The following is a 55943-nucleotide window of genomic DNA, read 5'->3' on the forward strand; positions in this document are numbered from 1 at the left end:
GGCGATCCAGGTACTGCCCGGCGGGCTGACGAATTCGACCATTTGCGCGGAATCCAGCACCTGGCCGGCGACCGCCGAACCGGCCGGCAGCGACAGCGGCTCGATCCCCAGCAATTGCAGGCGCTGCTGTTCATGGCCCTTGAGCGTCAACCGGCCTTGCACCACCGGCGACACCGGCCAGCCGGCCCGGCGCAGGCCGACGAACACGTCCTGGGAAAACGGCGCGCCATTGGCCGTGGCCAGGCTGGACTGGGGCGCGCCGCCGATCAACTGGCTGGCCTTGGCGTAACTGTCCCGCGCCTGACTGTTGAGCGCCTGCACCCCGGTCAACAGGCTGGTGGCCAGCCACAGCCCGGTCAGCACACTGAAAAACTGCACCGGGTGCCGCCGCCAATGGCTGAGCAGCGCCCGCAGGCTGTGCCAGAAAACCCGCACCTCAGTGCTCGCCCGCGCCGGCCAGACGCCCGCCATGCAGCACCGCGATCCGCCCCAGGCGACTGGCCACGCGCTGGCTGTGGGTGACCATCAACAGGCTGGTGGGGGTATCGGCCAATAGCTCCAGCAACAGCTGCAGTACGTCGTCGCTGGTGGCTTCGTCGAGGCTGCCGGTGGGTTCGTCGGCCAGCAGTAGCCGTGGTTTGCCGGCCAGGGCACGGCCCAGGGCCACCCGCTGTTGCTGGCCGCCGGACAGTTGCTCCGGGTAGCGCCGCAGCAGATCCCCCAGACCCAAACGCTCCACCAACTGCGCCTGCCAACGCTCATCGAAACGCCCGGCCAGCCGCGCCTGGAACCCCAGGTTGTCCTCCACCCGCAGGCTGCCGATCAGGTTGAACTGCTGGAACACCAGCCCGACTTCGGTCCGCCGCCAGTTGGCCAGCTGGTTTTCGTTCATCCGCTCCAACTGCTGATCGCCAATGCGGATGCTGCCGCGATCGACCTTGTCCAGGCCGGCGATCAAATGCAGCAAGGTGCTCTTGCCACTGCCCGACTCGCCCATCAGCGCCAGGCTGCCGCCCTGCTCCAGCTGCAGGTCGACCCCCTGCAACACCGTCAACGGGCCCTGGGGCGTGGCGTAGCTTTTGCAGACGGCTTGTACATCGAGCATGGGCGGGCTCTGGCAGCGGAAGGAAGGCTCAAGGATAGCGCTTGTCAGAGCATGAGGGGTTGCGGTGCATCACCCAGGGTTCGACCTGCGTCCGGACAACCCGGCAAGGACTCAATGAACTCATATCTGGCTGCTATGCGGTTTTTGTACAGACGCTCCTGATACACCCGCTTTGCCTGCAGCCCCCACTCATCATCTCAGCAGCATTTGAGGGACTGATACTCGTCATTTTCGGGCGCCTTCAGGCCACAACGCTGCTCGGTGGCATTGGCGAAGCGACGCAGCAGTTCGATGGCACCGTTGCGCGCCTCTGTCGAGAGGTCGCTCGAAAGATGACGGGCCTCTCCCACCAGATCCGATCGAATCCTTTCATACACGGCCAAGCCTTCTGGCGTGGCGCTGATTGCCACCGCCCGGCCATCGGTCACGTCCTGGATACGACGCACCAACCCCTGCTTGCCCAGCGAGTCGACCAGCCGGCTCGCGTTGCTCTTGTCGAGGAAAAGCTCACTGGCCAGAGACTGCACACGAACGGGCCCGGCCTTGATCACATGCTCAAGCGCATAGCATTGGGTGACGGAGAGGCCTTCGCAGCAACTGCGGTCCCGGTCACGGAACTGGTAGACCCGAACCAGGTGACTGAGTGCCTCATAAAGCGCCTCTGCATCCTGGTCGATCTGGTCAATTTTTGGCATAGCGGACGACTCGAAATTTCGGGAACTCAGGCAGATAGCACCTTAGCAGGCATAGCGACAATCATTTTGGATATAAGCATGTCACAAAATTGTTTCTTAATTTTAGTTGCGGGCCGCAACGTATTTTGCCACTGTAGGTTCCCGGAAAGGCCATGAGGCCGCTCAGTTACAGGCTCCGGTAACGCTAGGGGGTGCAGGGATGTTGACGCAAGTGCTCAGGATTAAAACGGGGCCCTGGCTACGAAGCCTATGGAATAGCGCTTCCATTCCTCTGCCGGTCGCCATGCTGCTAGGTGCGATTTTGCTCCCCCTGCTTGGAGGCGCAAGCAGTAGCAGCGTCTTTGAAACGCTCAGCAAAGGCTTCGGCAATAACCTTGGCTATTTCGCCATTGTCATTCTGAGTGCGTTCTTTATTGCAGGCTGGATAGCAGCGCGAGGCAGCGCCTCGTTTGGCAAATTTGGCGTATCGCTTTCACCCTTGCTGGGCGCCGGGATGGTGTGTCCCGACACGGCCTATGCCTCTCTGGCTCCGATAGCCGGAAACCACAAGAAGTACATCGCGATCGGGTGCTATTCGGGATTCAAGCTGCTGATGCCTGCCGGCCCGCTGATCATCGGCATCGGATTAGGGGCGAACACTCATGACCCGAGATTCCTCTATCTGGGGCTGCTGCTCACCGTTGTCACCTGGATAACCGGGTCGGCCTGGACCTATTGGACGACTCGGGCGGACTCCCCAGCGGCCAATCGTGCAACCGGCGCTGCTACGCCTCAAGACTCGGTTGCCAAAGTGATCATGCCTCTGGCGGCATTCTTCGTACTTCTGATCAGCGGATATGTGATGCCGAAGAACCAGCATCCGGCTATCGAGTTCTTTACGACGCCGGCCGGCGCACTGATCGCCACCTCATTGCTGATTGCGTTGAACAGCAGGCCTGGCGAGGTCCAGGATCTTCTGTCCAAGGCCATGCGCAGGACCAGCTCGCTGCTATTCACCATCGGCTGTGCCTCTGCACTGGGCCTGGCCCTGGGCAAGGTGCTTCCAAAGGAACTGCTTGAACACACGCTCGCCACTGCAGGCAGCTCCACGCACATTCTCGTTGGGGTGTTCGTGTTGGCTGCCATTTTCAAAACATTGAATGGCTCCTCGCTTGCAACTTTTGCTGCAATTCCACCTGTTCTTACTCCCCTCTTGGCATCCAGTGGAGTGGACTTGATGAGCATTACCTTTGCAGTTTGCCTCGGGTCTTTCATCGCCATTCTCCCCAACGACAGTTACTACTGGTTGGTCAAGTCAGACGCCTTTCCTGAATACCCCACGGGAAGATACATGCGCCTGATTACAGCGGGTTCAGCCCTGCAAGCATTGGCGGGCCTCGCCGCCCTGTTGCTGGTATCGCCTTAACTTCGAATCCAACTTCGAATTCTTGCAACACCCACAGTGGCTCTCGCCACCGAATCGTCGCGCCTGAACTCAAGGAGAAAGAGAATGAAATACTTGGTCGCCAGTACATTTGAAGGGGGATATCAGCCGCTTAATGCGATATCTGCAACCACGGCTCTACTTGATGCAGATATTGATGCGCAGTTGATCGATATCTATGTAGAGGGCCTCTTCGTTGAGCGGTTCGGCGATGCCGATCTCGTCTTCATCTGCGTGCCGCTTTTCGACTCGCTGACAGCCGGCACCCAGTTGGCGAAGACCCTGAAAGAAGCCAATCCAGAGCAGAAGATCTGCTTCTTCGGGCAGTACGCAACCATCAATGCAAAGAGCCTGGCTGCCAAGTACGGTGACTACGCGATCGCGGGTGAGTGGGAGAAACCCATCGTCAGCCTGGCAAAGCACCTGAATGGGGAGCAAGAGCAAGACTTGCGCGGAGTCATCGATCGGCCCCGCGGCCTTTCCAGTGAGATCGTCGTCCCCCAGTTGATCCGTGATGGATTTCGTTTGCCGAGGCGAGACCTGGCACCTCCCCTTCACAAATACCCGCAGCCCCAGCTGGAAAAGCTGCTGGGTAGAAAAGCCATCGTGGGTGGGGTCGAGGGCTCCCGCGGCTGCCACCACAAGTGCTCTTACTGCTCGGTGTACGCAGCCTATGACGGCAAGGTCCTGCTGGTCGCTGATGATCTTGTTGAGCGGGATGTAGCAAACCTCGTCGCACAAGGCATGACTCACCTGACCTTCACCGATGCGGACTTCTTCAATGCCAAGAAACACGGTCTGAAAATCATCCGCGAGCTGCATTCGCTGTTTCCCGAGCTGACGTACGACTTCACCACTCGGGTGGACCACATCCTGGAAAACAAGGAAGCCATCGAGGAAATGGGCCAGCTAGGCCTGGCCTTCATCACCACCGCCCTGGAGTTCCCCAAGCAGGAGGTCCTCGATCAGGTCTTCAAGGAGATGGATGTGCCGATGATCGAGGAGGCCTTGGCGTTCTTGAAAGAAGCCGGGGTCAAGGTCAACCCGACCTTCATCACGTTCAACCCTTGGGTAAGCCTCGAAGACATGGCCGAACTCCATGACTTCATCGCCCGGAACGAGTTGGAGAACATCGTCGACCCGATCCAGTTCGAAACCCGGCTGCACCTGTACAAAGGCTCACCACTGCTCGACAACGCCTCGGTCAAGGAGCTGAAGCTGGAGGAGCACGAGTTTCACTTCGACTGGCAGCACTCTGACTCGCGCCTGGACAAGCTCTTCATGGACTCGGTCACGCCACCCGAAGAAGGTGTGTTCAAACGCTGCTGCCTGAAGTGCTAAGGAGATCACCAATGTCTTCACTTTCCCTGCTCCAAGCGGCCCTCAGACTGGCCAATCAAACAGAGGGTTTCCAGGCACCGGGTCACATTGCCTGGCGGGCTCACACGGAGTCCCTGAAGAGCGTCCTGGCGGACGGCAAAGACACCCTCTTCATCTGCCCTGAGCCTCGTCGTCACGAGTTCACAACGCAGTATGGCCAAGCTCAGGGCAGTGCCTTCAGCCCAAGCGTAAATAGCGCTCAGGGCAGGCCAAACGGAACCGACGACACGTCTGCCACGTTCTCGACCATCTACTGGGAAGGGTTCAATGCCGAGCCCGATTTCAGCCACTACGCGCAGTCGATCTATGAACGTCTGGAGCGACAGGGGCGTCTGGTGTTTCCCGCCATTCTGGCGGATGAGCAAGCCGATTCAGTTCGCCCCTTTGTCGTCGAGGGGCTGGAGTGCCGGACGGCGATAACCGAGCCCCTTGTTGCCGAGAAGCTCTGTGAGGTTGGCTTCCATGGCATCACCTACACACTGGCCTCTGAAGTGCCCGTCTGCATTCAGGACGGCATCGAATACCGCCTGTTTACTATCAGTGCCTATAAGGGCAAAGCCGGCGTATGTCTCGACCAGGGGCATGCCGTTATCTACAAAGGTCCCTGGAAGCACACGGTCGACGACGATGGCCATACCTATCTTCGCGGCGTGCGTACCGCAGTGTGCGAGAAGACCTTCAATCTGCTGATGAGCCAGCCCTATCAGGGACAGTTCATTCCAGTGCGTTGCTACGTTGAGCCGCCGTTGGAAAAGAGTGGCTTCTTCGACTGCAACACCCCCTCCATCCGGGACCCCAAAGTCACCAAAGGGCTTCTTCCTATCACTGGCTCTGCCGAAGAATCGTGCTGTGCCGATGGTAGTTCGTGCTGCTAAACGGGAGATATGAATAATGGCTTCTGCACTTGAAAATAAAATCATCGCGGACTACACCGAGGCGCTTCGTCAGGGCAACGTCGTACTCGAATCGCAGCTCAACGAGAGCTGTTGCAGCGAGGCCTACGGCGCCCAGTACCTGAAGAACATTCCAAAGCGGATCATCGAGGCCAACTTCGGATGCGGCAACCCGACCCAGTATGTGCGCGAAGGCGATGTGGTCCTGGACCTGGGCTCCGGCGCCGGCCTCAATTGCTACGTTGCAGCGCAGATCGCGGGCAGCAAGGGCGCCGTTATCGGTATCGATATCAACCCGAGCCTGTTGCAGATTGCCCGAGGCGAGGCGGCTGCCTTTCAAGAGGCAACCGGTAGTGCCCCGCTGCAGTTCCACAGGGCATCGGCCAGCAATCTGAAGGTTGACCAGGATCTGGCTGAAGAGCGCCTGCGCACCGAGCCCTGCACTGACTGGGCATCGTGGAAAAACTTCGAGCAATTCGTCAGCGACAGCGCCCAGACCCATCCACTGGTGGAGGACCAGTCTATCGACCTGGTGATCTCGAACTGTGTGATCAACCTGGTCGGAGAAACTGAAAAGCAGAATGTCTTTGCCGAGATCTACCGGGTCCTGAAACCGGGAGGACGCTTTGCAATCTCTGACAACGTTTCGAACGTCGCCATACCTGACGAGCTGAAGCTGGACACCAAGCTGTGGTCGGCCTGCTATTCGGGTGTGTTGCAGGAGCAGGCGTTTTACCAGCAGCTTCAAGACGCCGGCTTGACGGGGATAAACATTGAAGCGAGGAACGACGCGTCGACCAAGCGGATCGGCTCCGTTCAGTTCTACTCCGTCACGGTCACGGGCACCAAGCCGCAGGTTCGCAAGGGTCATCCTTTGACCGTGATCTACCGCGGACCTGCTCGCGAACTCACCGGTGATAGCGGCAAAGCCTATAAGCGCGGTGTGCCCACCGAACTGGCTTGCGAGGATGCCTACCTTTCTTCGCAGAACTCGGTGTTTGTCGTGGAAGGCCATCAGCCCGAACAGATCAAACCCAAGTCCTGCTGCTCGTAACGCTGTCTGCGGCTACAGCTAACTGTAGCCGCGTCCCTCAATCGCTTACCTTCTCAGGGCCTTGCAGATGAGTACTTCACGGAAAATTTTGGCTGAAACGCTCGGTGCCGCCATTCTGCTATGCACCGTTGTAGGGTCCGGAATCATGGCGCAACGCCTGGCTAACGGTAACGATGCACTCGCGCTCCTTGCCAATGCTTTGGCAACGGGGGCCAGCTTGTACGTACTGATCGTTTGCTTCGCCAGCTTTTCGGGAGCGCACTTCAATCCTGTGGTGTCGGTTGTCGACTACCTGCGTGGAGGGCTGAGCGCCAAGCTTCTAGGCCCCTATATCGCGGCACAGACGGTGGGCGCGATCCTTGGGGTTTTCGCTGCGCACCTGATGTTCGAACTGCCGGTGGTGGAGTTCTCCCAACATGTCCGCACCGGGCCTTCGCAATGGTTCAGCGAGTACCTGGCAACGTCTGGATTGGTCCTCACCATCCTGCTGTGCGACAAGTACCACAAGGCGAAGGTGCCGCAGGTGGTGGCCGCCTACGTGGTGGCCGCTTACTGGTTCACCTCATCCACAAGCTTTGCGAACCCCGCGGTAACCCTTGCCCGATCGTTCACCGATACGTTTTCAGGGATTCGCCTATCGGACGCGGCGCCTTTCATCATTTCGCAGTTCTTCGGTGGTCTTACGGCGCTCTTTCTGGCGAGATTTCTCAGTGGAAACGCTACCGCCCTCGAGGCCTCGCAACCTGGGCTTGACGACCAGAAACTGCCAAGCCGATAAGGCATGTCACTATGGCCTGTCAGCCCGCACGCCCCGCTCGCGGGCTGACTTCATCCAGGCCTACAGCTCCACGTATCCTCTCGCCTCGCTGAACGCGACGATTTCTCTCGGCGGCGTCACCGTATTCAGCGGCTTGCGCCAGTAACCAACACCATGCCATTGCCCATGCTTGAAGCCCACTTCGGGATAGGTGCCGATATGGGTGAAGCCCAGTGCTTCATGAAGACCGACACTGGCGGCGTTGGGCTGGGCAATGCCGGCGTAAGCGGCATGGAAGCCTTGTTGCTCGAGGATCGGCAGGAGCCGCTGGTAGAGTGCGCGGCCAATGCCACGGCGGTGTGCCGCGGGGTCGATATAGACCGTGACATCCACCGACCAGCGATAAGCCTCCCTGGCACGATGCTGACTGGCATAGGCATAACCAACGACCGCGCCGTCCAACTCCGCTACCAGATAGGGATAAGTCGCCAGTGTCGCCTCGATCCGCCCCGCCATCTCCTCGATCGTTGGCGGGATGAGCTCGAACGAGATGACCGTATCCGACACCATAGGCGCGTAGATTGCCTGAATGGCCGGAGCATCGGCCGGCGTCGCTATCCTGATCTTGCCCATCCTGTTTTCTCCTTGCCGTTGCTCGTCATATGCCGTGTGAGCTGGCGAATCTTATCGGTTTCAGATCCGATGCAGAGCATGGGGGCGGACAATCCAAAGCGACTTGCCTTGCACGAACCCAGGACGACGGAGCTATAGAAATCAGCAGCCGCCAGGACTCGGCCGAGCTTACTGCACCGGCCAAGCATTCATCAGCAACAAATTCTGCGCATGGTTCAGGCCAATACGCCGGTAGCGTTCATCGAGCATCTGCGTCAACAGATCCAGCCGCGCCCAGGGTTCAACCTGCGCTCAGCGGTGTCGAAGGCAAAACGGACTGTTCGAACCGCGGATGGGCAGTGGCTGCCCATCCTGGCTAAAAGCAACCCCATGGAAGTGACTGCGGCGCCGCGGCGGTTTGCCGGGTGAACCCTGTCCGGCGTCGCGTCATCCCCGCAGGCCAGCTCCATGAGCGAGCCCTTGTCGGTGGGCGTTACTTCGGTTGTTCCACGACCCGCAGATAGGGTTTCAGCGTCTTGAAGCCTTGCGGATATTTCTTCCTGGCGTCCTCGTCGGATACCGAGGTGGGAATAATCACGTCCTCGCCCGGGCGCCAGTTCACCGGGGTGGCGACGGTGTGCTTGGCATTCAGTTGCAGGGAATCGAGCAGGCGCAGCACTTCATCGAAGTTGCGCCCGGCGCTCATCGGGTAGATCAGCATGGCCTTGACCTTCTTGTCCGGGCCGATGATGAACACCGAACGCACGGTGGCGTTGTCCACGGCAGTGCGCGCGCCGCCGCTGGCATTGGGGTGGATCATGTCGTAGAGCTTGGCCACCACCAGGTTTTCGTCGCCGATCATCGGGTAGTTGACCGCATGCCCCTGGGTTTCCTGGATGTCGCCAATCCAGGCCTTATGGTCGCTGACCGGGTCGATACTGAGCCCGACGATCCTGGTGTTGCGCTTGTCGAATTCCGGCTTGAGCCTGGCCATATAACCGAGCTCGGTGGTGCACACCGGGGTGAAGTCCTTGGGGTGGGAGAACAGGATTGCCCACTTATCGCCGATCCACTCGTGGAAGTGCAGCGGACCTTCGGTCGTGTCGGCAGTGAAATCGGGTGCTTCGTCGCCAATGCGGATTGCCATGTTTGGTCTCCTTGCAGTGACTGGGAGGGGTAGTTGTCAGGGAACTGACGGCTGTTGCGGCGGCGTTCGGGTACGCCGTGAACCTGTCGGCGCGAATCAGTATAGGAGACGCGCCAGGGCCGGGTGAGCGCGGACAAAAAAGCCCGACAGTGTCGCACTGCCGGGCTTGTAGGTTGCTGCCCTGCTCCGGATGCAGGTTACCCCCTGCAACACCGTCAACGAGCCCTGGGGCGTAGCGTTTAAAGACGTCTTGCACGTGCTGCATGGGCTGGCTCGTCCAGCCGAAGATGGAATAGCGAGGGTCGCAGGCGGGTCGGCTGAAGCCTTCAAGGCCCTAAGGCCGCCCCTATCGATCAGGGGCGACGGACTATAGTATTGCGCCCCTTTTCTTCATCGCAGGACGCGAAAGATGAATTACACCCAGGCCCAACTGAAATACCGGCTATCCATCGCTGCAGGCGCATTGCTGTTTACCGGCGCCTTGATCTCCACCCTGTTTTCCACCCTGAAAATGCTCAACTGGCGCATGAACAGCTACAGCGACGCCGCGGCGCTCCTCAACCGCCAGATCAAGGACTTTGTGTCCATGGTCCACAACAACACCGAGCCCCTGGAGTGGTTCTGGGACAACAGCCCCACCCCCGACTTCATCCGCCTGAGCAACCCGCCCCACTGGAAATTCCTGGTGATCTACCTGCTGATCTTCGTCGGCGCGGCACTGTTCACCTGGGGCCGGGCTTTGATGCGCAAAGTCGAAGAGGTCGAACCGCAGATCCAGGCTCGACTCAACGCGCCAGCAGAAGAAGGTGTTGCGGTCATGACACTCCAGCAACTGGAAGACTCCACCCCGGTAGGCGTCGTGCCTTCGTTCTTTTCGCAGGTTCGACTGCTTTGTGTGCTGCCGTTGGGTGTAGCCGTGATTTATCTGGGCGTGCTGTGGATGTTGCACATTTTGTAATGTCCGGTGGTGGATTGAGCTCTCTGTGATGTTCATGGGTTGCGCCAAATCACGGAGGCCTTTTCAGAGCGCTTCTAATGTATTGAAGTCGCCATGGGAGCCAAAACACAAAATGGTCCACATACGGCAATGATCAGAATCGGCAGCAAACGGCCAAAAGCAGTCGGTCGAATTTGCGCTAGGCATCCTACTAATAACGCCACACCTCTCACACATCCTGAAAAATATCGTAAGCTCATGGAATACATCCAAAACATATTGTTTTGAATGCCCATCTATAGGTCGCTAGAACGCACTATGCGTTTCAATGGATGAGTCTGCCACAATGAACCCTTACTACTTACCTCGCAAGCTCACAGCTGATGATAGGACGTATACTGAAGAGGAATTGCTTCTCGCTTCGGACTACGTCGTTGTTCTGTCTGAACCGGGCGGCGGTAAATCTTCGTTGCTGGAAAGCCTTGCGCAACGGTTAGGAGTGGCCTGTGTGACTGCTAACGTTTTCAGTCATTTGGGGGTTGATGTAAAGAACACCTCTTTGGTCATCGATGCTTTTGATGAACTGGCGAAAATCGATCAAACGGGCATCCATAGACTACTTGCGCACGCCAAAAAATCTGATCCAAACCATGTTGTCATTTCGAGTCGATCAAGTGAGTGGGGCACATCGTCGACTCAGGCATTTGCCGATTTCCTAGGGCAATCCCCACTTGTGGTGCGATTATGTGAGTTCGATGAAGATGAGCAAAAAACTATATTTGACCAGCATGTTCCGGGCGAACATTTTCGAACCTTCAAAAATGAAGTATCTAGGTTTGATTTGGATTCCCTGCTTCCGAACCCTCAATTTCTAAAGCTGTTCGCAGATGCCTTCGTAGAAAGTGGAAGGCATTTTGCGAATAAACGATCTATTTTTTCCCTCGCAGTAGAGCGCTTATCAAGAGAAGCGAATCCTAAGATTGCAAACAAGCCTAACTCACTCTCAATCGCTGAAAAGGTATCTTTCGGGTCTGAAGTGTTTGCAAAGCTGCTCCTATGTGGTTCTGATGGTGTAACTAAAAGCGAGGCAAATGAGAGCCGGATTTACCCTTTTATGGGGTCCCTTTCCAAGAGAAATGAGAACTATGCTGACATTCTAGCGACGAGACTGTTCAAGCCTGGAAATTTTCCCGATCAGCATCGCCCTGTCCACAAAGTTGTCGCAGAATACTGTGCAGCAAGCTATTTAGCGAATCGCATTGGGGAGACACAGGACTCTCTCTCATTAACAAAATGTCTTCCCATTATTGCGCCCAATTCCATCGTCCGGGATGAGCTGCGCGGCCTTATTGGATGGATGGCTGCGTTAGGCAATAGAGATATCCAAGTAGCAGCTATCCAACTGGATCCATATGCTGTGCTGGCAAACGGCGATCCGTCACTGCTTGAATCATCTTCAAAACGATTGCTTATTCGCAAGCTAAAAGAAATTGAATCAATAGATCCCTATTTTAGAAGAGGTGACTTTGGTAGGAGTTTCAGTGTAGCCGGCTTTTTTACAAAAGATATTATCGATGAGGTTCGGCCTATTTTAAAATCAGACAGTGAAGGACATCTCCGCGATCTAATTCTAGAGCTATTAATCAGTTCAAAAGAAGCCGAACAACTTGAAGGTGAGTTAGTGAACCTACTATTAACTCCCTCCGAATCTGAGGGCACAAGATTTCTGGTGAGCAGATGCTTGCTTGCAATTGATGGTCGCGACCATAAATTCGACCTGATGGCACTGATCTCTGAGGCTTCACGTGCTTCTCTACGAGTTGCAGCTGAGATCATCAAAAGCGCGCTCCCCCAACAATATGATCGTTCTATTATTTTAGATTTTTTTCGCGTTTGTGCTGGTCTCTATCCGAAAGGATACGATCGATACCAGCGAACTGTAGAATCTCGTTATTTTCTAAAACAGCTAATTAAGTGCCTAGATCGGGGAACAGTTGAATGGCTTTTGGATGACCTGTGCTTGGATCTTGTCTGCACTTGCGGCAAAGAGGTCTACGAGTGTGGATGCAAAACTGGCACTAGCAAGATTATTGGCTCATTACTTGATCGTTACTTCGCCGTAGTGGCGCCGCCATATGACCCAGCCAGAGTTTGGAAGTGGGTTGAAAACTTAAACTACACTTATCAGATAAGTGCAAGTCAAAGTAAAGCAGTCGAGGTATTGCAAGGCGACATCAAACTACGCCAAGGAATTATCGCCAACGCACTTGGAGCATTAACAGATCGTGAAAAGATACTCAACACAAAACTACATAAGTTTGAATTTCATTCTCACTCTGGGCTAGTGCTGTATCGTGAAGATACAAAGTTCTTAGCGGATCTTGCTTTTGAATCAGATAACCCGATCTTATGGTCAACTTGTATTCCGCCCCATCAAAAACAGCAAGGTGCCAATCCCAGAGGGACTGACGACTTGCGGCGATACCTACGTAGCCAAGCACTTGCAAAGCCTGCCTTCATGGGGGAGTGGGTCAATGCCAAAAGATCAGCATCGAAATTCGACAAGCTATATGGTATGCCTTTTAATCTTAGGAGAAAAATAAACAGGAGTCGTCATAAACGAAAAATTGTTCGTGAAAAAAATGCGCAATACATTAGAGAAAATAGAGGGTTAATTGAGTCGGGTTCGCACTGGCAGAGCTTGGTACGGCTAGCAAACCTGTCATTAATGCAGTCGAATGAAATTGAAGAAGAGTTTGGTGATGAATTAATTGCAAAAAATGCACTAAGGAACTGTATAGATTTTATAAGTCTATATGTACCAGATCTTTCTGAAGTTGCGGTTCTGTCGTGCGCGTCTAAAGGGTCGGTGGCCGTGCGAATCTTGTTTGCTGCCTGCTTGGAAATTATGCGGGAAAAGCATAGCCTGGAAGGTATTGATTTGCGACTATTGAAGTCATTGAGGGCCAATATTAACGTTTATTACAGCTCTGTTAGCGAGGAGGAAAGTAGTGAGCTTAAGAGTGAGGTTGATAGGCTGATTTTTGCTGAAGAGGGAAGCGCGGAAGACTTTATCAGAACTTATATTGAGAGTCAGTTTGCGATTTCTGAATGTAACACTCCTGATGTCTGGCTGCTGCAAGGGGATGAAGTTTTTAGCGGCTTACGTTCGAATCTGGCTATTGAATGGTTGGCTCGCTTTGATAACTTAAATCTCGATACGATCAGTGTTTTGTTTGATATCGCTGCTCAGTGCGGAAATCGTGACGCGTTGAAAGCTATTATTGAGGACCGCTGCACCGCATTGATGCCCCTTTGTTCTGAAGGGAAAAGTTGTCAGAGCTTGAAGCAAAGGCGCTTATTTTGGTTTGTTTGCGGCTTCTATTTTATTAGTGATATTTCGAAGCCTCAGTGGGACTGGCTTCAAGCTGACGCCGATAATATTTTTGCATTTTATGAACGCTCGGGTCAGTTTAAGCACAACGACTCACAATGGCCAAGTTTGACCGCTGTGAAAGTAAAAACTATTCTTGACGCATTCGTCAGTCACTGGCCTGAGGTGAAATTGCCTAGCCAGTGGGGAAGCGATAGCCCGAGAGAAGAAAAAGCTTATCGATTCATAAGAGAGTTGGTATGGAGTTTGATTTTGCTAGAAGCCGATGAAACCATACCTGTCGTTAGTGATCTTCTTGCAGATAGCCGCTATAAAGAAATGCACAGAGATCTAAGTAGCATTTATAGCACTCAGCTTAGAAAGCAAGCACTCAGGAATTACGAGGCGCCAACTCCACGAGATATTGTATGCCTACTAGACACTGATTTTGTTGTTACGGTGGAGGGGATGCGTCAACTTATAATTGATGAGCTTCAACTTTTCCAGAGTGTTATAGACGGCGGTGAGTTTAATTCAGGAAGCCGTTTTTATGAAAAAAAACAACGCTTAGGTGAGTTAAGGTGTACCGAGATCATTGCTGAGCGCCTTAGTACCCGGCTTGAGTCAAGAGGTATAATTATTACCCCAGAGCATCAGCTGAAAGGAGGCAATCGTAGTGATTTCACCGCAACAAAACTTATCAGTGGTAAAAGAAAACTGCTCGTTACTGAGGTTAAAGGTCAATGGCATTCAGAGCTATACACTGCCGCGCAAGGCCAACTGCATGAGCGTTACTCGATTCATCAGGATGCAGAGCAGCAAGGGATTTATCTCGTCCTCTGGTTTGGTAAAAATGAACTAATAGCAGGTCGAAAAAATCAAGGTATTACATCCGCACAAGAAATGAAACTGAGTATAGAAGCGAACCTGCCACAACAGTTAAAAGGACTGCTTGATGTTTTTGTGCTGGACCTATCTAGATCGGGAAGTTTGCCAAGTGCATAGTCCATTCCATGCGTAGAGATTGGGGGGGGGGCTGGCTCAAGCGGCTATTCGAAATTGCAATAACTCCCTTGCCCTCTTCTCGCAAGAGCGCTCTGTCGCCTAATGCAATGAGCCCTCTATAGCCTGAGCTTGTATAAAACAGGGCACTTCGTTGATGATCTAGACATCTGAGTTATTAAAGGGGGAGAGGTCGCGCGCGACCTGATAAATTTTACCTTCGACTTTTAATCTAGACGCGTACCCGGCCTTCATTTGTTCCATCAGTTTCATGGTTACCCTATTGGATACAATCACGACCGACTGTTTCTGGCCAAAAGCGAACTCGTAGTTTTTAAAAGCGGAGCATTTTGTGCGTTTCTGTCTCTATCGTCCTATGCGAGGGTTACTAATTGGACATCGCAAGTTAACTTCTGCGCAGGGCTTGGCGGTCGTTCAAAGGAAGAAAAAAGACGGTAGGACACTAAAATGGCTTTTGGATCGTTACTCCAACGATCTCTTCAAAAAGAGCTATGAAAACCTTTCAGCCGCAGAGCAAAAGAAGGTTCACTACACCATTTTGGAAGCCGCCGGCCGGGATGATGCCAAGTTCACGAAAGGCACTAAAAAAATGCTGATCATGGGCAAACTCGGCGTTCTCGTGACCGCTGCGCTGGCGACTTATCAAATCCTGAATGCTGAGAACAAACCAAAAGAAACGGCCCGACAAGGCATCCTCGTCGGAGGAGGTGCGTTAGGCGGCGCACTAGCTGGGATGGGCGTCAGTGCGTTGTGTGGCCCTGGAGCTCCGATCTGTGCAATCGCGGTCGTCTTGGCGGGATCAGTGGTTGGTGGCGCCGCAGGCGGCGTGGTCGCGGACTCGCTTGATGAGGAACTGGAGGAGTTTTCGCATTGGGACATTTTCTGACCGAGCCACAACTGACAGAAGTCAGAACCGCACTGTCTGAGCCATTCAACTATTTTCCGACCGATTACGACTACATCGCGCGACAGGTCAAAGGCGTCGATCCTGACGTACTCTACGAAATCTTTTATTTAGAAGTGGCACCCGTGTGCTTCTCCAACCTTGCAGCAGTCTTGCCCTCTGTCTGGACAGGCTTTGACCCCGACTGGCTCAGAGCCAGGATCGAGGAAAGGCTGGCGGCGCGGAAGCGTAATTGGTTACGCAGGCAGTTTGATAAGGTGCTGGTTCTATGGCTGAAGTACAACTACGACTACATGTGGAAGGAAATTGCTTGCAGGCTTTGAGGTTCGGTTATGAACTGACATTAGCGCATGATCAACAACAGAAATAAAAAAGGGTCGCAGCAACAGAGGGGCGTCAAGTCAATGTAATTACGCCCCACCACCGTCGCCGCTAACGCTCTGACACAACCACTCAAACATCTCAGCCAGCGTACGGTTGCAGCGTTTAAGCGCCGCTCCTATAGTTCGGCGTCGCAGCTAAATTCGCGAACGACCTTGGCCGGTCGAATTACAACGCAGCATCAGCATCTACAACACCTTTGCAGTCGCCTATCTGGTGCTCGCGACAGGATGTTATGACGGCTGTGCGCGGTGGTTCTCCGGTCGTCATATACGCGTACAACGGTCATTTTCCTCGTCGTCGGCAACACAGGTGATTGCTCCCTACACAGGAGCTGCACCGATGATTGACCAGCCACTCTCGCGCTTCACCCCCGTCGATACCCACGACGCCGATCAAGCGGTTTTCTACCTCGATACTCAAGCACCTTTAAGCGATCTGGCCAGCAGCGCAGCCCATCGTTTCACCGTGGTGCGCGACCTGATGGACAGCCTGTCCACGCTTAACCTGAAAGATGTTTCCGACTGCGATCTGGCACGGGTGACCCGAGGGGTGCATCTGCTGACCCGGGAAGGGTGTGCGGTGTTGGAGGTGATTCAGTGGCGCACGGCGCAGGAGCCCTGAGTGCTATTGAGCCTGGGAGGCTGTTTGTAGCCGCTGCCGAAGGCTGCGATCGGCTGCGCAGCAGACGCACATCCGGCCTCCCGGATTTATCTGTTACACCGCGTGGCCAGGTTTGGCGGGCGCTCCGCGCCCGATCGCAGCCTTCGGCAGCGGCTACAGGGAGTGTCAATTCCGTAGCGACGCACTCTGAACGACATGCCCCGATACATAACTCCAGACACATAATTCAACCTGCGCTACTATGCGCCTGGAGTTATAAAGCACCTCTCACCCCAATAAGGAGATGGAGGTGCAAAGCAGACAGTTGATCAAGGAGCTTGAAGCCGCAGGCTGGGTGCTGGAGCGCGTTACCGGCAGCCATCATCTGTTCAAGCATCCCTACCGGCCCGAGACCGTTCCGGTGCCTCACCCGAGGAAGGATCTGCCACGGGGGACGGTCAGGGCCATCCAGAAACTGGCCGGGCTGATATAGCCCTTTCAGCCTTCGCACCTTTTGAGGAGATCCCCGTGCACTATCCCATCTGCATCGAGTGGGGCGACGAGCACACTGCTACCGGCATCCAGATTCCTGACATTCCTGGCGCGGTCACCGCCGGCGACACCTTCGAGGCCGCGTACAGCGCCGCCATCGAGATCGCCCACGTCATGCTCGAAGAACTGGCCCGTGAGGGACAAGCCATTCCCCTGCCCTCGCCCACCGGCACACACCGCGCCAACCCCGACTTCGAGGGGATGGGCTGGGGCATGCTGGATATCGACATCACGCCTTACCTGGGCAAAACCGAAAAGGTCAATGTGACCCTGCCGGGCTACGTGATTCAACGAATCGACCGCTTTGTGCGGGAGCACAACATCAAGAGCCGGTCGTCTTTTCTGGCAGATGCGGCGATGGAAAAGCTGGGGCGTTAAGAACCGAGAAGCCCCCTACGCACAACCCCGGACGCGAGGCCGACCGGCAGGCCGCCCCGCGTTGCTTTGGCTTTTGATCTGAACGCTATGGTCCGAGATCAAAAAAATTTCGCCGAAACGGCTTGAGTTTCGACATGGTTGCTCGTTCCGGTGGGGCGGGTAGATCAAAATGCGCGCCCTGCCAGTCGGCGCTAAACCTGTAGCCGCTGCCGAGCCCTGGCGAGGCTGCGATAGGACCGAAGGTCCTCCAGCGGTCTCAAGATCCTGCGCCCGCTTCGCGGTCGATCGCAGCCTCGCTAGGGCTCGGCAGCGGCTACAGGGAGCGTACTCACCCCCCAGGCCGGCCGGTAGGCCGCCGTCTTGCTCTTGCTTTTGCTTTTGATCTGAACGCCCCGTTAACCACGATGGCCGAACGCAGGCATTGAGCCGTGGGTAACCCGGCAGGGATGCCGGGTTAGCCGCCCCAGGCCATGGATGGCCTGTGGCGGCGGCCCACGGATCAATGCCGGAGTGAGGGTATGCCGAGCCTAGGTGAGGGACCGAGTGGTGGGGCGAAGCGTTTTGGTTACTTTGGACTGGGCCGGCTTCCGGATCTTCCAAAGTGACCCGCCGTAAGGGCGGAACCCTAAGTGGCCGTTACCGCAGGAATGGATATGTACACCGTCCAAGAAATGCGGCGCCAGAGCCGACGCCATCGCGAGCAAGCTTCGCTCCTACAGAGGCCCACACCACCGCCATCGACCGTGACCGCAGGAATGGATATGTACACCGTCCAAGAAATGCAGTGCCAGAGCCGACGCCATCGCGAGCAAGCTTCGCTCCTACAGAAGCAGCCGTGGCCGCAGCAACGGATATGTGCCCAAGAAGATCGAGCCCCTACTGCACCGGCAAAAAATTCATCAACAACAAACTCTGCGCGTAGTTCAGGCCAATACGCCGATAACGCTCGTCAAGCATCTGAGTCAGCAGGTCAAGACGCGCCACAATCTTCCCAAACTCCACAGCAAAACTCAGATTGCTGCCCTCCTCCGAAATCTCATTGGAAAACAGCAACAACTCCCCATTGGCCCCCTGCCGCTGACTGAGCATCCAGGTAGCCTTTTCAATATTGCGCGCAGCATTACTGACAAACTGCGGATCGATAGTGTCGGTCATGAAAAACTCAGTGCGCCCGCCATGGGCAGTCACCAGCATGCTGCCAATGGCATAGATAAAGGCGCCAACCCGGTCGCCACGAAACTCCGGGCTCAAGGCATAACTCAGTGCCGCCAGGTCGCGACGGTTGCCCAGGGCCGGCAAGTCCTTCTGCTGCTCGATGGCCTGGCGGATATCCCGCGCGGCGCTGGTGGCATCGGTATACCCCCACTCACGCCACTGGTTGGGGTTGCGCAGGTAGAGCTTGTTCATCAGCAAGTAAAGGCTTTGCAGGTTGTCGCGCATGCTCAGGGTGGCCATGCGGTCGACGCTGGTCTGGAAGAACTCCTGGGGTTTGCCATTGCTGAACTGGTGGGCCATGTCACGCCCCTGCTGCTGGCTGCAGCCACTGGCGCAGACCATCAAGACAGCGGCCAGCCACAACGGCTGGCGCAGCATACGCAGGCAAAAGACGTGCAGAAAACAACGAGAAAGCGGATAAACCATCGGCACCGTTCTGGACTCTGGCCGCGCGGGGGATCGGCGCGGCCTGGCCCTGAATAGAACCGCAAAAACGCAAAAAGTGCGGTGGCCGCAGCCTCAGCGCAATTGCAGCGGGTCCACCAGCCCGACGGCGATGGCCATGCCCACCAGTTCCGGCAGGTGTTCGGCCTGCATGCGCTTCATCACCCGTGACCGATACAGGTCGATGGTCTTGACGCTGACCCCCAGCTGCTCGGCGATCTCGCGATTGCTGTAGCCCTGCACCAACGGCAGCAACACATCCCTCTCCCGCGGCGTAAGACTCTCCAGGCGCGCTTCGACCCGGGCCTGCCCGGCGTTGCGGCTGTGGCGGTCGTCGGCGCGGCTCAGGGCCTGTTGCACACTGTCCAGCAGCAGCTGTTCGTTGTAGGGCTTCTCGATGAAATCCACGGCGCCGGCCTTGAACGCCCGCACCACGATGGGCACGTCGGCGTGGCCGCTGACGAAGATCAGCGGCAGGTGGATATCCCGCTGGCGTAGCTCTTCCTGGACATTCAGCCCGCCCATGCCGGGCATGCGCACATCCAGCAGCACGCAGGCGTCGAGGCTCGGGTCGCAGTGTTCGAGGAACTCCCGGCCGCTGGTGAAGGGCACCGCCTTGAGGCCCACCGACTCCAGCAGCCAGACGGTGGAGTCGAGCATGCCCGGGTCGTCGTCGACCACATACACCAGCTGCTGCGTCGCACTCGTCATTGCCTTGCTCCTGTTGTCGGTTGGGTGGGTGAATCGGCTTGCGCCGGAGCCGTCGCCGGCAAGTGGCAGCACATCTTCAGGCCGCGACTCTGGGGCTGGGCCTGCAAGTCGCCGCCGAAGCCTTCGACGATGCTGCGGCTCATGGACAGCCCGAGCCCCAGGCCGTTGGCCTTGCTGGTGTAGAACGGGGTGAACAGCTGCGCCAGCTGCTCGGCGGAGACGCCCGGGCCCTGGTCGCTGACGCTGACCTCGACCCCGCCTTCGCTACTGGCCTGGGCACCGAGAACGATCTGCGAACCCTGCTGCGGATGCACCTCGCGATTGGCCTCGATGGCGTTGCGCAACAGGTTCAACAGCACCTGCTCGAGCAAGATCCGGTCGGCGTAAACTGGCGGCAGATTATCCGCCAGGCGCAGCTCGATCGTCACCTGGCAGGCCTGCGCTTCCCAGGCGCACAGGCGCACCGTTTCCCGGGCCACCTCGGCGAGGTCCAGGGCCTGGACCCGGCGCCCGCCCTTGCGCAAAAAGGCCCGCAGGCGCTTGATCACTTCGGCGGCGTGGGTGGCCTGTTCGGCGATCCGCTCCAGGCCCTGGGCGACCTTTTGCACAGCCTGGGGTTGAGTATCCAAGGCTTGCAGATAGCGCTGGCTGGCGTTGGCGTAATTGACCACCGCCGCCAGCGGCTGATTGATCTCATGGGCGATGCCCGAGGCCAGTTCGCCCAGGGTCACCAGGCGCGCGGTGTGGGCCAGTTCGTCCTGGTGATGGCGCTGCTGGGCCTCGCGCAATTCCCGTTCGCTCTGGTCGTGGGCCACCAGGGAATAGAAGCGCTCGCCACTGGCCGCGCGATGGGCCAGCAGCATCAGCGACACCGGCACCGACGCGCCGCCGGCCGGCGGTTGCAGGCGCGCCTCGATGCTCCAGCGGCCTGTGTGTTCGGCGCGGTGCCAGCCTTCGCGTTGCAGGCTGTGCAGCACCTCCGGGGTGAGGATGCTTGCCAGGTCCGGCATCGGCTGCCCGGCCTCCAGGCCCAGGGTGCGCCGGGCCGCCGGGTTGAGGTAGGTCACCGCGCCGCCCGGCTGGATGAACAGCACCGGGTCGGGGTTGGCTTCCACCACTTCCGCCAGGCGCCGCTTGTTCTCTTCGGCCTGGACCCGGGAGGTGATGTCCCGGGACACCGCCACCACTTCCACCACCGCCCCGGTGTAGGTTTCGCGGATCGCCCGGCAGGCGGTCTCGAACCACAGGTAATGGCCGTCGCGATGGCGGATGCGGTAGGTCATGGTGTGGTAGCCGTCCTGCTCCAGGGCGTCCCGGGTGCGCTGCGTCAGCCCGGCCAGGTCCTGGCTGTGGAACAGGCTGCGGGCCAGGCGCCCGCGCAGCTCTTCGGGCCAGTAGCCGAGCAGGGTCCAGGACGCCGGCGAGGCGTCGAGAAAGGTGCCGTCCGGGGTATGCCGGGAAATCAGGTCGGTGGTGTTCTCGGTGATCAGCCGGTACAGGCGCCGGGCCGTGGCCGACTCACGCTCGGCGAGGATCTGCGCCGTGGCTTCGCGGCAACGGGCCAGGACCCGTTGCCGGTGCGGGTCGGGGATAAAGCTCCAGAGCAGCACCCGCTCGCCCCACTGAGCCTCGACCTCTTCGATGGCACGCTGTTGCTCCAGGCACGCGCGGACCAGGGCCGGGTGATTGACCGGCAGCAGCGCCGCGACCTCGCTCGACGCCTCGGCATCCAGCCATTGCCGGAGCGCCGGGTTCAGATCCACGGGCCGCGCCTCGGCGTCCAGCAACAGGCTGGGTTGCGGGTCATGGCCGAGCCAGGGCGAATCCGGCAGCCGGCCTTCACGCTGCAGGCGCAGCCAGCGGCTCAAGTGGGTGGAGGTGGGCATTGTCGATAAACCTGCGGGCTGGATCAGCGAATTATTAATATAGTAGAAATACTATACAACTCAGGTAGTACTTCCATATCCATTGCCAAGCAGTATATAAAAGCCTCCGGATAAGTCACCGAGCGCGGCCAAAAAGCCTCTCGGCCAATAGAGCTAACAATCAGCCACCGGATACCCGAACCATGTCCATCTACGAGCAAGGCCTCGCGCCGACGGCCGTCAACCATATCGCCCTGTCCCCCTTGAGCTTCATCGAGCGCACCGCCGCCGTTTACCCCGATTACCCGGCGGTGATCCACGGTTCGATCCGCCGCACCTGGGCCCAGACCTACAGCCGCTGCCAGCGCCTGGCCTCGGCCCTGGCCGGGCGCGGGATCGGCAAGAACGACACGGTGGCGGTGATGCTGCCGAACATCCCGGCCATGCTCGAAGCCCATTTCGGCGTGCCGATGATCGGCGCCGTGCTCAACGCCCTCAACGTGCGCCTGGACGCCGAGGCCATCGCCTTCATGCTGGCCCACGGCGAGGCCAAGGTGCTGATCGCCGACCGCGAATTCCACGAGGTGATCCACGCCGCCGTCGCCATGCTCGACCAGCCGCCCCTGGTGATCGACCTCGACGACCCCGAGTACGGTGAGGGCCAGCCGGTCAGCGAGCTGGACTACGAGGCCTTCCTCGCCGAGGGCGACCCGGCATTCGCCTGGCAGTGGCCGGATGACGAATGGCAGGCCATCGCCCTGAACTACACCTCGGGCACCACCGGCAACCCCAAGGGCGTGGTCTATCACCACCGCGGCGCCTACCTCAACGCCCTGGGCAACCAGATGACCTGGGCCATGGGCAACCACCCGGTGTACCTGTGGACCCTGCCGATGTTCCACTGCAACGGCTGGTGCTACCCCTGGACCGTCACCGCCCTGGCCGGGGTCCATGTGTTCCTGCGCCGGGTCGACCCGCAGAAGATCCTCAACCTGATCCGCGAGCACCAGGTCACGCACCTGTGCGGCGCGCCCATCGTGCTCAACGCCCTGGTGAACATGCCGGACTCGGCCAAGGCGGCCATCGACCACCCGGTCAATGCCATGGTCGCCGGGGCCGCGCCACCGGCCAAGGTGATAGGCGCGGTGGAGGAAATGGGCATCAAGGTGACCCACGTCTACGGCCTGACCGAGGTCTACGGCCCGGTAACCCTGTGCGCCTGGCACGCGGCCTGGGACGAGTTGCCCCTGGAACAGCGGGCGCAGATCAAGTCGCGCCAGGGCGTGCGTTACCCGACCCTGGAAGGGGTGATGGTGGCCGACCCGAAAACCCTCGAACCCACGCCCCGCGACGGCCAGACCATCGGCGAGATTTTCATGCGCGGCAACACAGTGATGAAGGGCTACCTGAAGAACCCCAGCGCCACCGCCGAAGCCTTCGAGGGCGGCTGGTTCCACACCGGCGACCTGGGGGTGACCCACCCGGACGGTTACGTGGAGATCCGCGACCGGCTCAAGGACATCATCATTTCCGGTGGCGAGAACATCTCCACCATCGAACTGGAAGGCGTGCTCTATCGCCACCCGGCGGTGCTGGAAGCCGCGGTGGTGGCGCGGCCCGACGAGAAATGGGGCGAGACGCCCTGCGCCTTCATCACCCTCAAGGCCGATCACCAGCAGGTCAGCGAGGCGCAGATCATCGCCTTCTGTCGGGAACACCTGGCGGGCTTCAAGGTGCCGCGCACCGTGGTGTTCAGCCAGTTGCCCAAGACCTCCACCGGCAAGATCCAGAAGTTCGTCCTGCGCGACATGGCGAAAAACCTCTAGTTTGAATAGACAGAAACCCCGCGCACGTCGTTGTCCTGCTGGGAGTCGGCATGGCGGGGTCTAGCCTTTTTGAATCACCCGGCCCCGGCCGTTCAACCTCCACTCTTGCCCGAGGTTCCTGCAATGCCCGAATTCAACGCCCCCCTGCGCGACATGCGCTTCGTTCTCCATGAGGTGTTCAACGCGCCCAAGCTCTGGGCCCGGCTGCCGGCCCTGGCGGAGACGGTGGATGCCGACACCGCCGACGCGATTCTCGAAGAGGCGGCCAAGGTCACCGGCCAGCTGATCGCCCCGCTCAACCGCAGCGGCGACGAGGAAGGCGCCACCTGGGACAACGGCCGGGTGCGCACCCCCGCCGGTTTCAAGGAGGCCTACGGCACCTATATCCAGGGCGGCTGGGTCGGCCTGAGCGGCAACCCGGCCTACGGCGGCATGGGCATGCCGAAGATGCTCGCGGTGCAGTTCGAAGAGATGCTCTACGCCGCCAATTCCAGCTTCGCCCTGTATTCGGCCCTGAGTTCCGGCGCCTGCCTGGCCATCGACGCCCACGCCAGCGAGGCACTCAAGCAACTGTACCTGCCGCCCATGTACGAAGGCCGCTGGGCCGGTTCCATGTGCCTGACCGAGGCCCATGCCGGCACCGACCTGGGGATCATCCGCACCCGCGCCGAACCCCAGGCCGACGGCAGCTACCGGATCAGCGGCAGCAAGATCTTCATCACCGGCGGCGAGCAGGACCTGACCGAAAACATCATCCACCTGGTCCTGGCCAAGCTGCCGGACGCCCCGGCCGGGCCCAAGGGCATCTCGCTGTTCCTGGTGCCGAAGATCCAGGTCGACGCCCAGGGCAACCTCGGCCAGGCCAACGCGGTGAGCTGCGGTTCCATCGAACACAAGATGGGCATCAAGGCCTCGGCCACCTGCGTGCTGAACTTCGACGGCGCCACTGGCTGGCTGATCGGCGAAGCCAACAAGGGCCTGGCGGCGATGTTCACCATGATGAACTACGAGCGCCTGTCGATCGGCATCCAGGGCATCGGCTGCGCCGAGAACGCCTACCAGAACGCCCGCACCTACGCCCGCGAGCGCATCCAGAGCCGCTCGCCCGCAGGCCCGGTGGCCAAGGACAAGATCGCCGACCCGATCATCGTCCACCCCGATGTGCGGCGCATGCTGCTGTCCATGAAAGCCATGACCGAGGGCGGCCGGGCCTTCGCCAGCTACGTCGGCCAGCAGCTGGACCTGGCCAAGTTCGCCGACCAGCCCCACGAGCGGCACAACGCCGAGGCCCTGGTGGCGCTGCTGACCCCGGTGGCCAAGGCGTTCTTCACCGACACCGGGCTGGACAGTTGCATCCTCGGCCAGCAGGTCTTCGGCGGCCACGGCTATATCCGCGAATGGGGCCAGGAGCAACTGGTGCGGGATGTGCGCATCGCGCAGATCTACGAAGGCACCAACGGCATCCAGGCCCTCGACCTGCTGGGCCGCAAAGTGGTGGGCAACGGCGGCGTGGCCCTGCGCCTGTTCACCGGCGAGATCCGCGACTACGCCTACCTGCCCGGCGCCGCCTACGCCGCCGAATTGCTGGACGCGGTGCAGCGCCTGGAAGACCTCAGCGACTGGCTACGGGAGCAGGCGGTGCAAAACCCCAACGCGGTGGGCAGCGCCTGTGTCGAATACCTGCATCTGTTCGGCTATGTGGCCTACGCCTACCTGTGGGCGCGCATGGCCCAAGTGGCCGAGCACAAGCACGCCGAGGACGAAAGTTTCTACGGCGCCAAGCTGGCCACGGCGCGCTTCTACTTCAGCCGCCTGCTGCCACGCATCCTCAGCCTGGAACAGAGCATCCGCGCCGGCAGTTCCTCGCTGTTCGGCCTGGAAGCGGAGCAGTTCTAACCCCCTCGGGCGGGGCCTCTGTGCCCCGCCCTGCTGCACGGCGGCTGATGCAAAACCGGCGGCGGCCTTGCATACTGCGCGCCCCGAACACCGCCCAAGGAAGAAACGTGTTGGCGCCTGCCCCGATCATTGCCCGGCCAGCCATGCTGCTGCCCGGCACTGCACACCTGATCCGCACCTTCGCTACTCGCCCATTCCAGCCTGGTGAACCGGCCCTGTCCGCCACCGGCAGTGGCTTGCCATTCCTTTGAATCCGGCACGCCCCGTGCCATCCCCTTTCCTGTCTTTGTCGAGTACGCCCATGCATCGCCTGTTCACTTTGTGGTTATGGATCAACGCCCTCCTGAGCGGAATCGCCGTGGCGGCCCCGCTGTCCGTGATGGTGTTTACCGATCTGCAACTGATCGTCCCCCGGGACGTCAGCGGCACCCTGTTCGGCGGGGCCATGGGCTTTCAGCTGTACCTCGGCATCTGGCTCCTCTGCGCCCTCGGCCTGGGCCTGGCCCTGCTCACGCGCATGCCCGGCGCCCGCCTGGCCTGGATCGTCGCCGGCCTGGTGCCGCTGCTGCTGGGCGCCTGGTGGCGGATCAATTACCCGGACGATGCCGACGGCAACCTGATCTTCAGCCCGCAAGCCTGGGAGCTGGACTACGCCATGGCGATCGGCTGCGGCCTGGTCTTCAGCGGTCTGTACTGGTACCGGCGTGGGCGCCTCAAGCCCCGCCCGGTCGCCACTAGCGCGGATGTGCTGCTGCCCCGGACCGTCGGCGCGCTGATCCTCGCCGGCGTGTTCCTCCTCCCGCCGCTGAACTTCATCAAGCAGCAGGCCCTGCCCAACTGTGCGTTCAACAAGGCCGGGCAACAGCTGACGGTGTGCCTGGGCGATGACCCGAACGAACAGGTGATTGTCGACTGAAAGAGGGCTGTGGCCCCGGCTCGAACAGCCCGGCGAGCAGCGCATGTCGCTGCGCCGGAAACCGGGCCCGGGCCACCGGCAAATTGCATTGCATCGCCTACCGTCGCAGGATGTCTGCCCTGACCCACAACCGCTCAAAGGACGTGCTCATGACAATTCGTGCTGTGGTTTTCGATTTTGGTGGCGTGCTGTTCGACTGGAATCCGCACCATCTGTACCGCCAACTGATCCCTGACGATACCCGCCGCCAATGGTTCCTCGACACCATTTGCACCCAGGCCTGGAATACCCGGCAGGACGCCGGGCGAACGCTGGCCGAAGCGACCCGCAGCCTGGTGGCCGAACACCCGGAACATGCGCCCCTGATCGAGGCCTATTACGGGCGCTGGCCGGAAATGCTCCGCGGCCAGCTGGATGACGGCGTGGCCTTGCTGGAAGACCTTCACCTGGCACAGATGCCGCTGTTCGGGCTGACCAACTGGTCCCAGGAAACCTTCCCCTATGCCTGGGACAACTATCCGTTCCTGCAGCGTTTTCGCGACATCGTGGTGTCCGGGCAGGAGCGGCAGATCAAGCCTGACGCAGAGATCTACCACACCACCCTGCAACGCATCCGCGCGCACCTGCCGGAGGTGGCGCCCCAGGAGCTGGTGTTCATCGACGATCACGCGCCGAATATCGTCGCCGCCAAGGCCCTGGGCTGGAATGCGATTCACCACCAGTCGGCGGCTGAGACCCGGCGCCAGTTGCAGGCGTTGGGGTTGGGGTTGTCGGTTTGAACTGAGGCGGGCGCGCCAGCCCGTCAGGTTGTCGGCTGGTACCGCGCGCGGTAGCGCCCCGGGCTTTCGCCAGTCCATTTCTTGAACGCGCGGTGGAAGGCGCTGGGCTCCTGGAAGCCGGTGCGCTCGGCGATTTCGCCGATGCTCGCGCGGCTCTGGCGCAGCAGTTCGACGGCCATGCCGCGGCGCACTTCGTCCTTGATTTCCTGGTACGACACGCCCTCGCGCTCCAGGCGCCGCCGCAGGGTGCTGGGGCTGACCTGCACCTCGCCGGCGAAGGCTTCCAGGGTCGGCCACTGGCTGTAGTGACTGCGGCGCAGACGTTGATAGACCTGGGTCGCCAGGCCGTGCTGGTTGCGAAAACGGATCACCAGCCATTGCGGCGCGCTGCGCAGAAAGACCTTGAGCGAAGCCAGGTCCTGGACCACCGGCAAGCGCAGGAAGCGGCTGGCGAACTCGATTTCGGTGCGCTCGGCGCCGAAGGTCAGGTTCGGTCCCCAGAGCAAGGCATCGTCGCTCAGGGACAGGCGCGGATAACGGAAGTCGGCGCGGTCGATGGCAATGCGCCGCCCGCCGAGCCAGCACAGCAGGCTGATCATCAGCACCAGGAACGTCTCTTCGCCAAAACGCCCGGTGGCCTCATCGCGAGGCTGGCTGTCGAGGCTCAGCACCGCGCGCTTGCCGCGCACACTGAGGCTGCCGCGAAAGTCGCGCAGGAACAGGCCGAAGTTGGCCAGGCATTGGCGCAGGGCTTTTTCCAGGGTCGGCTCCTGGATCAGCCCCCGGCAGATCAGGGCGAAAGCCCCCGGCGGTAGGCCGTGGGAATCGAGCTGGAAAAACTCGTCTTGCAGCTCGCGGATCTGGATCAGCCACAGGGCCGCGAACGCGCTGGCCGGCACCCGCGCCTCGGGCTGGCCGAGCAAGGCCGGATCGATGCCCGCCTCGGCCAGCACCGCGGCCAGGCGCTCGGGCCGCTCACGCAAGGCGTGGACCATGACCTGCACGAAGTAGACCGCGACCGAATCCTTTTCCCGCATGGAATGACTGCTCTCTGTGGCTGTGAACATGGCAAAAAACGCCAGCGCGGCTGAGCGCTTTTGGCATAGGCCGGGGTCGGCGCGGGCACTAGACTCGCGCCTCGAAGGTTGCATTGCAAGACGCGTTCGCGCTGCTCTGCGACACGCCCGGACGAAGAAAGAGAAGCCAAGATGAATCTGCAGAATATCGGCGTGATCGGCGCCGGCACCATGGGTAACGGAATCGCTCAGGTCTGTGCCCAGGCCGGGTTCGAAGTGACCTTGCTGGACATCAGCGACAGCGCCCTGCAAAAGGCCCTGGCCACGGTGAGTAAGAACCTCGACCGGCTGATCGCCAAGGGCAGCCTGGACGAAGTACAGAAACAGGCGACGCTGGGGCGCATCCGCACCAGCACCGACTACGCCAGCCTGGTCGACGCGCACCTGGTGATCGAGGCCGCCACGGAAAACCTCGAGCTGAAACTGCGGGTGCTGCAACAGATCGCCGCCCAGGTTGCCAGCACCTGTGTGATCGCCTCCAACACCTCGTCGCTGTCGATCACTCAGCTCGCCGCCAGCGTCAGCGCGCCCGAGCGCTTTATCGGCCTGCACTTCTTCAACCCGGTGCCGGTGATGGGCCTGATCGAAGTGATTCGCGGCCTGCAGACCAGCGACGCGACCCACACCCTGGCCCTGGACATGGCCACGCGCCTGGGCAAGGTCGCGATCACCGCCGGCAACCGCCCGGGCTTCGTGGTCAACCGGATCCTGGTGCCGATGATCAACGAGGCGATCCTGGTGTTGCAGGAAGGCCTGGCCAGCGCCGAGGACATCGACGCCGGCATGCGCCTGGGCTGCAACCAGCCGATCGGCCCGCTGGCCCTGGCCGACCTGATCGGCCTGGACACCCTGCTGGCGATCCTTCAAGCCCTCTACGATGGCTTCAACGACAGCAAATACCGGCCCGCGCCGCTGCTCAAGGAAATGGTTGCCGCCGGTTACCTGGGGCGCAAGACCGAACGCGGCTTCCACCGCTATGGCTGAGCGTTGCTCGCGTTTTGCCGAAAGCCGCGACAAGGCCCTGGAGCTGTTCGCCAGCAAGGGCTTCGGCCAGGTCGGCATGCGCGAGCTGGCGAGCCATCTGGGGCTGACCCCGGGCTCGCTGTATCACCATTACCCGAGCAAGCAGCACCTGCTGCTGGACCTGATCGAAGAGTTCTACGACGAACTGCTCGATACCCTGGGGCGCATCGAACGGCGGCGCAAGGCGCCGGACGATCGCCTGCGCACCCTGATCCGCGCCCACCTGAAACTGCACCGGGAACTGCCCCGGCATTTCCGCCTGGTGGAGCGCGACAGCGGTTGCCTGAACCCGGACCAGCAGGAGCGCGTGCGCCAGCTGCGCGAGCAATATGAACGCCGCCTGCTGATGCTCCTCGGCCCGCTGCCGCGGCTCGGCGACGCGGTGCTGCTGGCCACCGGGCATGCCATCGCCAGCCTGCTCAACCATGCGCCCGGCTGGCTGGCCGAACAGCCGTTGGCCGAACACGAGCGCGAAACCCTGCTGGAACACCTGCTCAGCGGCGCCCTGGAACGGCTGTTGAACAGCTCGCCGCAGAGTGCCGTGGCCTGACGCCGGGCCGGGGGCGATCCTGCCCTTTTCCGCCCACGTCCTGGACGTCGAAGTGCGCAGCGCCGCTTGTATTTATTCTTCGTAAGCCTCGCCCTGCTGATTGCCAAACGCGCTATATCGCCGCGCCAGTTGCTTGTCCCGCCTGAATATATTTTTTCCCGATAACGGCTATTCAAAGTTATTCAGTGGCCCTTGCGTTTGCCCCGAGCCCGGCCTGCTTAACTGCAAAAGCTGCCGGATAGCGCAGTCTCTACAACCTCCCACGGAAGGCAACGCCATGAGTTCATCCTCGCAACATGTCATTCCGCCCTATGGAGTGGCGATTCAGAAAGCAATCTCCCTCGGCAACCTGCCGCAGATGAAGTCCCTGCTCAAACAGCGCGATAAATCCCAGAAAGAATCCAAGGATCTGAGCAGCGCTTACGAGCAGTTGGCACAGGAAGTCGCCCGTCTGGAACGGCGCTAAGGCCGTTCCATTTTCTAATGCACTGGAGGCAATCATGTCCGGTTCCACTACGTCCCCTGTTGGCCTGTTTCCGCTCAGCTACCGGATCGGCAATCCGACCCCGGGCGCGCCGAGCCTTACCCTCGACCTTCTGGTCTACACCCCCGAGCAGACCGTGCGCGGTACCTCGGTGGTGACCCAGGCCACCAACCCGCCGCTGGACCTGCAGTCCGATGTGTGGGGGCAATACACCTACCTCACCGTCATGCCACCCAGCTCGAGCAAGATCCTGGTCACCGCCCAGGGTAACCAGGGCGGGCCGGGCTCGAACTCGATCGTCACCTTCAAGATTCAACTGGTGGTGGACCACGACTGGAAGAACGGCATCGCCAACTACCAGTACTACAACGGCCAGCGCTGGGTATCGGTGGAGAACGCACCGGCCCACCTCGTCGAGTCGGTACCCTCCTACGCCTTGTCAGCCCTGCCAATACCACTGGAGCCCGGCCCGGTCCTGCTGCCGTATCCACCGATCACCCCGCTGTATGCCGCGCCGATCCATGGCGCCATCGCCAGCGGCGACTTGACCCAGATGAAGAGCCTGGCCAGCCTGGCCCAGCAGCAACTGGACCAGTTGCCCCAGCTGCGCAGCGCGCTGGATGCGGCCAAGGACGAGATCGGCCGGCTCGAGCGGCGCTGACCACGGCGTGCCAACCCACCGACTTCCCTGAACAAGAACAAGGAGTTGCACCATGCAAACTGGACTGTTCCATACCCGTATCCAAGCCACCACGGGGCTGTTGGGTGCCCCGGTTCTGACCCTCGACCTGTTGGTCAACACCGTGCAGAAAAAAGTCAGCGGCGTGGCCCGCGTGTTCAAGAGCACTTACCCGCCGGTGAACTTCTTCGCCGACGTGTGGGGCGACTATTCCAAGGCACAGCTGCACCCGTCGACCGAAGGCCACATCATCCTGAGCCTGACCGGCAACCCCAGCGGCCCGACCAGCCAGATCGCCGCGACCTTCCACCTGCACGGGATTCTCGGGCTCGACTGGGCCAGCGGTTTCGCCAGCTACAAATACTGCTACCAGGGCAACTGGCAGGACGTGCAGCACGCCACGGTCAGCCAGGCGTCGATCCCGCACCCCGAGCCTGTGCCCCATCACCCCGTGCCGCTGTATGCGGTGGCGGTGCAGCAGGCGCAAAGCAGCGGTGACCTGGCGCAGCTCAAGGCGGTCGTCCGCCAGGGCGAGCAGCAACTGGCCAGCAGTGATGCGCTGCGCAGCGCCTTGCAGCAGCTGAACGCCGAGATCGCCCGCCTCGAAGCTCGCTGAGCAGTGGCGTCCGGGCCTGGCCTTCCTTCCTCGGGGCCAGGCCCGGTCCTCCATTGCAAACCATGTGTCCGCTCGGGCCGGCACCGCCAGGGACGGCGCGGACATCCACCAGGTTCGTGCCGCGCGCCTGTGTGCGCCCAAAGGACTGTCCATGTCAGCCAATCGCCCCGCCCGCTACCTCAGCGAAACCGACCTCAAGCGTTACGTACCGGTGCATGTGGTCTGGGAAATCACCCTCGCCTGCGACCTCAAGTGCCTGCATTGCGGCTCGCGCGCCGGCCATCGACGCCCCAACGAACTGAACACCCAGGAATGCCTCGACGTGATTGACGCCCTCGCCGCCCTCGGCACGCGGGAGGTCACCCTGATCGGCGGCGAAGCCTATTTGCGCAAGGACTGGACCCGCCTGATCCGGGCCATCCACGACCACGGCATCTACTGCGCGATCCAGACCGGCGGGCGCAACCTCACCCCGGCGAAAATGCAGGCCGCGGTCGAGGCCGGGCTCAACGGCGTGGGGGTTTCGCTGGACGGCCTGGCGCCCTTGCATGACGCCGTGCGCAATGTCCCGGGCTCCTTCGACAAGGCCGTGGACACCTTGCGCCGGGCCAAGCAGGCCGGGCTCGCGGTCAGCGTCAACACACAGATCGGCGCGGCCACCCTGCCCGACTTGCCGGAGCTGATGAACCTGATCATCGAGCTGGGCGCCACCCATTGGCAGATCCAGCTGACGGTGGCCATGGGCAACGCGGTGGATCACCCGGAACTCTTGCTGCAACCCTATCAACTGCTGGAAGTCATGCCGCTGCTCGCGCGCCTCTACCGCGAAGGCCAGGAACGCGGCCTGCTGATGAACGTGGGCAACAACATCGGTTACTACGGCCCATACGAGCATATGTGGCGCGGTTTCGGTGACGAGCGCGTGCACTGGAGCGGCTGCGCCGCCGGGCAAACGGTGCTGGCCCTGGAAGCCGACGGCACGGTGAAAGGTTGCCCGTCACTGGCGACGGTGGGGTTCTCCGGCGGCAATGTGCGCGACATGAACCTGCACGACATCTGGCACTACAGCGAAGGCATGCATTTTGGCCGCCTGCGCTCGGTCGACGACCTCTGGGGTTATTGCCGCACCTGCTACTACAACGACGTGTGCCGCGGCGGCTGCACCTGGACCTCGCACTCGCTGCTGGGCAAGCCGGGCAACAATCCGTACTGCCACTACCGCGCCCTGGACCTGCAGAAAAAGGGCCTGCGCGAACGCATCGTCAAACTCGAGGACGCCGCCAAGGCCTCGTTCGCGGTCGGGCGCTTCGACCTGATCACCGAACGCATCGACACCGGCGAGACGGTCAGCAGCGTCAGCGACAGCGGCCAGGTGATCAAGCTGGCGTGGATCAACCAGGGGCAGAAATCCCCCGAGGAAGGACGCCTGCCCACCCGGTTGGCCCTGTGCCGCAGCTGTTGGCAATACATCCATAGCCACGAAACCACCTGCCCGCACTGCTCGGCCGATGTGGCCAGCGCCGAGGCCGACTACCTGGCCGACCGCGCCCGGCAGCAGGCGATCATGGATCGCCTGACCGGCCTGCTGGGGATGCCCCAGACCCGACTGGTATAGCGCCACCCCAGGCTCGCCGCCGACTCGGCGGCGGGCCTGACAGGGAGTGCACCAAGGGCGATAACCCGCCACCGCCCCATGAGAAAACCGTCTAAGAACAAGCCCACTGCCACCCAGGTTTAGGCTTTGCTAGTGGAGGTCTCAATCCATCGGTTTTTTGCCAGCGGGCCGGCTTATCCGGCGCGCCCGCTGCCCTGCCATCCGGGAGTCACCAGCATGAAAATCAATCCCTACCTGATCTTCAACGGCGATTGCGCAGCCGCCTTCAAGTTCTACGCCCAGAGCCTGCAAGGCACCCTCGAAGTGATGATGACCTTCGGCGAAAGCCCCGCCCGCGAGCATGTTCCCGCCGAGTATCACAACCTGATCATCCACACCCGCCTGCTGGTGGGCGACCAGGCCATCATGGGCTCGGACAGCACGCCCGATCGGCCTTACGCGGGGATCCACGGCTGCTCGATATCGCTGAATGTCGACAGCATCGCCGAGGCCGAGCGGGTGTTCGCCGCGCTGGCGGACCAGGGCACTGTGCAGATGCCGTTGGAGGCCACCTTCTGGGCGGCGCGTTTCGGCATGCTGGTCGACCGCTTCGGCGCCTCGTGGATGATCAACTGCGAAAAGGACCAGTGACAGGCGCTGGTGGTTAAGCCCAAGGTGCCGTGGCGATCCGCGGCACTTCAGGCTTCGCCCTTGGCCTCCATCACCTGCAGCGCCCCCAGGCGCTGACGTATGCCTTCGCTGGCCATCGGCCCGGCCTGGACCGTGCAGTGCTCCAGCGGCACCGGGCGGCCATCGACCAGGTCAGCCATCATCGGCCGCACCGGCCGGCCGGTGGCGCGCTCGACGATCTGCACGCTTTCCCCTTCCGGCGCGTAATGGCGATTGCCCCAGGCAACGAACGCCATCAGCACCACACGAAAATCCTCGCCCCGGGCCGTCGGCACATACTGGTAGCGCAGCGGCCGCTGGCTGTAGGCCTGGCGCTCGAGCAAGCCGGCCTCGACCAGCGAATTCAAGCGCCGGGTGAGCATGTTGGGGGCGATCTCCAGGCTGCGGGAAAACTCCTCGAAACGCCGCAGGCCATGCAGGGCGTCGCGCATGATCAGGATGCTCCACCACTCGCCCACCCGCTCCAGACTGCGGGCAATCGGGCATTCGTCGTGAAGGAGGGTCTTGCGTTGCATGGCGGTTCCTCGGAGTTCGCAGTTGCGTATTTGTGGTTCGGGCATGTTACTTTCATGATGATAGTGACGTCCATAGAGCGACACACCCCACTCGAGATGAAGGAGCTGAAGGTCATGAATAAACGCATTGTCGTCACTGGCATGGGCGCATTGACCCCGCTGGGCTGCGGCGTCGAACAGGTCTGGCAACGCCTGCTGGCCGGGCAATCGGGTATCCGCCGGCTACCGGAAGAACTGATCGGCGACCTGCCGATCAGCATCGGCGGCCAGGTTCCGGACCGCATCCAGGACCCGCAGGCCGGCTTCGATCCGGACGCGCTGCTGGCGCCCAAGGAACAGCGCAAGATGGACCGCTTCATCCTGTTCGCCCTCGCCGCCGCCCAGGAAGCACTGACCCAGGCCGGCTGGGCACCGCAGACCGCCGAAGCCCAGGAACGTACCGCCACCATCATCGCTTCGGGCGTGGGCGGTTTCCCGGCCATCGCCGACGCCGTGCGCACCACCGACAGCAAGGGGCCGCGGCGTCTTTCGCCGTTCACCATTCCGTCCTTCCTCAGCAATATGGCCGCCGGTCATGTGTCGATCCAGCATGGCCTGAAGGGGCCGCTGGGCACGCCGGTGACGGCCTGCGCCGCGGGTGTCCAGGCCATCGGCGACGCCGCACGGATGATTCGTGCCGGGGAGATCGACGTCGCGGTCTGCGGCGGCACGGAAGCCACGATTCACCGGGTCAGCCTGGCCGGTTTCGCTGCCGCGCGCGCCCTGTCGAGCGATTTCAACGACACCCCGGAACGTGCTTCGCGGCCCTTCGACCAGGCCCGTGACGGCTTTGTGATGGGCGAAGGCGCCGGCCTGCTGGTGATCGAGGAGCTGGAACACGCCCTGGCCCGCGGCGCCACGCCGATCGCCGAACTGGTGGGCTACGGCACCAGCGCCGACGCCTATCACATGACCGCCGGGCCAGAAGATGGCGACGGTGCCCGCCGCGCCATGCAACAGGCGTTGCGTCAGGCCGGCGTCGAGCCGTCCCAGGTCCAGCACCTGAACGCCCACGCCACCTCGACCCCGGTGGGCGACAAAGGCGAACTGGCGGCGATCAAGAGTGTGTTTGGCAACAGCAGCGAGCTGGCCATCGCCTCGACCAAATCGGCCACCGGCCACCTGCTGGGCGCTGCCGGCGGGATCGAAGCGATCTTCACCATCCTGGCGCTGCGCGACCAGATCGCCCCCGCCACCCTCAACCTGGAAAACCCGGATGCCGCCGCGCAAGGCCTCAACCTGATTCGTGGCCAGGCGCAGCCGCTGGCGATGGAATACGCCTTGTCCAATGGCTTCGGCTTTGGCGGGGTGAATGCCAGCGTGCTGTTCCGGCGCTGGGGGTAAGGCCGGGATTGTTCGCCGGGCATAACGTGGTTTCAGTGTGGCTTCGCTGGAACTTCGATGTGCCCGGCCCGCCTTGTGCAACGGGGTATTTTCAGTCGGATGTCGACACGTCCGGCACCTTCGCCAGGTTGCCGTGCATGTCGTCCGATCTCAAAGGTAGGGAGGATGGGCGGCTGCGAGCCAGCCTCGAACTGACCAAACTGTAATGACGCTGAATTTATAGCGGCTGGATCGGGCTTTCCCTAGGACGATCGTGCCAACCCCCCCCTTGCCTGGCCCACACCCTCCACATGAATGAGTAGCTTGGGCGCAGATTCCGGGGCACGCAGTCACCAGGCTCCGCAATCCGAGCGAAGAAGAACAAGAAGACTTCAGCTCTTGTTTTTTTTCATGACTTTTTAGTTTGTGAGGGAAAACGAACCATGGCGATATTCGACTACAAGGGCCAAGACGGCCGCGTGCTCATTTCAGATGCCTGGAACCTTGCCACCTACACCAGCGGTGTAGCGACGGTAGGGGCGCTCTACAATCTGCCCGGGGCAGTCCTGGGCGAAGGCAACACCTTTGTCCTGCCCAAGGGCTGGCGCGAGATCAGCGCCAGCGACCTGGGCATCGACGGCAGCCACCTCGACCTGACAGGCAGCTTCAAGGGCGAGAACGTATCCGGCTCCCAGGCCAAGGTATTCGGCCAATACGACGAGAGCGGCAAGCTGGTCAAAATGGGCTTTTCGATTGCCGGCACCAACTCGCCGATGGACCTGCTGGGCTATCCGGCGATGATCGACAACTCCTATATCCACGGCTACGACTACCTGCTCGACTCGATCAAGAACTACGCCACTAACCATAACCTGACAGGCAAGGATGTACTGGTCACCGGCTACAGCCAGGGCGGCTCCGTGACCAACAGCATGTACCTGGGCAGGGACACCCTGGCCGACGGCTTTTTCAAGGATTCGGACTACTTCGGCATGGCCTCGCCCAAGGCCAGCAACAGTGACGGCATCTTCAACTTCGGCTTCGAAAACGACATCGTGCATCGGCTGATCGGCGAACAGACCGACCTGAGCGGCGCCATTCTCGCGGCCCTCAAAGGCAGTGACGCCAGCTACACCTCGACCACCGACAACATCGTGCTGTTCGACACGGTCTACGCCCTGCCCACCTGGCCCAACGGCCCCTTCTCCGTGGTCAATCCCAACGGCTGGGTGGCGCACCTCGAAGGCATCTTCATCAACCCTATCCAGCGCATCGGCCAGTCGACGTTCTACGACTACATCGAGCGCGACAGCACCATCATCATCAGCAACCTCGACCCGGTCAGCCGCAGCTTTACCTGGGTCAGCGACAAATACTCCGCCACCTCCAACCACTTCGGCACTCCGGCCTTTCTCCTCGGCACGGACAGCGCGGACAAGCTGCAGGACGGCAGGAACGACGACTTCCTGGACGGCTTCGCCGGCAACGACAGCTTCAAGGTCAGCACCGGTACCGACATCGTCGCGGGCGGGGTGGGCGACGACAAAGTCTTCCTGCAGGGTACGGTCTCCAGCTACGAAGCCGTGCGCCTGAGCGATGGCAGCCTGTTTCTCAACGACACCGGCGGGCGTTACGGCCTCAAGGAGCTGCACGACGTCGAACATGTCGAGTTCGAAGGCCTCCTCGGCCAGGCCTTGACCCCGGCCTATACCGTGACCAGCAGCAAGCTCAACTTCGAAGGCCTGTTCGGATCGGACAAGAGCTACGCCAAGGCCACCGAAGGCACGCAGTTGGCCGACCTCCTGAAGGGGACCGCCGGCCGCGACCTGATCTTCGGCCAGGGCGGTGACGACCTTATTGAAGGCGGCGCGGGCCATGATCTGCTGCACGGTGGCAGTGGCAACGACACCCTGCTCGGCGGCAATGGCAACGACGCCCTCTACGGCGGCGCACAGAACGACATCCTGGTCGGCGGCCTGGGCAACGACACCCTCAGTGGTGGCGTGGGCAGTGATCTGTTTGTCTTCGACCAGGGCGGGTTCGGCCATGACCTGATCAGCGACTTCAACGTTCACCAGAACGGGTTCGATCAGTTGGTGTTCTCCAAATCCCTGTTCGCCTCCGCGGCCGCGGTCATCAGCGCCACCAGCCAGCAAGGCAGCGACAGCCTGATCGTCGCGGGAGACAGCAGCATCACCCTGGTAGGGTTCAACCCCGCGCAACTCAGTGCGGACATGATCAGCCTGGTCTGACGCTCGATGGGCATACCCTCCATTCGTGTGAGGGTGTTGCTCCAACCGGCTTTGGCCATTTCAGAAACACAAAGGGTCCACCTTGGGGTGGGCCCTTTTTTGATCGTCCATTCTTCATTTAGGGCACTTGAGCCATCGGCAAGCTCACCCCACACACATCCGATGAAGACTCTGCTCTTGAGCTTGTATCGATCTGCTCCATCAGGCCGCTCCGGATACGCCGGATGGTTTGTTGCGGGCAGAAAAAACCCGGCTCGATGGCCGGGTTTCTGTTCAGTCAATCCTGCACTCGCAATACCGATCAGCAACCGCGAGCACTATGTCCTCAGGCGCATCACGAGCTCGCCATCAAGCACCTCGCCCGTCTCTAGAAAACCCTCGGAGGCATAAAGATTGCGCGCCCCAATATTCTCCGGCGCGACGCCCAGGGTGATGTCAGGACCTCCCGACAAGCCTCTCAGGTATGCCACCAGCGCACGCAGAGCTGCGCGTCCATACCCTAAACCTTGGTGGTGACGGTCAATCATCAGGCGATAGAGCCAGCGACCGTTATCATCCGGGTCGAGGGCATGCATAAGGAAGCCGACCATTTCTCCAGAATGAACGGCGCGCACCGCCAAGGGTTCACACCAAGGACATTCGGCAGCTTCTTCCAATGATTCGGCGTTGCTGGCAATAAAGTCGATCTGTTCGTCACGCACTTGCAGAGCGCGACATTCTGCTTCTTCATCGCGAGTGGATATCGGAGCAAGAAGCACAGCGGGGTAAAGCGTACGCATTGGGTTTTCTCCGCGGGGCAGTGATCGCCCCTCCAGCATTTCGTTGATGGTTCAGTAGCGAAAACATCGTTGGAATCTGGGTCATAGGGCACCTCCTTTTTTCTCGCGGATGGAAACCGATTGGCTGATCCGGCCAAGCGGCGGCGAAATTCTAGAAAACCTCACTTTAACGACGCAAGCGATAGCCATGTTTTGAAAAGAGGTCCTGGTCACCTGAAGCACAAACCCATGCAAACCCAGGATCCCTGGACGAAAGTTGATGAGCGCTCCGAGCAGAGCGAGCCGGCCGCTGCTTTCGCATGATTAAGGGTTAGTATCTCCGCTGGAAACTTCAGCAACGAAGGTTCGGCCCGATTCAGCCGATCAGCGTTCAACCTGTCATGGAAAACGGGAAGTGCTATGAACCAACATAAATGGCCTCTGCTTCTACTAGCAGTACTCGCGGCGGGCACGGGCGGTTGCAAACAAGAGGTGGCGGCTGCCTATAACGGGCCGTTCGGCCTGCAGATGGGCATGACCGCCGAGCAGGCCCGGGCAGTCACCGAGGTTCTGGGCAGCAACGATCGGCGCGACCTCATGCTGGTCGAGCACCCGCCGAGGCCGATTGCCGGGTTTGATCAGTTATCACTCAAGTTTGGTAAAGAAGCCGGGCTGTGCGAAATCTACACAGCGGTCGAGATGCCGGAGAATGCGCAGGACTCGGCCATTCGCGCCCGCTTCGAAGAATTGACTCGTCTACTCACCCAGCGCTATGGCGCGCCCTCGGTAGCCATCGACCAGGCAGTGGATGACGAGCGAGAGCAAGTCCTGGTGTCCCAGTGGCTGGCCTCCCAAGGGGCGAGTCTGGAAGGTGCGCAGGAAGCCGTGCTGACCGTCGGCAGACGCGATGTCGACCCCATCAGTATCAGCCTGTCCATTTCCGGCCCCGGTTCCGAACAGTGCCAGCAGGAGCAACGTCAGGGGCCGACCGACGCTTCTTGAATGGCGTCCAGGCATCACCAGGCACGCTGGCTTTTAAAGCGCTGACCGCCCCACTTATCGGTTAGTCCTGATTGCTACGTCCCTTTTCTTCTTGCAAAGAGGCATAAAGAAGCCCGCACTGCGCGGGCAAAGGGATGATCTGAATTTCACGCCCCTGACTCAGGGTCACTCGCGGGCATGCCACGAGGCTCATTGTCCTTTTCGTCCCGTGTGTCTGCGCCAGGATCATCGACGCGACCACTTTTCCCTGCTTCCGGGTGCTCACTCGACACCGAGTTGTTTACATCTACGTCGATCATCTCTTCATCGACCGGCGCTTCATCGTTCGCAGGCAATGGAACCTCAGGCTCCTTACGCTTTGGATCATGGCCCGCGTCGCTGTCCGTGGTTCGCGTTACACCCTGCTGCGACCAGCTACCGGGGGCATTCTCGTTAACTTTCATGCTGGCTCTCCGTTCTCAATGCTCGGGAAATCCGTGCCTTAAACGTGAGAAACGACAGCCCCCTGCAAGTGCCGAGAAATGGATAAACGGCGGTCAATAAAAAACCCGGCTCGGTGGCCGGGTTTCTATTCGGTCAACCCTGCGCCCCCAGGAATGACGGGCAAGCACCACCAGCACGTTGAACAAGGTTTGACGCTCGGTAACGCAAGACAAAGGTGACAGCAGGATCAATACGTGGCCGACGACACCACACCACGTCAATACCAACAGAATGAGAGCGAAGCGGTATCAGCTACAAACGTGAACGGTAGATCAATGAGAGCCAGTGGCCCTATGAACTGGGCGAGCTGATACTCAGTTTCTAATCCCTCATAGCAGTCATATGAACCATGTGAAACCGCGGCAAACCAAGCGCAGCCACTCAACTGCGAAATAGCCAACATCAAAATGAGCTTCCGTAGCACGTAATTTCCTTATTACTTTTCCACTGCTTGCTTCATAGACGCTCTCGAACAGAGCCAGTCACCCCTTCCCTCCAACCCCGCCCTCACCTCGGCAATCAGTGAATGAGTGCAGCGAGTCTTGTTGGACCGGTACCGCCATTCTGGATTGACTATGTCAGCACTACGCCAGGCACAGCTAGAGCACGACGACCGTATGCCACTACCGGTGAACGAAGATCTCATTGAAACGGAATAGCTGCAGGCGAACGCTGAGCGTCTGTTGATGGGCTACCGGATCGCCCACCCAGGGTATGCATCAATCAAAACTCATCGCTTGAAGCATACGTTTGGTCGCCGGCTTCGTGCAGCAGGCGTGGCGGAGGAAAAGAGGGAGGCATGAAGAAAAAGGCCAAGGTCACTCGAAAAGTCACTATGGCGGAAACAACAAAGCCGCTCGAAAGCGGCCCAGTCATTGAATTATATGGTCGGGACGGAGTGATTCGAACACTCGACCCCTAGCACCCCATGCTAGTGCGCTACCGGACTGCGCTACGCCCCGACTAGGCGTGTTACTGGGTTTGCTTCTTAACGAAGCGCTCAAGAATATATCGCAAGCTTTTGAAATTTGGAAGTATTTTCAAAGCAGAAAATCACTTCTTGAGTACCACCAGAACGTCCTCCAGTTCGGAGATCATCTGACGGATCAATTGCTTGTACTGTGTGGTGTCGTCTTTGGCTTCATCACCGGAAAGGCGCAGGCGTGCTCCACCGATGGTGAACCCCTGATCATAAAGCAACGCGCGGATCTGCCGGATCATCAGCACATCCTGGCGCTGATAATACCGGCGATTTCCGCGGCGCTTGACGGGGTTGAGTTGAGGAAACTCCTGCTCCCAATAACGCAGCACATGCGGTTTGACCGCACAGAGCTCGCTGACTTCACCAATGGTGAAGTAGCGCTTGCCCGGAATGACCGGGAGCTCGTCGTTATGACTTGGTTCCAGCATAAGCCTCAACTCGGGCTTTCAACTTCTGCCCTGGACGAAAGGTGACCACACGGCGTGCCGTGATCGGGATTTCTTCACCCGTCTTCGGGTTGCGGCCAGGTCGCTGGCGTTTATCCCGAAGGTCGAAGTTACCGAAACCGGACAATTTGACCTGTTCGTTGTCTTCGAGAGCGTGCCTGATTTCCTCAAAAAACAGCTCGACCAATTCCTTGGCCTCACGTTTATTCAGGCCCAGCTCTTCGTAGAGACGTTCGGCCATTTCAGCTTTCGTCAGAGCCCCCATACGTCACTTCCTTAACGTGGCGTTCAACCTGTGTTCGAGCGAGGTGAGGATATTTTGCGTCGTGGAGTTCACCTCATCGTCATTAAGAGTGCGCGATGGATGCTGCCAGGTCAAGCCAACTGCAAGGCTTTTTCTATGAGGATCAATGCCTTTACCTTGGTACACGTCAAACAACCTGAGGTCTGTCAGCCATTCGCCTGCATTCTCACGGATTACATCCAACACCGCACTGGCGGCAACATCGCGATCAGCCAGCAGGGCCAAGTCACGACGTACTTCAGGAAAACGCGACAACTCACGGAATTCCGGCATTTTTCCCGAGGCTACTTCGGCCAGAACCAGCTCGAAAACGAAGACCGGACGGTCGAGACCGAGGGTTTTCGACAATTCAGGGTGGATAGCACCGATATAGCCAACCAGACGACCTTCACGCTCGATGCGCGCGGTTTGACCCGGGTGCAACGCAGGGTGCTTGCCAGGCGCAAAAGTAAAAGCATCGAGTGCGCCGGCAAAGCCCAGCACCGCTTCCACGTCAGCCTTGACGTCAAAGAAGTCCACAACGTCGCGACCTTGTGCCCAACCTTCCGGCAGACGAGTGCCGCACACCACGCCGGCCAGCATCGGCTCTTGCTTCAAGCCTTCCAGTTGACCGACGAAACGCAGACCGCTCTCGAACAGACGGACACGGTCCTGCTGACGGTTCAGGTTGTGCTGAAGCGCCTTGACCAGCCCCGGCCACAGCGACGAACGCATGGCAGCCATGTCGTTGGAAATCGGATTGGCCAGCAACAGCGGCTCGACACCTGGATTAAACAACTCGAACTGTTTCGGATCGATGAAGCTGTAAGTAATAGCTTCCTGATAACCGCGGGCCACCAACAAACGACGCAGCTCAGGCAGATCGCTACGAGCTTCGGCCTTGGCTTGTGGAGCCAGACGCGCTTGTGGGTAGCGAACTGGCAGGCGGTTGTAGCCGTATAGACGAGCCAGCTCTTCGATCAGATCGACTTCCAGGCTGATGTCGAAGCGATGGCTTGGCACTTCAACGCGCCACTGCCCTGCTCCATCAGCGGAAATCTTCAGGCACAGGGCACCGAGCAGACGCTCGACCTCCGGCGCCTCGATTTCCATGCCCAGCATCTGGGTGATGCGCTCGGCACGCAGGGTGATCGGAGCGATCGACGGCAGGTGCTGCTCGCTGACCGCTTCGATAATCGGGCCGGCTTCGCCACCGGTGATCTCCAGCAGCAGGCCAGTGGCACGCTCCATGGCTTCACGGGCCAGTTGCCAGTCCACACCACGCTCGTAGCGATGCGAGGCGTCGGTGTGCAAGCCATAGGAACGAGCTTTACCAGCGACAGCGATCTGGTCGAAGAAAGCACTTTCCAGGAAAACATCGCGGGTGGTAGCAGCTACGCCACTGTGTTCGCCACCCATGACGCCGGCAATCGCCAGAGCCCGGGTATGGTCAGCGATAACCAGGGTATCGCTGCGCAAGGTCACTTCCTGGCCGTCGAGCAAGACCAGCTTCTCACCCTCTTCTGCCATCCGTACACGGATGCCACCGTTGATTTCGGCAAGATCGAAAGCATGCAGCGGCTGCCCCAATTCGAGCATTACGTAGTTGGTGACGTCCACAGCCGCATCGATGCTGCGTACGTCAGCGCGACGCAGACGCTCGACCATCCACAGTGGGGTCGGCCTGGACAGGTCGACATTGCGGACGACCCGGCCCAGATAACGCGGGCAAGCCGCGGGCGCCAGCACTTCAACCGGACGCACTTCGTCGTGCGCAGGCGCGACGGATAGCACCACTGGACGGGTCACTGGTGCGGCATAAAGCGCGCCAACTTCACGGGCAAGCCCCGCCAGCGACAGGCAGTCACCGCGGTTAGGAGTCAGGTCGACTTCAATGCTGGCGTCGTCCAGCTCCAGGTACTCACGGAAATCCTTGCCTACCGGCGCATCGGCCGGCAATTCCATCAGACCGTCATTGCCCTCTCCCACCTGCAGTTCTGCCTGGGAGCACAGCATGCCGTTCGACTCGACACCGCGCAGCTTGGCCTTCTTGATCTTGAAGTCGCCAGGCAGCTCCGCGCCGATCATGGCGAAAGGGATCTTCAGGCCCAGACGCACGTTCGGCGCACCGCACACGACCTGGAAGGTTTCCGCGCCATTGCTGACCTGGCAAACACGCAGCTTGTCGGCATCGGGGTGTTGCTCGGTGCTCAGCACCTCGCCCACCACCACGCCACTGAAAACACCGGCGGCCGGCGTCACGCTATCGACCTCAAGACCGGCCATCGACAGACGAGCAACCAGCTCGTCGCGACTTACCTGCGGGCTTACCCAGCCGCGCAGCCATTGTTCACTGAATTTCATCCTGCTCTCCTGAAAGATTCGTTACGGGCGTGCGACCTAGCGAAATTGCGCGAGGAACCGCAAGTCGTTGTCGAAGAACAGGCGCAAGTCATTCACGCCGTAACGCAGCATGGCCAGACGCTCGGCGCCCATACCGAAGGCAAAGCCCTGGAACTCTTCCGGATCGATCCCGGACATGCGCAGCACGTTCGGGTGAACCATGCCGCAGCCCATGACTTCCAGCCAACCGGTCTGCTTGCAGACACGGCAACCTTTACCGCTGCACATCACACATTCCATGTCGACTTCGGCGGACGGCTCGGTGAACGGGAAGTACGAAGGACGGAAACGCACCGCCAGTTCTTTTTCGAAGAACACCCGCAGGAACTCTTCGATGGTCCCCTTGAGGTCGGCGAAATTGATGTCGCGGTCGATCAGCAGGCCTTCGACCTGGTGGAACATCGGCGAGTGGGTGATATCGGAGTCGCTACGGTACACACGGCCTGGGCAGACAATGCGGATCGGCGGCTGCTGCGATTCCATGGTGCGGACCTGTACCGGCGAGGTATGGGTGCGCAACAGCATGTTCGCGTTGAAATAGAAGGTGTCATGCATCGAACGGGCCGGGTGGTGGCCTGGGATGTTGAGCGCCTCGAAGTTGTGATAGTCGTCTTCGACCTCAGGGCCTTCGGCGATGCCGTAGCCGATATGGGTGAAGAACTGTTCAATACGTTCCAGAGTCCGGGTCACAGGATGCAGACCGCCGGAGACCTGGCCACGGCCAGGCAGGGTCACATCGATGGACTCGGCGGACAGTTTGGCAGCCAGTTCGGCTTCTTCAAACAAAGCCTTACGCGTATTGAGAGCCTCTGTAACACGCTCCTTGGCAACGTTGATCAGGGCGCCGACCTGCGGACGCTCCTCTGCCGGCAAATTCCCCAGGGTCTTCATCACCTGAGTCAATTCACCCTTCTTACCAAGGTACTGAACCCGGATTTGCTCCAGGGCATTGATATCTTCAGCGCTTTGCACAGCCTCTAGTGCTTGAGAGACCAGCGCATCCAGGTTTTCCATGTACAGACTCCAGATACAAAATAGGGGAAGAGCTTGTAGGCTCTTCCCCTATTTATGACGTTTAACACCTGGGCCCACAGAGGTGAGCCCGGGTGACTGTCGGGGGTACTTAAGCCAGAGTGGCTTTAGCTTTCTCGACAATCGCAGCAAACGCCGCTTTTTCGTTCACTGCCAGATCAGCCAGAACCTTACGGTCGATCTCGATGGACGCTTTTTTCAGGCCAGCGATGAAACGGCTGTAGGACAGACCGTTGATACGAGCACCAGCGTTGATACGAGCGATCCACAGAGCGCGGAACTGACGTTTTTTCTGACGACGGTCACGGTAGGCGTATTGGCCTGCCTTGATTACCGCTTGCTTGGCAACACGGAATACGCGGGAGCGCGCGCCGTAGTAGCCTTTAGCAAGTTTCAGAATTTTTTTGTGACGTTTACGGGCAATGACGCCACGCTTTACACGAGCCATGAGTTACTTCCTCTATTCTTGATCCAAAAATTAACGAAGGCGCAGCATGCGCTCGACTTTTGCCACGTCAGACGGATGCAGCAAGCTGCTACCGCGCAGTTGACGCTTACGCTTGGTCGACATTTTGGTCAGGATGTGGCTCTTGAAAGCGTGCTTGTGCTTGATACCGTTAGCAGTTTTCAGAAACCGCTTAGCAGCACCACTTTTGGTTTTCATCTTTGGCATGTTCGGATACTCCGCATTCAGTTGATAAACATAATCAGAAGGCCTGCCGTGCCCTGTTGATTACTTCTTCTTTTTCGGGGCGATGACCATGATCAGCTGGCGTCCTTCCATCTTAGGATGCTGTTCGACCGAACCGTACTCTTGCAGGTCAGCTTCAACCCGCTTGAGGAGTTCCATCCCCAGCTCCTGGTGGGCCATCTCACGGCCGCGGAATCGCAAGGATACCTTGGCCCTGTCCCCGTCACTCAGGAAACGTACCAGGTTGCGCAGTTTTACCTGGTAATCCCCTTCCTCCGTCCCTGGACGAAACTTGATTTCTTTTACCTGAATCTGCTTCTGGTTCTTCTTCGCCGCGGCAATCTGCTTCTTCTTCTCGAAGATCGACTTGCCGTAGTCCATCACACGGCAAACCGGTGGGACTGCGTCGGCGGAGATTTCCACCAGATCAAGCTTGGCTTCTTCAGCAATACGAAGCGCTTCATCAATCGAGACGATGCCAATCTGCTCGCCGTCAGCGCCAATTAACCGAACCTCGCGTGCCGAGATATTCTCGTTGATCGGGGCTTTCGGTGCAGCTCGTTTATCTTGTCTCATTTCACGCTTAATAATAATTACTCCGAATCTGGGCGACCACGCCGGGAAACCGCTTGTGCAAGGAACTCCGAGAATTGAGCGACGGGCATCGAGCCCAGGTCAGCACCTTCACGGGTACGCACAGCGACAGTCTGCGTCTCGACTTCCCGATCTCCAATAACCAAGAGATAGGGAACCTTGAGCAAAGTATGCTCGCGGATTTTAAAGCCGATCTTTTCATTTCTCAAGTCGGACTTGGCACGAAATCCGCTTTGGTTGAGGGTTTTTTCCACTTCGAGGGCAAAATCTGCCTGTTTATCAGTGATATTCATCACCACTGCCTGGGTCGGAGCCAGCCACGCAGGGAATGCGCCTTCGTAATGTTCGATCAGAATCCCGACGAAACGCTCGAAGGAACCGAGGATCGCCCGGTGCAACATTACCGGATGTCTACGGCTGTTATCTTCGGAAACGTATTCAGCGCCCAGACGGATTGGCAGGTTGAAATCGAGCTGCAAGGTACCACACTGCCAGACACGCCCCAGGCAGTCTTTCAGCGAGAATTCGATTTTCGGGCCGTAGAATGCACCTTCCCCTGGCTGCAGGTCGTATGGCAACCCGGCGCTATCAAGCGCAGCGGCCAAGGCATTTTCAGCGCGATCCCACAGCTCGTCGGAGCCCACACGCTTTTCAGGGCGGGTGGAAAGCTTCATTTCGATGTCCTTGAAGCCGAAGTCGGCATAGACATCCATGGTCAGTTTGATGAATGCCGCGGATTCGGCCTGCATCTGTTCTTCGGTACAGAAGATGTGCGCGTCGTCCTGGGTGAAGGCACGCACACGCATGATGCCGTGCAATGCACCCGACGGCTCGTTGCGGTGGCAGGCACCGAACTCGGCCAGACGCATCGGCAGCTCGCGGTAGCTTTTCAGGCCCTGGTTGAACACCTGCACGTGGCACGGGCAGTTCATCGGCTTGATGGCGTAGTCGCGGCTTTCCGACTCGGTGGTGAACATGTTTTCGGCGTAGTTGGCCCAGTGCCCGGATTTCTCCCACAGGCTGCGATCGACCACCTGCGGAGTCTTGATCTCCAGGTAGCCGTTGTCGCGCTGAACCTTGCGCATGTACTGCTCGAGCACCTGGTATAGGGTCCAGCCGTTCGGATGCCAGAACACCATGCCCGGCGCTTCTTCCTGGGTATGGAACAGGCCCAGGCGCTTGCCGATCTTGCGATGGTCACGCTTCTCGGCTTCTTCGATACGCTGGATGTAGGCCGCCAGTTGCTTCTTGTCCGCCCAGGCAGTGCCGTAGACACGCTGCAACTGCTCGTTCTTGGCATCGCCACGCCAGTAGGCGCCGGACAGCTTGGTCAGCTTGAAGGATTTGAGGAAACGAGTATTCGGCACGTGCGGACCGCGGCACATGTCGACGTATTCTTCGTGGTAGTACAGACCCATGGCCTGTTCGTTCGGCATGTCCTCGACCAGGCGCAGCTTGTAGTCTTCGCCGCGAGCCTTGAACACTTCGATCACTTCGGCGCGCGGAGTGACTTTCTTGATGACGTCGTAATCTTTCTCGATCAGCTGCTGCATGCGCTGTTCGATGGCCGCCAGGTCGTCCGGGGTGAAAGGACGCTCGTAGGCGATATCGTAATAGAAGCCTTCATCGATCACCGGACCGATCACCATCTTCGCCGTCGGATACAGCTGCTTGACCGCGTGGCCAACCAGGTGAGCGCAAGAGTGGCGAATGATCTCCAGCCCCTCTTCATCCTTTGGCGTGATGATTTGCAGGGTCGCGTCGCTGTCGATCAGATCGCAAGCGTCGACCAGTTTGCCATTGACCTTGCCGGCCACAGTGGCCTTGGCCAGACCTGCACCAATGGATGCGGCGACCTCGGCTACGGAAACCGGATGATCGAATGAACGTTGACTGCCGTCGGGAAGAGTAATAGTGGGCATGGCGCCTCCTCTCCTAGTGGTGACCCCTACCAAAGGTCACGTGGGTTGGGATGAGCCAGTACGCGGTTCGATCCAGGCCGTTCATGACGAACGCCTGCCTCACAGTGGCAGGAGCCTTGCGGCCAACCGGTAAAACGAACCAGAGTGACTGGAGTTCAAATCAGAAAAATAGAGGCATAGACCGCGGTGGGATTGAAACTCGCCCAGAGCTTGAAAACACCCAAGCCGGGCATGCTAGCACAGATGAACGGTCATCGCGCCGTACTTCCCACCGGGAGCAGCGCAGCAGCGCTTTCTAAGCTACAAAGTGAACTTGATGTGTACCCAAGGTCTCAAATACACCGAGAATCGCCATTCTTGTACCAACCCCAGGAGAGCTCGACTCATGCGCCTCACCCAACTATTCGCCCTTGCCGCCCCTTTTGCCCTACTGCTGCCACTGAGCGCGCAAGCCGCCTGGCCAGCCGGGGTACGCGCCGAGTACATGAAGGATTGCACGGCTGCCGCCAGCCAGAGCGTTGATGTGAAAAGTGCAGAAAAGCACTGCGCCTGTGGTGCGGACAAGCTCAATGAGAAATTCACTACCGACGAAATCAAACAACTCATGAGCAAGCAGACTCAACCGGATCCGGCGCTGAGAACCAAGGCGCTGGAGGCTATTGCCGCTTGCCGGGTGGTGAAATAAGTCTTTAAAGCGCGAGAGAGGGCCTTGAATCAGGCTCGATGCGATCTGAAAACCGGCCTTTTTTCACAATTTACGCAGCTTTTACGGCTTTTTTTATCACCGAATATTTTCGCTGAAAGCCCCTTAAACCGGGGCCTTCAGCCGATCGGAGCAACAAAACGGACTCAAGCACCTGGGAATCAGCACGTCCAGGGGGCTCCCAAGTCGAACATTTCGACTATGATAGCCCGGTGTGCCCAGTTGGCCTGAGCAGCACAGTACTACTGAAAATATATGTTTCTTGGAGATACACCATGTCTAATCGCCAAACCGGCACCGTAAAATGGTTCAACGATGAAAAAGGCTTCGGCTTCATCACTCCTCAAGGTGGCGGTGACGACCTGTTCGTACACTTCAAAGCTATTGAAAGCGACGGTTTCAAAAGCCTGAAAGAAGGCCAGACCGTTTCCTTCGTGGCTGAGAAAGGCCAAAAGGGTATGCAAGCTGCACAAGTTCGTCCTGAGTAATTTCTCAGCGAGCTAAAAAAACCCCGTCCATGTGACGGGGTTTTTTATGCACGGTGCAAAAGCGCCGACAGGATCAGCCGCAGTTGACCCGAGTGATCACCAGGTTGTTATCGGTGTTGAGGTTCAGCCGATCGGAACGGTATTCCAGGGTGATCATGTCATTCGGCTTGAGAATACGAGCGTTCTGCGCACCTGCGCGAGTGCGTGCCTGCTCCAGCAGCTCAGGCGAGGCTTTTTTGCCAATGGCGAATTCGGCCGCCTTAGCCTCACAGCGGCTATGGCCGCTCTCGGTCGCTACCGGATCCTTATCCGGCGAAGAAGTGCTGCACCCTGTCAAAACGACTGCAGCCAACAAGGTACCGAATGACGCGAGCTTCCAAGGCATGAAGCCTCCTTTTCAAAAATAAGCAGAGATAGTGCGACAACCACTCTGACTATTGGTTTCACAAACGGACTGGCCAATGGCCTCTTGGCCAAGACAGCGGGCAAGTCTGCATCAGGTACGGCCACGTTTTCATACAGCAATCGTGACCGGATATGAACAGACTCAGTAAATATCGATGTAATCGAACGGTGGCTTCGGCCAGTTCTGTCTCAATGCGTTAAGAATCTGCGTCACCCAGACCTCATCGCTAGCCGCTACAAGGCCGACATAACCGGAGCCGGCAGCCCAGGTTTCCAGCCTGAACAGCAGGCCGTCGATTTCCGCACCACCGACCACGCCCGACGAGATATAGGCAATGCCCGTCTTGGTCACTCGCAGCTGGGTATGCACATCGTCACTGGCCGACGCCAGCAACTGGCGCACCGCCTCGAAGGTCAAGGCATCAGGGTTGTTCAAATCGATCTGCACACGGGCACCCTTTGAAAACAGACAATGACCAAGTGTCGCACAGCCCTCCCCTCATGCCTAAGTCGGAGTGCGAAAAGCCCGCCAAGGTGTTTAACTCTACAAGACCGGAAGCCCTCGACAAGCGTCTGTCCGGCCCGCCCATTTCCGAGCTTGCGAGACATCCATGGCCACCGTGACGATCGACGCCGACATCAAAGCCAAATGGCCTGAAGGCCATTGTTCCTACAGCCCCGGCAGCCCCGAAGAGCTGGCAATCATCGGCATCGACTTACTGATCAGGGAGCTGGGCACCGAAGCGGCCCAGACGTTCATCGAGCAGATATTCGAGAAGTATCCCGGCGAGCACTCGGGCACGCCGGATACAGGGAAGGCGTAACGCCCGACAGGCTGGCACCTGCCGGGAATATCACTTATTTCAGGCGAGCCAGGCGCTCGGTCAGCAGATCGAAGAAGCCCTGGGCATCGCCATTCTCCACCCAGAACACGTTCTTCTCCTGCTTCAGGCCGTCGTACCAATCGACGATGGTCTGGCCGAAGGTTGGGCCCTCACGGCTGTCGATCACCATGTTGGCCTGGCGCCCGCTGAACAGCTCGGGCTTGAGCAGGTAGGCAACGACGGTCGCGTCATGCACCGGGCCACCCGGGATGCCGTAGTGCTCCATGTCACCCTTGACGTATTCGTTGAGGATATCGCCTACCACCTTGCTGGCATTGTTGTTCAAGGCCGCGATCTTCTGCAGGCGCGCATCGCTGGTCAGTACCTTGTGGGTGACGTCCAGCGGCAGGTAAGTCAGCTTCACACCGCTCTTGAGCACCACCTCGGCAGCCTGCGGATCAGCGAACAGGTTGAACTCGGCCACCGGGGTGATGTTGCCGCCATTGAAATGCGCCCCGCCCATGACTACCACTTCCTTGATGCCTTGAGTGATATCCGGTGCCTGGATCAGCGCCAGCGCCAGGTTGGTCTGCGGCCCCAGCATGGCAATGGTGATGCTGTGGGGCTTGGCGGCGCGCAGGGTGTCGATCAGGTAATTGATCGCACTGCCCTCGGCCAGGCCTTTTTTCGGCTCATGCACCGTGACCCCGGAAATGCCTTCCTTGCCGTGAATATTCTCGGCATAGATCGGCGTGCGCAGCAGCGGCTTCGGCGCGCCCGCATACACCGGCACCTCTTCGCGCCCCGCCCACTCACGGGCCAGGCGCGCATTACGCGAAGTCTTGTCCAGGCGCACGTTGCCGGCCACCGTGGTCAGCGCGCGGATCTGCAGCTCTTCCGGCGACGCCAGGGCGAACAGCAACGCCACCACATCATCGGCACCCGGATCGGTATCGATGATCAGATCGATTTTTTCTGCCGCATGGGCGCTGGTAGCAGTGAACAGGGACACGAGCAGAACACTCCGGATCAGGTGCTTCAGTAGCTGAGCATAGCGGTGCATGGCGCACTCCTTTGCGTGGTTGAACAGAGAGAGGCAACGCTCAGAACGTCACCCCGGCAATCAAAGCAATGTTGCAATAAGGCTGACACTCGCCCGTCCGGACGATGGCCCGCGCCTGGCGGCTGAGCACCTTGAACTCATCGTGGCCCAACAGCTTGCGCGCGCCCAGCGCCCCTTCGGTGCTCAGCGCCTCAAGCGCCTGCAAGACCGGGGACTGTCGATCCAGAATCTCCTGCGCCAGTACATGGCCCTCCACCTGCATCTCGCAAAGCACTACCTGCAAGGTGCTGAGGAAGTCCGGAATGCCCTGGGTCAGGGCCAGGTCGATCAATTCGACGCCCGGTGGCACAGGCAGGCCGGCATCGCCGATGACCACGATATCGCCGTGCCCCAGGGAGGCGATCAGTCGCGACAGGGCGACATTGAGCAAGGGTGTCTTTTTCATGCGGGAGAGAACGCCTGTACGTCGGACAACGTGGGAATGGAAGGTTGCGCACCTGGACGAGTCACCGACAGCGCCGCCGCGACCTGGCCGAAACGAATCGCCTCGGCCTCGCTCTTGCCGGCAGCCAGGGCTGCGGCAAAACCACCGACGAAGGTGTCGCCGGCGGCCGTGGTATCGACCGCCTTGACCTTGGGTGCAGGGAAATGCTCGAAACTCGTGCCATTGGCGAACAGCGAACCCTGGGACCCGAGCGTGATGATGACCTTGCCGGCCCCGGCAGCGATCAGGCGGGCGGCCGCGGCTTCGGCGCTCGCCAGGGAATCCACTGGCAAGCCGCTGAGGGCCGCGGCCTCGCTTTCGTTGGGAATCAGATAGTCGATGGACGCGTACCAGTCCGCCGGCAACGGGCCACTGGCCGGTGCGGGGTTGAGGATCACTGTCTTGCCCAGTTCACGGCCACGCTTGAGGCTATGCCCCACCGTGGGCAGCGGTACTTCGAGCTGACAGATGATCACGTCGGCCGCCTGCAGAACCTTGTCGAAGCCGCTGACGACCTCTGGCGTGAGCTGACCGTTGCCACCGGCCACGATCACAATTGCGTTCTGGCTGCTGTCGTCCACCACGATCAAGGCGACGCCACTGGAGCCGGGGACAGCGGTGACGGCCTGGCAATCGATCTGTTCGGCGAGCAACGCCGAACGCAATTGCTCGCCGTAGGCATCATCACCGACGCAACCGATCATCGACACCTGGGCGCCCAGACGGGCCGCCGCCACTGCCTGGTTCGCCCCCTTGCCACCGGAAACCGTGGCGAACGACTGGCCGATCAGGGTTTCACCGGCACGCGGCAGCCGCTCGGCCCGGGTGACCAGGTCCATGTTGAGGCTACCTACTACCACTACTTTTGCTGGCATACATCGATACTCACAATTCGATTCAACGGTACTCGGCGAATGCGCCGGCCACGGGCGCCGTCGACTCGCGCAGGACAATGCTTGGCGTGACGATCCGCTGGTCGGTCGGCAATCCAGGCGCAGCGATACGACGCAGCAACAGCTCCGCCGCCTGCTCGCCCAACTGCAGGATCGACTGGCCGACCGTGGTCAGCGCCGGATACACATAACGGCTCATCTGGATGTCGTCGAAGCCAATCACCGACAGCTCGCTCGGCACCCGGATATTGCGCTCCGCCGCCGCGCGCAGCACACCGATGCCCATCATGTCGTTGCCGGCAAAGATCGCGCTGGGCGGGTTGCGCTCCAGCAACTGGGCCGCCGCGTGATAACCGCCGGTGCTGGTGAAGTCGCTCTGCAGGATACGCTCCGCAGGCACCTCCACGCCGGCCTCGCGCAACGCCCGCTGGAACCCCGCCAGACGCAGCTGCGCCACGCTGGTGTAGTCCGGACCGCCGATGCAGGCGATATCACGATGGCCCAACTTGAGCAGATGACGGGTCGCCAGGTACGCGCCGTATTCGTGGTCGATACGCACCAGATCCGCATCCACCCCTTCCAGCCCCCGGTCGACGATCACCATCGGTGTGCGCACAGCCGCCAGGCCCTTGGCCAGCCCACCGTCGCCACCAGCCGAGGTCACAATCAGGCCGTCGATGCGTTTTTCCAACAGCACCCGCAGGTAGCTGCGCTGTTTTTCCGGGTCATCGTCGGAGTTGCAGAGAATCACGCAGTAGCCGTTGCGCTCGCAATAATCCTCGATCCCCCGGGCCAGTTCGGCGAAATACGGGTTGAGGCTGTTGGGCACCAACAGGCCGATGGTCGCCGTGGTCTTGGCCTTCAGTGAGCGCGCCACGGCGCTGGGCACGTAGTCGAGCTGCTGGATCGCCGCCTCGACCTTGATCCGCACCTCCTCGCTGACCGGGCGTGTCTTGTTCAACACGTGGGAAACCGTGGTGTAGGAGATCCCCGCGAGGGCCGCCACATCTTTGATCGTTGCCATGACTCAGCTCCGCCGGCTTGCGCGCTGGCTGCGATAAGTATCCAGCACCACCGCAATCACGATGACCGCGCCGGTGATGATACGTTTGGTCGGCTCGGTCGCGCCGATCTGCGCCAGCCCCGCGGCCAGCACCGAGATAATCAACACCCCGAAAAAGGTGCTGATCACCGATCCGCGTCCGCCCATCAGGCTGGTACCGCCGATCACCACGGCCGCGATCACTTGCAGCTCCAGACCGGAGCCGGCATTCGGGTCCGCCGCCTCCAGGCGGGAAATCTGGAACAGCGCGGCGATGCCCGCCAGCAGTCCCATCAGGCTGAACACCAGGATCTTGTAGGGCTTGGGATTGATGCCGGCCAGGCGCACCGCTTCCTCGTTGGTGCCGATGCCGATCAGGTAACGGCCGAACACCGTGCGCGTCAACACCGCCTGGGCGATGAAGATGATCAGCAAGGCGATGATGAAGGACGGCGAGATGCCAAAGGCGATCGGGTTCGACAACCAGGCGAAGGCATCACCGATATAGGCAGTGCGCGAGCCGGTCATCTGGTAAGCCACGCCGCGGGCCATTTCCAGCACGCCGAGGGAGACGATGAACGAAGGAATACGCCAGGCCACGGTGATCGAGCCGGTGATAGTCCCGGCCAATGCCGCGCAGCCCATGCCCAGCAGTGCCGCCGGGATGACACTCCAGCCCCAGCCGAGAATCGCCACGCTGACGGTGGAGGCCGCCAGGGCCAGCACCGAGCCCACGGACAGGTCGATACCGCCGATGATCAGGACAAAGGTCATGCCCACCGCCAGCACCATCAGGTCCGGGATCTGGTTGGCCAGGGTGCTGAAGGTGTCGTAGGAAAGAAAGTGGCTGCTCAGCGTCGAGAACAGCGCAATCATGGCCAGCAAGGCACCGGCCAGCCCCAGGTAGGTACCCAGGCCGTAGTAGTTGCCGCCACGTTTGCCGGCCGAAGATGCAGTTTTCATGGGAGGTCCCTAGGCGCCGCTTCGTTGAGCAACGCATCACGTTTTTGATAGCCGGCGAAAGCGGCGGCAAGCAGTTCATCCTGGGTCCAGCTGTCGCGCTCGAAGGTATCGATCAGGCGCCCGGCGGACAGCACGCCAATGCGATCGCAGATCAGCATCAGCTCCCGCAAGTCACTGGAAACCACCACCAGCGCCTTGCCCTGGCGAGTCAGTTCGCCGAGCAGGCCGTAGATGTCGAACTTGGCGCCGACATCGATGCCGCGGGTCGGCTCGTCGAACAGCAGCACCGCGCAATCGCGCTCCAGCCAGCGACCGATGACCACCTTCTGCTGATTGCCGCCGGACAGTTCGGACACCCGTTGCGCCGGCCCCGAACTGCGAATGCGCATGGCATCGATCTGCCGCTGCGCCAGCGCCGATTCGTCACGGCCATTGACCAGGCCGCCACGGGAGATTTCCGGCATGTTGCCCAGGGCGATATTGGCGCTGATGGATTGCGTCAGCAGCAGGCCTTCACCCTTGCGATCCTCGGTGATCAGGGCAATGCCGTGGGCCACCGCGTCGACCGGCGAACGGATATTCGCCACCTGCGCCGGAGAACCCAGGGCAACCGTGCCGCTGTCAGCCTTGTCGGCACCGAAGATCAGGCGCAACAGCTCGGTACGCCCGGCCCCGATCAACCCGGAAATACCGAAGATCTCGCCGCTGCGCACCTCGAAAGACACGTCCAGTACCTTGTCGGAACGACTCAGGCCGCTGACCGTCAGGGCCG

General features: G+C 59.9%; 58 protein-coding genes and 1 tRNA gene (2 of these 59 only partly in view). 30 read left to right on the forward strand and 29 right to left on the reverse strand.

Going from position 1 to position 55943, the window contains the following annotated elements; translation table 11 throughout:
- From NRG23_RS08180 to NRG23_RS08190, 3 genes are all read right to left on the reverse strand, one after another.
- On the reverse strand, positions 1-471 hold the 5' end (the start) of the coding sequence (locus NRG23_RS08180) for an FtsX-like permease family protein (RefSeq protein WP_257374337.1). 2046 nt of this gene lie to the left of the window's left edge; only the first 471 of its 2517 coding nucleotides appear in the window; its start codon is at positions 469-471; its stop codon lies beyond the left edge, outside the window.
- Positions 437-1105: an ABC transporter ATP-binding protein gene (locus NRG23_RS08185; RefSeq protein WP_124373029.1), complete on the reverse strand. Its 669-nt coding sequence runs from the start codon at positions 1103-1105 to the stop codon at positions 437-439. The genes NRG23_RS08180 and NRG23_RS08185 overlap by 35 nt, the downstream gene beginning before the upstream one ends.
- A 197-nt stretch (positions 1106-1302) precedes the next feature.
- Positions 1303-1800 carry a MarR family winged helix-turn-helix transcriptional regulator gene (locus NRG23_RS08190; protein ID WP_009048168.1) on the reverse strand — a complete coding sequence of 166 codons (498 nt, stop codon included), beginning with the start codon at positions 1798-1800 and terminating at the stop codon, positions 1303-1305.
- A gap of 199 nt (positions 1801-1999) precedes the next feature.
- Here NRG23_RS08190 and arsQ point away from each other — a divergent pair, with 199 nt between their 5' ends.
- The 5 genes from arsQ (at position 2000) to NRG23_RS08215 (ending at position 7328) form a co-directional block, all read left to right on the forward strand.
- A complete protein-coding gene (gene arsQ / locus NRG23_RS08195; RefSeq protein ID WP_257374338.1) occupies positions 2000-3205 on the forward strand; it encodes an arsinothricin export permease ArsQ in 1206 nt (401 codons plus the stop codon).
- Positions 3206-3289: 84 nt separating this feature from the next.
- A complete protein-coding gene (arsL, locus tag NRG23_RS08200; protein ID WP_198920016.1) occupies positions 3290-4564 on the forward strand; it encodes an arsinothricin biosynthesis radical SAM protein ArsL in 1275 nt (424 codons plus the stop codon).
- A gap of 11 nt (positions 4565-4575) precedes the next feature.
- On the forward strand, positions 4576-5478 hold the full coding sequence (locus tag NRG23_RS08205) for a methyltransferase type 11 (RefSeq protein WP_257374339.1): 903 nt from the start codon (positions 4576-4578) through the stop codon (positions 5476-5478).
- Positions 5479-5494: 16 nt separating this feature from the next.
- Positions 5495-6550, forward strand: coding sequence for an arsinothricin biosynthesis methyltransferase ArsM (gene arsM, locus NRG23_RS08210; protein WP_124301301.1), 1056 nt, complete (start codon positions 5495-5497; stop codon positions 6548-6550).
- A gap of 67 nt (positions 6551-6617) precedes the next feature.
- A complete protein-coding gene (locus NRG23_RS08215) occupies positions 6618-7328 on the forward strand; it encodes an MIP/aquaporin family protein (protein ID WP_009048163.1) in 711 nt (236 codons plus the stop codon).
- A gap of 60 nt (positions 7329-7388) precedes the next feature.
- Here the strand turns inward: NRG23_RS08215 and NRG23_RS08220 are convergent, their stop codons facing one another.
- Together NRG23_RS08220 and NRG23_RS08225 are read right to left on the reverse strand one after the other, a co-directional pair.
- A complete protein-coding gene (locus NRG23_RS08220) occupies positions 7389-7940 on the reverse strand; it encodes an arsinothricin resistance N-acetyltransferase ArsN1 family B (protein WP_028682904.1) in 552 nt (183 codons plus the stop codon).
- Between the two features lie 472 nt (positions 7941-8412).
- The gene (locus NRG23_RS08225) at positions 8413-9066 is read right to left on the reverse strand and encodes a peroxiredoxin (RefSeq protein WP_028682903.1); all 654 of its coding nucleotides are present in this window, start codon (positions 9064-9066) and stop codon (positions 8413-8415) included.
- 409 nt (positions 9067-9475) lie between these two features.
- On the opposite strand from NRG23_RS08225, the gene NRG23_RS08230 reads away from it, so the two are divergent.
- From NRG23_RS08230 to NRG23_RS08260, 7 genes are all read left to right on the forward strand, one after another.
- The gene (locus tag NRG23_RS08230; protein WP_257374340.1) at positions 9476-10024 is read left to right on the forward strand and encodes a YniB family protein; all 549 of its coding nucleotides are present in this window, start codon (positions 9476-9478) and stop codon (positions 10022-10024) included.
- A 325-nt stretch (positions 10025-10349) separates the two neighbouring features.
- On the forward strand, positions 10350-14381 hold the full coding sequence (locus NRG23_RS08235; RefSeq protein WP_257374341.1) for an NACHT domain-containing NTPase: 4032 nt from the start codon (positions 10350-10352) through the stop codon (positions 14379-14381).
- 349 nt (positions 14382-14730) lie between these two features.
- Positions 14731-15285, forward strand: a complete 555-nt coding sequence (locus tag NRG23_RS08240; RefSeq protein ID WP_257374342.1) for a hypothetical protein — start codon at positions 14731-14733, stop codon at positions 15283-15285.
- Positions 15270-15626: a hypothetical protein gene (locus NRG23_RS08245; protein WP_257374343.1), complete on the forward strand. Its 357-nt coding sequence runs from the start codon at positions 15270-15272 to the stop codon at positions 15624-15626. The genes NRG23_RS08240 and NRG23_RS08245 overlap by 16 nt, the downstream gene beginning before the upstream one ends.
- 400 nt (positions 15627-16026) lie before the next feature.
- The gene (locus NRG23_RS08250; RefSeq protein ID WP_257374344.1) at positions 16027-16308 is read left to right on the forward strand and encodes a hypothetical protein; all 282 of its coding nucleotides are present in this window, start codon (positions 16027-16029) and stop codon (positions 16306-16308) included.
- A gap of 289 nt (positions 16309-16597) precedes the next feature.
- Positions 16598-16780: a type II toxin-antitoxin system HicA family toxin gene (locus NRG23_RS08255; protein ID WP_124301294.1), complete on the forward strand. Its 183-nt coding sequence runs from the start codon at positions 16598-16600 to the stop codon at positions 16778-16780.
- 35 nt (positions 16781-16815) lie between these two features.
- Positions 16816-17217, forward strand: a complete 402-nt coding sequence (locus NRG23_RS08260) for a type II toxin-antitoxin system HicB family antitoxin (protein WP_092418556.1) — start codon at positions 16816-16818, stop codon at positions 17215-17217.
- Positions 17218-18093: 876 nt separating this feature from the next.
- Here the strand turns inward: NRG23_RS08260 and NRG23_RS08265 are convergent.
- The 3 genes from NRG23_RS08265 to NRG23_RS08275 all read right to left on the reverse strand — a co-directional run bounded on the left by NRG23_RS08265 (position 18094) and on the right by NRG23_RS08275 (position 21473).
- Positions 18094-18858 carry a hypothetical protein gene (locus NRG23_RS08265; protein WP_257374345.1) on the reverse strand — a complete coding sequence of 255 codons (765 nt, stop codon included), beginning with the start codon at positions 18856-18858 and terminating at the stop codon, positions 18094-18096.
- Positions 18859-18951: 93 nt separating this feature from the next.
- On the reverse strand, positions 18952-19587 hold the full coding sequence (locus NRG23_RS08270; RefSeq protein WP_124301293.1) for a response regulator transcription factor: 636 nt from the start codon (positions 19585-19587) through the stop codon (positions 18952-18954).
- Positions 19584-21473: a PAS domain S-box protein gene (locus NRG23_RS08275; protein WP_257374346.1), complete on the reverse strand. Its 1890-nt coding sequence runs from the start codon at positions 21471-21473 to the stop codon at positions 19584-19586. Before NRG23_RS08275 ends, NRG23_RS08270 begins: the two co-directional genes overlap by 4 nt.
- A gap of 182 nt (positions 21474-21655) precedes the next feature.
- Between NRG23_RS08275 and NRG23_RS08280 the strand changes: the two genes are divergently transcribed.
- The 5 genes from NRG23_RS08280 to NRG23_RS08300 all read left to right on the forward strand — a co-directional run bounded on the left by NRG23_RS08280 (position 21656) and on the right by NRG23_RS08300 (position 26869).
- On the forward strand, positions 21656-23278 hold the full coding sequence (locus NRG23_RS08280; RefSeq protein ID WP_257374347.1) for an acyl-CoA synthetase: 1623 nt from the start codon (positions 21656-21658) through the stop codon (positions 23276-23278).
- Positions 23279-23401: 123 nt separating this feature from the next.
- Positions 23402-25174, forward strand: coding sequence for an acyl-CoA dehydrogenase C-terminal domain-containing protein (locus NRG23_RS08285; protein WP_028682096.1), 1773 nt, complete (start codon positions 23402-23404; stop codon positions 25172-25174).
- A gap of 107 nt (positions 25175-25281) precedes the next feature.
- Entirely contained in the window at positions 25282-25425 is a 144-nt protein-coding gene (locus NRG23_RS08290; protein WP_157756462.1) for a hypothetical protein, read from the forward strand.
- A 50-nt stretch (positions 25426-25475) separates the two neighbouring features.
- Positions 25476-26090 carry a hypothetical protein gene (locus NRG23_RS08295; protein ID WP_198920003.1) on the forward strand — a complete coding sequence of 205 codons (615 nt, stop codon included), beginning with the start codon at positions 25476-25478 and terminating at the stop codon, positions 26088-26090.
- A gap of 149 nt (positions 26091-26239) precedes the next feature.
- A complete protein-coding gene (locus NRG23_RS08300; RefSeq protein ID WP_038631322.1) occupies positions 26240-26869 on the forward strand; it encodes an HAD family phosphatase in 630 nt (209 codons plus the stop codon).
- A 23-nt stretch (positions 26870-26892) separates the two neighbouring features.
- On the opposite strand, the gene NRG23_RS08305 is transcribed toward NRG23_RS08300, so the two are convergent.
- Positions 26893-27906, reverse strand: a complete 1014-nt coding sequence (locus NRG23_RS08305; RefSeq protein ID WP_124302308.1) for an AraC family transcriptional regulator — start codon at positions 27904-27906, stop codon at positions 26893-26895.
- Between the two features lie 171 nt (positions 27907-28077).
- On the opposite strand from NRG23_RS08305, the gene NRG23_RS08310 reads away from it, so the two are divergent.
- The 7 genes from NRG23_RS08310 to NRG23_RS08340 all read left to right on the forward strand — a co-directional run bounded on the left by NRG23_RS08310 (position 28078) and on the right by NRG23_RS08340 (position 33542).
- Positions 28078-28929 (forward strand): 3-hydroxybutyryl-CoA dehydrogenase, encoded by an 852-nt coding sequence (locus NRG23_RS08310; protein WP_009048145.1) that lies wholly within the window; start codon positions 28078-28080, stop codon positions 28927-28929.
- Positions 28922-29518, forward strand: a complete 597-nt coding sequence (locus NRG23_RS08315) for a TetR/AcrR family transcriptional regulator (protein ID WP_009048144.1) — start codon at positions 28922-28924, stop codon at positions 29516-29518. Before NRG23_RS08310 ends, NRG23_RS08315 begins: the two co-directional genes overlap by 8 nt.
- A gap of 277 nt (positions 29519-29795) precedes the next feature.
- Positions 29796-29984 (forward strand): DUF1843 domain-containing protein, encoded by a 189-nt coding sequence (locus NRG23_RS08320; RefSeq protein WP_009048143.1) that lies wholly within the window; start codon positions 29796-29798, stop codon positions 29982-29984.
- A 34-nt stretch (positions 29985-30018) separates the two neighbouring features.
- On the forward strand, positions 30019-30663 hold the full coding sequence (locus NRG23_RS08325) for a DUF1842 domain-containing protein (RefSeq protein ID WP_016704870.1): 645 nt from the start codon (positions 30019-30021) through the stop codon (positions 30661-30663).
- Between the two features lie 52 nt (positions 30664-30715).
- The gene (locus NRG23_RS08330; RefSeq protein WP_009048141.1) at positions 30716-31297 is read left to right on the forward strand and encodes a DUF1842 domain-containing protein; all 582 of its coding nucleotides are present in this window, start codon (positions 30716-30718) and stop codon (positions 31295-31297) included.
- 151 nt (positions 31298-31448) lie between these two features.
- Positions 31449-32912: a GDL motif peptide-associated radical SAM/SPASM maturase gene (locus tag NRG23_RS08335; protein ID WP_009048140.1), complete on the forward strand. Its 1464-nt coding sequence runs from the start codon at positions 31449-31451 to the stop codon at positions 32910-32912.
- Between the two features lie 216 nt (positions 32913-33128).
- Positions 33129-33542, forward strand: coding sequence for a VOC family protein (locus NRG23_RS08340; RefSeq protein ID WP_053268614.1), 414 nt, complete (start codon positions 33129-33131; stop codon positions 33540-33542).
- A gap of 47 nt (positions 33543-33589) precedes the next feature.
- Here NRG23_RS08340 and NRG23_RS08345 read toward each other — a convergent pair whose 3' ends face one another.
- Complete coding sequence (locus NRG23_RS08345; protein WP_009048138.1) at positions 33590-34096, reverse strand: helix-turn-helix domain-containing protein; 507 nt, start codon at positions 34094-34096, stop codon at positions 33590-33592.
- Between the two features lie 114 nt (positions 34097-34210).
- Between NRG23_RS08345 and fabF the strand changes: the two genes are divergently transcribed.
- Both fabF and NRG23_RS08355 read left to right on the forward strand, forming a co-directional pair.
- Positions 34211-35479, forward strand: coding sequence for a beta-ketoacyl-ACP synthase II (gene fabF / locus NRG23_RS08350; protein WP_257374348.1), 1269 nt, complete (start codon positions 34211-34213; stop codon positions 35477-35479).
- A 422-nt stretch (positions 35480-35901) separates the two neighbouring features.
- Positions 35902-37710 (forward strand): calcium-binding protein, encoded by a 1809-nt coding sequence (locus tag NRG23_RS08355; protein ID WP_257374349.1) that lies wholly within the window; start codon positions 35902-35904, stop codon positions 37708-37710.
- A 317-nt stretch (positions 37711-38027) separates the two neighbouring features.
- Here the strand turns inward: NRG23_RS08355 and NRG23_RS08360 are convergent, their stop codons facing one another.
- On the reverse strand, positions 38028-38489 hold the full coding sequence (locus NRG23_RS08360) for an N-acetyltransferase (protein ID WP_223815563.1): 462 nt from the start codon (positions 38487-38489) through the stop codon (positions 38028-38030).
- 399 nt (positions 38490-38888) lie between these two features.
- On the opposite strand from NRG23_RS08360, the gene NRG23_RS08365 reads away from it, so the two are divergent.
- Positions 38889-39470 carry a hypothetical protein gene (locus NRG23_RS08365; protein WP_257374350.1) on the forward strand — a complete coding sequence of 194 codons (582 nt, stop codon included), beginning with the start codon at positions 38889-38891 and terminating at the stop codon, positions 39468-39470.
- A 146-nt stretch (positions 39471-39616) separates the two neighbouring features.
- On the opposite strand, the gene NRG23_RS32680 is transcribed toward NRG23_RS08365, so the two are convergent.
- From NRG23_RS32680 to thrS, 10 genes are all read right to left on the reverse strand, one after another.
- Positions 39617-39913: a hypothetical protein gene (locus tag NRG23_RS32680; protein WP_124337960.1), complete on the reverse strand. Its 297-nt coding sequence runs from the start codon at positions 39911-39913 to the stop codon at positions 39617-39619.
- 925 nt (positions 39914-40838) lie between these two features.
- A tRNA-Pro gene (locus NRG23_RS08375) sits at positions 40839-40915 on the reverse strand.
- A 91-nt stretch (positions 40916-41006) separates the two neighbouring features.
- Complete coding sequence (locus NRG23_RS08380) at positions 41007-41363, reverse strand: MerR family transcriptional regulator (RefSeq protein WP_007920509.1); 357 nt, start codon at positions 41361-41363, stop codon at positions 41007-41009.
- Entirely contained in the window at positions 41344-41646 is a 303-nt protein-coding gene (ihfA, locus tag NRG23_RS08385; RefSeq protein ID WP_002553164.1) for an integration host factor subunit alpha, read from the reverse strand. The genes NRG23_RS08380 and ihfA overlap by 20 nt, the downstream gene beginning before the upstream one ends.
- Positions 41647-41649: 3 nt before the next feature.
- Entirely contained in the window at positions 41650-44028 is a 2379-nt protein-coding gene (pheT, locus tag NRG23_RS08390; protein WP_257374351.1) for a phenylalanine--tRNA ligase subunit beta, read from the reverse strand.
- Positions 44029-44064: 36 nt separating this feature from the next.
- Positions 44065-45081, reverse strand: coding sequence for a phenylalanine--tRNA ligase subunit alpha (gene pheS, locus NRG23_RS08395; protein WP_007920512.1), 1017 nt, complete (start codon positions 45079-45081; stop codon positions 44065-44067).
- A gap of 109 nt (positions 45082-45190) precedes the next feature.
- Positions 45191-45547 carry a 50S ribosomal protein L20 gene (rplT, locus tag NRG23_RS08400; protein WP_007905879.1) on the reverse strand — a complete coding sequence of 119 codons (357 nt, stop codon included), beginning with the start codon at positions 45545-45547 and terminating at the stop codon, positions 45191-45193.
- Between the two features lie 30 nt (positions 45548-45577).
- Entirely contained in the window at positions 45578-45772 is a 195-nt protein-coding gene (rpmI, locus tag NRG23_RS08405; protein ID WP_002553160.1) for a 50S ribosomal protein L35, read from the reverse strand.
- Positions 45773-45832: 60 nt separating this feature from the next.
- Entirely contained in the window at positions 45833-46384 is a 552-nt protein-coding gene (infC, locus tag NRG23_RS08410; protein ID WP_169914426.1) for a translation initiation factor IF-3, read from the reverse strand.
- Positions 46384-48306 (reverse strand): threonine--tRNA ligase, encoded by a 1923-nt coding sequence (thrS, locus tag NRG23_RS08415; protein ID WP_009048132.1) that lies wholly within the window; start codon positions 48304-48306, stop codon positions 46384-46386. Before thrS ends, infC begins: the two co-directional genes overlap by 1 nt.
- 385 nt (positions 48307-48691) lie before the next feature.
- On the opposite strand from thrS, the gene NRG23_RS08420 reads away from it, so the two are divergent.
- Both NRG23_RS08420 and NRG23_RS08425 read left to right on the forward strand, forming a co-directional pair.
- Entirely contained in the window at positions 48692-48991 is a 300-nt protein-coding gene (locus tag NRG23_RS08420; protein WP_009048131.1) for a hypothetical protein, read from the forward strand.
- A 293-nt stretch (positions 48992-49284) separates the two neighbouring features.
- The gene (locus NRG23_RS08425) at positions 49285-49497 is read left to right on the forward strand and encodes a cold-shock protein (RefSeq protein ID WP_003179963.1); all 213 of its coding nucleotides are present in this window, start codon (positions 49285-49287) and stop codon (positions 49495-49497) included.
- Between the two features lie 73 nt (positions 49498-49570).
- On the opposite strand, the gene NRG23_RS08430 is transcribed toward NRG23_RS08425, so the two are convergent.
- Positions 49571-49882 (reverse strand): I78 family peptidase inhibitor, encoded by a 312-nt coding sequence (locus tag NRG23_RS08430; RefSeq protein WP_009048130.1) that lies wholly within the window; start codon positions 49880-49882, stop codon positions 49571-49573.
- A 162-nt stretch (positions 49883-50044) separates the two neighbouring features.
- A complete protein-coding gene (locus NRG23_RS08435) occupies positions 50045-50350 on the reverse strand; it encodes a hypothetical protein (RefSeq protein ID WP_124337953.1) in 306 nt (101 codons plus the stop codon).
- Positions 50351-50513: 163 nt separating this feature from the next.
- Between NRG23_RS08435 and NRG23_RS08440 the strand changes: the two genes are divergently transcribed.
- Positions 50514-50726: a hypothetical protein gene (locus tag NRG23_RS08440; RefSeq protein ID WP_009043057.1), complete on the forward strand. Its 213-nt coding sequence runs from the start codon at positions 50514-50516 to the stop codon at positions 50724-50726.
- A 34-nt stretch (positions 50727-50760) separates the two neighbouring features.
- Here NRG23_RS08440 and NRG23_RS08445 read toward each other — a convergent pair whose 3' ends face one another.
- The 6 genes in view from NRG23_RS08445 to NRG23_RS08470 are tightly spaced (at most 40 nt apart) and all read right to left on the reverse strand, a layout consistent with a single transcriptional unit that may run on beyond the window.
- Positions 50761-51789 (reverse strand): nucleoside hydrolase, encoded by a 1029-nt coding sequence (locus tag NRG23_RS08445; protein WP_007920524.1) that lies wholly within the window; start codon positions 51787-51789, stop codon positions 50761-50763.
- A 40-nt stretch (positions 51790-51829) separates the two neighbouring features.
- On the reverse strand, positions 51830-52234 hold the full coding sequence (rbsD, locus tag NRG23_RS08450) for a D-ribose pyranase (protein ID WP_009048127.1): 405 nt from the start codon (positions 52232-52234) through the stop codon (positions 51830-51832).
- Entirely contained in the window at positions 52231-53148 is a 918-nt protein-coding gene (gene rbsK, locus NRG23_RS08455; RefSeq protein ID WP_257374352.1) for a ribokinase, read from the reverse strand. The genes rbsD and rbsK overlap by 4 nt, the downstream gene beginning before the upstream one ends.
- Before the next feature lie 22 nt (positions 53149-53170).
- Positions 53171-54190, reverse strand: coding sequence for a LacI family DNA-binding transcriptional regulator (locus NRG23_RS08460; protein WP_038631299.1), 1020 nt, complete (start codon positions 54188-54190; stop codon positions 53171-53173).
- Positions 54191-54193: 3 nt separating this feature from the next.
- Positions 54194-55171, reverse strand: a complete 978-nt coding sequence (locus NRG23_RS08465) for an ABC transporter permease (RefSeq protein WP_007920531.1) — start codon at positions 55169-55171, stop codon at positions 54194-54196.
- Positions 55168-55943: the end of a sugar ABC transporter ATP-binding protein gene (locus NRG23_RS08470; protein ID WP_124314847.1), read on the reverse strand. The gene runs 778 nt beyond the window's last position; the window shows 776 of its 1554 coding nt (coding positions 779-1554); the start codon falls outside the window, past its right edge — the gene reads right to left on this strand; its stop codon occupies positions 55168-55170. Before NRG23_RS08470 ends, NRG23_RS08465 begins: the two co-directional genes overlap by 4 nt.

The sequence above is a fragment of the Pseudomonas sp. T8 genome, from assembly GCF_024610635.1.
Lineage (GTDB): Bacteria > Pseudomonadota > Gammaproteobacteria > Pseudomonadales > Pseudomonadaceae > Aquipseudomonas > Aquipseudomonas chlororaphis_I.

What these genes read in the sequence shown, in the direction of transcription:
- NRG23_RS08225 (WP_028682903.1), bottom strand. Translation starts at nt 9,066, where the DNA reads ATGGCAATCCGCATTGGCGACGAAGCACCCGATTTCACTGCCGACACG.
- NRG23_RS08345 (WP_009048138.1), bottom strand. Translation starts at nt 34,096, where the DNA reads ATGCAACGCAAGACCCTCCTTCACGACGAATGCCCGATTGCCCGCAGT.
- NRG23_RS08270 (WP_124301293.1), bottom strand. Translation starts at nt 19,587, where the DNA reads ATGACGAGTGCGACGCAGCAGCTGGTGTATGTGGTCGACGACGACCCG.
- thrS (WP_009048132.1), bottom strand. Translation starts at nt 48,306, where the DNA reads ATGCCCACTATTACTCTTCCCGACGGCAGTCAACGTTCATTCGATCAT.
- NRG23_RS08285 (WP_028682096.1), top strand. Translation starts at nt 23,402, where the DNA reads ATGCCCGAATTCAACGCCCCCCTGCGCGACATGCGCTTCGTTCTCCAT.
- NRG23_RS08235 (WP_257374341.1), top strand. Translation starts at nt 10,350, where the DNA reads ATGAACCCTTACTACTTACCTCGCAAGCTCACAGCTGATGATAGGACG.
- NRG23_RS08205 (WP_257374339.1), top strand. Translation starts at nt 4,576, where the DNA reads ATGTCTTCACTTTCCCTGCTCCAAGCGGCCCTCAGACTGGCCAATCAA.
- NRG23_RS08330 (WP_009048141.1), top strand. Translation starts at nt 30,716, where the DNA reads ATGCAAACTGGACTGTTCCATACCCGTATCCAAGCCACCACGGGGCTG.
- rpmI (WP_002553160.1), bottom strand. Translation starts at nt 45,772, where the DNA reads ATGCCAAAGATGAAAACCAAAAGTGGTGCTGCTAAGCGGTTTCTGAAA.
- NRG23_RS08185 (WP_124373029.1), bottom strand. Translation starts at nt 1,105, where the DNA reads ATGCTCGATGTACAAGCCGTCTGCAAAAGCTACGCCACGCCCCAGGGC.
- NRG23_RS08250 (WP_257374344.1), top strand. Translation starts at nt 16,027, where the DNA reads ATGATTGACCAGCCACTCTCGCGCTTCACCCCCGTCGATACCCACGAC.
- NRG23_RS08325 (WP_016704870.1), top strand. Translation starts at nt 30,019, where the DNA reads ATGTCCGGTTCCACTACGTCCCCTGTTGGCCTGTTTCCGCTCAGCTAC.
- NRG23_RS08230 (WP_257374340.1), top strand. Translation starts at nt 9,476, where the DNA reads ATGAATTACACCCAGGCCCAACTGAAATACCGGCTATCCATCGCTGCA.
- rbsD (WP_009048127.1), bottom strand. Translation starts at nt 52,234, where the DNA reads ATGAAAAAGACACCCTTGCTCAATGTCGCCCTGTCGCGACTGATCGCC.
- NRG23_RS08280 (WP_257374347.1), top strand. Translation starts at nt 21,656, where the DNA reads ATGTCCATCTACGAGCAAGGCCTCGCGCCGACGGCCGTCAACCATATC.
- rplT (WP_007905879.1), bottom strand. Translation starts at nt 45,547, where the DNA reads ATGGCTCGTGTAAAGCGTGGCGTCATTGCCCGTAAACGTCACAAAAAA.
- NRG23_RS08295 (WP_198920003.1), top strand. Translation starts at nt 25,476, where the DNA reads ATGCATCGCCTGTTCACTTTGTGGTTATGGATCAACGCCCTCCTGAGC.
- NRG23_RS08215 (WP_009048163.1), top strand. Translation starts at nt 6,618, where the DNA reads ATGAGTACTTCACGGAAAATTTTGGCTGAAACGCTCGGTGCCGCCATT.
- NRG23_RS08465 (WP_007920531.1), bottom strand. Translation starts at nt 55,171, where the DNA reads ATGAAAACTGCATCTTCGGCCGGCAAACGTGGCGGCAACTACTACGGC.
- arsQ (WP_257374338.1), top strand. Translation starts at nt 2,000, where the DNA reads ATGTTGACGCAAGTGCTCAGGATTAAAACGGGGCCCTGGCTACGAAGC.
- pheT (WP_257374351.1), bottom strand. Translation starts at nt 44,028, where the DNA reads ATGAAATTCAGTGAACAATGGCTGCGCGGCTGGGTAAGCCCGCAGGTA.
- NRG23_RS08315 (WP_009048144.1), top strand. Translation starts at nt 28,922, where the DNA reads ATGGCTGAGCGTTGCTCGCGTTTTGCCGAAAGCCGCGACAAGGCCCTG.
- NRG23_RS08440 (WP_009043057.1), top strand. Translation starts at nt 50,514, where the DNA reads ATGGCCACCGTGACGATCGACGCCGACATCAAAGCCAAATGGCCTGAA.
- NRG23_RS08380 (WP_007920509.1), bottom strand. Translation starts at nt 41,363, where the DNA reads ATGCTGGAACCAAGTCATAACGACGAGCTCCCGGTCATTCCGGGCAAG.
- NRG23_RS08340 (WP_053268614.1), top strand. Translation starts at nt 33,129, where the DNA reads ATGAAAATCAATCCCTACCTGATCTTCAACGGCGATTGCGCAGCCGCC.
- arsL (WP_198920016.1), top strand. Translation starts at nt 3,290, where the DNA reads ATGAAATACTTGGTCGCCAGTACATTTGAAGGGGGATATCAGCCGCTT.
- NRG23_RS08190 (WP_009048168.1), bottom strand. Translation starts at nt 1,800, where the DNA reads ATGCCAAAAATTGACCAGATCGACCAGGATGCAGAGGCGCTTTATGAG.
- NRG23_RS08355 (WP_257374349.1), top strand. Translation starts at nt 35,902, where the DNA reads ATGGCGATATTCGACTACAAGGGCCAAGACGGCCGCGTGCTCATTTCA.
- NRG23_RS08275 (WP_257374346.1), bottom strand. Translation starts at nt 21,473, where the DNA reads ATGCCCACCTCCACCCACTTGAGCCGCTGGCTGCGCCTGCAGCGTGAA.
- NRG23_RS32680 (WP_124337960.1), bottom strand. Translation starts at nt 39,913, where the DNA reads ATGAAAGTTAACGAGAATGCCCCCGGTAGCTGGTCGCAGCAGGGTGTA.
- NRG23_RS08445 (WP_007920524.1), bottom strand. Translation starts at nt 51,789, where the DNA reads ATGCACCGCTATGCTCAGCTACTGAAGCACCTGATCCGGAGTGTTCTG.
- NRG23_RS08365 (WP_257374350.1), top strand. Translation starts at nt 38,889, where the DNA reads ATGAACCAACATAAATGGCCTCTGCTTCTACTAGCAGTACTCGCGGCG.
- NRG23_RS08310 (WP_009048145.1), top strand. Translation starts at nt 28,078, where the DNA reads ATGAATCTGCAGAATATCGGCGTGATCGGCGCCGGCACCATGGGTAAC.
- NRG23_RS08320 (WP_009048143.1), top strand. Translation starts at nt 29,796, where the DNA reads ATGAGTTCATCCTCGCAACATGTCATTCCGCCCTATGGAGTGGCGATT.
- NRG23_RS08430 (WP_009048130.1), bottom strand. Translation starts at nt 49,882, where the DNA reads ATGCCTTGGAAGCTCGCGTCATTCGGTACCTTGTTGGCTGCAGTCGTT.
- arsM (WP_124301301.1), top strand. Translation starts at nt 5,495, where the DNA reads ATGGCTTCTGCACTTGAAAATAAAATCATCGCGGACTACACCGAGGCG.
- NRG23_RS08305 (WP_124302308.1), bottom strand. Translation starts at nt 27,906, where the DNA reads ATGCGGGAAAAGGATTCGGTCGCGGTCTACTTCGTGCAGGTCATGGTC.
- rbsK (WP_257374352.1), bottom strand. Translation starts at nt 53,148, where the DNA reads ATGCCAGCAAAAGTAGTGGTAGTAGGTAGCCTCAACATGGACCTGGTC.
- NRG23_RS08300 (WP_038631322.1), top strand. Translation starts at nt 26,240, where the DNA reads ATGACAATTCGTGCTGTGGTTTTCGATTTTGGTGGCGTGCTGTTCGAC.
- NRG23_RS08220 (WP_028682904.1), bottom strand. Translation starts at nt 7,940, where the DNA reads ATGGGCAAGATCAGGATAGCGACGCCGGCCGATGCTCCGGCCATTCAG.
- NRG23_RS08420 (WP_009048131.1), top strand. Translation starts at nt 48,692, where the DNA reads ATGCGCCTCACCCAACTATTCGCCCTTGCCGCCCCTTTTGCCCTACTG.
- pheS (WP_007920512.1), bottom strand. Translation starts at nt 45,081, where the DNA reads ATGGAAAACCTGGATGCGCTGGTCTCTCAAGCACTAGAGGCTGTGCAA.
- NRG23_RS08360 (WP_223815563.1), bottom strand. Translation starts at nt 38,489, where the DNA reads ATGCGTACGCTTTACCCCGCTGTGCTTCTTGCTCCGATATCCACTCGC.
- NRG23_RS08335 (WP_009048140.1), top strand. Translation starts at nt 31,449, where the DNA reads ATGTCAGCCAATCGCCCCGCCCGCTACCTCAGCGAAACCGACCTCAAG.
- NRG23_RS08265 (WP_257374345.1), bottom strand. Translation starts at nt 18,858, where the DNA reads ATGGTTTATCCGCTTTCTCGTTGTTTTCTGCACGTCTTTTGCCTGCGT.
- ihfA (WP_002553164.1), bottom strand. Translation starts at nt 41,646, where the DNA reads ATGGGGGCTCTGACGAAAGCTGAAATGGCCGAACGTCTCTACGAAGAG.
- NRG23_RS08460 (WP_038631299.1), bottom strand. Translation starts at nt 54,190, where the DNA reads ATGGCAACGATCAAAGATGTGGCGGCCCTCGCGGGGATCTCCTACACC.
- NRG23_RS08425 (WP_003179963.1), top strand. Translation starts at nt 49,285, where the DNA reads ATGTCTAATCGCCAAACCGGCACCGTAAAATGGTTCAACGATGAAAAA.
- fabF (WP_257374348.1), top strand. Translation starts at nt 34,211, where the DNA reads ATGAATAAACGCATTGTCGTCACTGGCATGGGCGCATTGACCCCGCTG.